The following is a 57,671-nucleotide window of genomic DNA, read 5'->3' as shown; positions in this document are numbered from 1 at the left end:
GGGCAGGTGATACAAGCCTCAGCAGAAGCCCCGTATTTGTGCTTCCGGCTCAATTTTGATCCGTATCAGGTTTTGGATCTCATCAAGGAGTCTACTTTTCCTACTACCTCAATACCTGATTCCAGGCGAGGCTTGTATGTAAGTCAAACCAACTCCCTACTGTTGGATGCCGTGGTAAGGCTCGTACGTCTTTTGGAAAGACCGCAGGATATTCCGGTGTTGGCTCCATTAGTTATACGTGAGATATTGTATAGGATTTTACAGGGGAAGCAGGGAGAGTCCTTAAAACAACTGGTCATGACTGGTAGCCATTCAAACCGGATCGCAGAAGTCATAAAGCGAATTAAACAAGATTATGATAAGCCGTTGCGAATTGATGAATTGTCCCAACTGGCTAATATGAGTCCTTCGTCGCTACATCGTCATTTTAAAGAGGTTACAGCTATGAGCCCAATGCAATATCAAAAACAATTACGTCTGCAAGAAGCCCGTCGCCTGTTGTTATCTGAATCAGCAGATGCGGCAGATGTCGGTTTTCAGGTAGGCTACGAGAGTCCCTCTCAATTCAGTCGTGAATACGCTCGTTTGTTCGGCCTCCCTCCAATTCGTGATATCAAGCGCTTGCGTGTAGATCAGGATTACCTCCAATCATAATCGCAGGGATGTACAAACAGCACAAAAAAGCTGCCTCGGGTAGAGAAGCAGCTTTTCATTTTATATACTTCGAGGCAAAGCTCATCACTCATTCAGCATCAGTACGGATTATCCAGCTTGGCGAACAGAGCACGAATAACATCCTTCTCTGCCGTAGTAAGCTGTTGTCCTGCCTGCCATTGTTTAATCTCTTTCTTGACTTCCTTCGGGTCTCTATAGCTGAGAGCATACCCGATGCCCCCTATACCTTGTACGCGGTTGGTTTTGTCCATATTTGCCAATGCTCGGATCATCGTAGTTTTGTCCCTTGTAAACAAATCTTCCATAAGATTATCGTATTCTTCAGTTAGCGCTCCATCCAAGCCAGCAGTGCCCTTGATCACATTCGGGAAACTTTCCGAAGGAACCAAAGCGCGCTGTTTATAGAGATAATCAATGATTTCCATGCTTTGATGTTCACTAATTTCGTTCATCTTCCCCCAATGGATACCTGCCAAATGGTCCGTAATATGACGTACTTTTGCTTCATCACTGAGGGATGAATCCTTATAAAAGGACAGTACAAGTTCCTCTTTACTTTGCTGGGTATGCTGCGTACTGGTTGCACTGGCCGCACTTTGCTTGGGCTCCTCATTGCTTGCTCCAGACGGCGACGCAGGGTCAGCATGGGGAGTACATCCTAGGATTACAGCCAGCAATAATGTAGTACAAGCTCCAGAAACGAACACGCTACCTTTTGACATGAATCCACTCTCCTATCCATATCTATTACGCCTGCAGCCATTCATCCATGGTTATAACGGAATAGGGTTCAGAGCTAGACTTACTTTACTCGTCATGCCCAACCGTAGGCTTACGGATCACGGAGACGCTGGATTCCCTGACAATCAAACGAGGCTCAAACTGTATACGCTCATAATCCCCCACGGTCTGTTCCTGAATTCGCTTAAGCAGCAGTTCCGCAGCCAGGCGTGCCACCTCTTCCCCCATGATAGAAACTGAGCTGATCTGCGGGGTCGTTACCGTAGCCCACAAATTGTTATCAATACCGACCACTGCAACCTCTTGCGGTACTTTTACACCCAAATCCTTAAAGCGGTTTACGATTCCTATGGCCACCATATCATTAACTGCATAAATCGCATCCGGCATATTTTTCAAGCTGTAAAAATAATCGGCTGCCCGTAGCCCGGTCTCGAAGGAAAAGTCATCGCCAAAATACACCAGTGAAGGGTCCACATGCTGGAGAGACTGCTCATAAGCGAAGTATCTCTCCTCGATTTTGTCCTTCGCTGCACCTGCATAAGCAATTCTCGTTCTTCCGATTTTAAGCAAATGCTCCATCACAAGTCTTCCCTCTTGCCGGGCCAGACTGACGATATCCGCTTTGACGTCTTCACCCAGCTTCTTGCCATAGTTAATAATAGACACAGGAACGTTCGCTTTGTTAATCAGATCAACCAACATTTTGGGATACGCCAGCGGCATAATGATGAGCCCGTCTACATGCAGCTTCTTAACCTCACGCACCGTTTCAAGCTCCATCCTGGCATTCCCGGCCGTATTGATCTGCACGACACGATAACCGTGCTGCTTGGCAGCCTGTTCTACGGACCAAGCAATCTCTGGAATGATTGCGTTCCGGATATCTGGTACAGCCAGCGCAATTTGGCGTGTCTGCCGCACCTTTAGACTCTGAGCTGAAGTGTTAGGCGTAAAGCCCATTTCTTCAATCACTTGCAAAATAAATGCCTTCGTCTTGGGGCTGATACCCTCGCTATCGTTAATAGCCCTGGAGACAGTCGCAATACCGACCCCTGCCCGCTTGGCTACATCCTCTATGGTTACTTTCTTTTGCTCTGACACACCCAAAATCCTTTCACGCTCGGAATCGTTTTCTCTCTATGCACATAAACTCTCTAATATAGATATTATACCACAGAATGAGTCTCTAAAAATTGAATTCGTTTTCTTCTAGTCTCTTCCTCACCTGAATAATTCATAAAAACTCTTTTGTACAGAGCAACAAGTCAAATATAGCGCCATAGTCACAAGTGATTATATTCACAAAAAAATCAAGTGCTTTTTGCATTAATTTGGTTTGACAATGTGTAAAAATTGTGACATATTATTTTTCGGAAACGTTTCCTTATTCATTCACTTTTATAGCAGCAATGATCATATATTCATCAAGGAGATGACAAGACATGCAAGCATTGAGATGGCATGGAGTAAAAGATTTACGTTTGGAAAACATTGAGCAACCCGCTGCCCTTCCAGGAAAAGTAAAAATCAAAGTAGAATGGTGTGGCATTTGCGGAAGCGATCTTCACGAATATGTAGCAGGACCGATCTTCATTCCTGAAAACGCTCAGCATCCACTGACCGGCGAAAAAGCTCCGATTGTGATGGGACATGAATTTTCTGGACAAGTCGTTGAAATCGGTGAAGGTGTAACTAAAATTCAGGTTGGCGACCGTGTAGTCGTAGAACCGGTTTTTGCATGTGGAGAATGTGATGCATGTAGACAAGGCAAATATAACCTTTGCGATAAAATGGGCTTCCTCGGTTTGGCAGGCGGCGGCGGTGGATTTTCTGAATATGTCGCAGCTGACGAGCACATGGTTCACAAAATTCCAGAAAGCGTATCTTTCGAGCAAGGCGCTTTGGTAGAGCCTTCGGCCGTTGCTTTGTATGCTGTACGTCAAAGCCAACTGAAAGTCGGCGACAAAGCTGTCGTGTTTGGCGCTGGTCCTATCGGATTGCTGGTTATTGAAGCGTTGAAAGCTTCGGGCGCATCTGAGATTTATGCAGTAGAGCTTTCCGAGGAGCGTAAAGCTAAAGCTGAAGAGCTGGGTGCTATTGTGCTTGATCCTAAAACTTATGATGTTGTGGAAGAGCTGCACAAACGGACTAACGGTGGCGTAGATGTAGCCTATGAAGTCACTGGAGTACCTCCTGTGCTGACTCAAGCTATTGAATCCACTAAAATTAGCGGACAAATCATGATCGTCAGCATTTTTGAAAAAGAAGCTCCGATTAAACCGAACAATATCGTTATGAAGGAACGCAATCTGACTGGTATTATCGGCTACCGCGATGTATTCCCGGCTGTCATCAGCTTGATGGAAAAAGGGTATTTCCCTGCTGACAAGCTTGTGACCAAACGTATTAAGCTCGAAGAAGTAATCGAGCAAGGTTTTGAAGGTCTCCTGAAAGAAAAAAATCAGGTTAAAATCCTGGTATCTCCGAAAGCCTAATATCGAAAAAACAGATGTCTGCCCTGTGCAGGCATCTTTTATTATAAAACCAGGTTGCACGGCAAGCGTCCATGTAAATGAAAAGACAAAACAGCGCTCTCCTACTATGGTCTCTGCCGTGAAGTAAGAATAGCGCTGTTTTATTATAATCTAGATGATTGAGTTACATTATTTCATTACATTTTTCAGAACATCATCAATCATTTGACTGTTTGCAATTGTACCTGTATACAGCCAGCTGGAATCCTTGCCAAAGTCGTATACATGGCCTTCTTTGACTGCCGGAATTCCTGCCCAGACTGGATCTTTAATAATCTCATCCTTGCTCACATTTTTGCTGTTCACGATAAAGATATAATCAGCGTTCAGCTCAGCCAATTTTTCCAGCGATAAGTTGCTCCAGTTCGCCTTGGCTGTTTTGGAAATTTCCTGTACGACCTGTGGAATCTTGAATCCCAAATCCTTGTACAATACATCACCGCTGGATAAATTCTGGTTCACCACATATACGTTTTTATCCGTTACCCACAATGCCGCAGCCGTTTTTTGTCCTACCGTCTGACTGAGCTTGGCTTTCGCCTCTGCTGCTTTTTTGTCGTAATTGCTTAATGCCTGCTTCGCTTCACTGCTCTTATTCAGCACCTCACCCACGGTCAGCAGCTCTTGGCGCCAATCATTATTCATATTACTGCCCACAACGTAGGTTGGAGCAATTTTGGAGTATTGATCATATTTGTCGCCTTCCACCATGCTAGCACTGTCCATAATGATCAAGTCAGGCTTGAAGTTCAGAACCGCCTCGAACGGAAGATCTGAAGCGATGGCAGGAACATCTTTCAGTTCTTTTTGCAGGTAAGCTTGAACTGAATTTTTACCCACCGACCATTGGGCTACCGGTTTAACACCCAACGCCACCAGATGATCCTCCAGATAAGAAGCGAGCACACGCTGAGGCTGAGCCGGAACCTTCACCTCATGCCCAAGTGCGTCCTTCAGTACCCTTTCCTGTGATGCTGGTTCTGCTGATGTATTATTGTTCCCTTGCGCAGCGCCATCGGTTGCCGCAGGACTGGATGCGCCTGAGCACGCGCTCAGCAGCAAGGTAAAACTAAGCAATACAATAAATGCCATGGAATGCTTTGTGTTTCTATTCATTTGTAAAATCCCTTCGTCATGGTTTTGATAATGATTATTATCCTCAATACCAGTATGCAGGGCACCACCTGTTGAATCAATGGAACATTCAGACAGGCTTGATGGATTATCCAGACGCATATCACTAACAAAAGCAGATGAATATAAGCTGTCCCGATAATGAACCGGGGATACGCCAGTATATTTTTTGAATGCCCGGCTAAAGAAATAGACATCTGAATACCCCACACTCACAGCAATATCCTGCAAAGTGGCATCCGTCTTCCGTAAAAGCTCCTTCGCCTTGTCCATCCGTAATTGAATCAAGTACGTAATCGGGCTACTATCCGTTTGTTTTTTAAATAACCGGGTCAGGTGTCGCGGACTACATTCCAATAAGCCGGCCAGACGTTCCAGCGTGATGGACTCCGCATAATGAGCCTGCATAAATCGAATTGCCTGTGCCACGACATCCCGCGTGGAGGTCCGAGCCTGCGGTTCCTGCGATTGGCGCATACATTCATATGCAAAATCATAGAATCGACCCTGCGCCTGAACTTTGGATAACGCCTCTTGATCCTGCCATGTGTTCGCCAGTAGCTGCAGCTTTTGATATAGTATAGCCGGATAGGGCGGTATGAAACCATAAGCTGCCGAAGGTTGATGATAAACTGTGCGTCCTGATAAAGAAGTTGCTTTATATAGTACAAGAATATATTCGATCCCGCATGATGAAGGCTTGATATTCAGGTCAAAACCTTTGCTGACATGCAGTACATAGCCTGAGTGGGATGCATCTTTCCAATCATCAGCCAAGCGCACGCTACCCTGTAGCATAAACACAAAGGCATGCGCTGGGAGACGATATAATTGAACCAGCTCTTCCGCTTCCAATCGAATGTGCCGGACATCCATGACACGGATCGACGAATGAAGCCATACGGACAGCAGCTTGTTCAGTTCATCAGCTTCATGCCCCTTGCTCATCCCGGATTGAGAACCTGTCTGCTTTTGCCGATCCTGCTTCACGTATCAAAGCCTCCGCTTCATAAATTCATACTTTTTTCCAAACCAACCTCATTATATATCATCCTTTACTTTGGCTACCATGAAACAATTATTCCCGCGCGAAACAAGGTGAATATAACATAAAGACAGAATGATATCGATATTACAACAATCGTCAACAATATCATTCTGCCTCTGTTTCTACATTTTTTCCTCTATCTATTTTAATCTCCCTACCAGATCCTATTTCTTTCATTTCCTAATTGGATATTTTCATGTAGTATAAGTCTAATTGAAGTAACCCTGCTTGGGCTATGCTGAAGCTGTACACTATGATGAAGGAGGATTTCATATTGAAATCAAATGAAGCAACTTTACACAAAAAGCTTCGACCACGGCATATTACCTTTATGGCTATGGGTGGAGTCATCGGGACGGGTATTTTTAAGGGTAGCACCGAAACGATTAGCTTGGCAGGACCTGGAGTTATTTTATCCTATGTCTTCGCAGGACTGCTGCTCTTGGTCGTTATGGGTGCGATTGCCGAGATGGCTACCGTCTACCCCAACATGAATATGAAGGATTTTATTCGCAAGGCTTTTGGAGAACGACTTTCTTTTATTATCGGCTGGTTGTATTGCTTCATGTGGCTGGCTGTCTGTGTCATTGAGGTCATTGCCGCGGGAAGCTTCCTGCAATATTGGCTGCCAGATGTCCCTCTATGGCTCCTCAGTTTAGCGAGTGCGGCTTTCATTATTGTCGTCAACATGCTGAGTGTCGGCGGTTTAGGGGAGCTGGAATTTTGGCTGGCAGGCATTAAAATTGCCATGATTATTATCTTCATTGCCTTGGGTGGCTGTATACTGTTTGGGATTATCCCCACTGAAACTCCACCTTATTTAAGCAACTACGCTCAGCACGGCGGGTTTTTCCCCAATGGCTGGCTGGCAATCTTTTCGGCATTGCTGGTCGTTACCTTTTCTTACGGAGGGTCTGAGCTGATCGGATTGACGTTGACGGAGACTGAAAATCCAGAAAAGGTACTGCCTAAAGTGGTTAAAAGCTTTATTCTTCGCGTTGTTTTGTTCTATACGCTGCCTATTCTCATTATTTGTGGCTTGATTCCCTGGAACCAACTGGATGCAAGTACCAGCCCGTTTGTACAGGTATTGTCTTCTGTAGGGCTTCAAGGCTCAGCTCATGTCATGAACTTTATTCTGATCACTGCTGTACTGTCAGCCGCCAATTCGGGAATTTACGGGGCTACACGCATGCTCCATTCGCTGGCGATTAATGGAGAAGGTCCCAAGTCACTCGCTCGCCTGTCTTCAAATGGAGTTCCGGTGAACAGTCTCAAACTGTGCGCGGTCATCCTGATTGTTGGCTCCATGGTCGCATACGTCGCTCAGGACGGGCTGTTCCGTATTTTAATGGCTGTACCTGGCTTTGTCGTGCTGCTCGTCTGGAGCTGCATCTGCCTGTCCCAATTGAAACTGCGCAAATCTTATCCAGTGGAGCCTACCTTCAAGATATGGGGATTTCCTTATGTGACGGCGGTTACGGTCGGATGCCTATGGGTCATTGCCTTCCTGTTCTTGATTGACCCGCAAAATCGGATTAGCATCAGCGTATGCGTGGCTTTCATGGCATTTTTGGTCATCTGGTCTTTGGTGAAGTTCCGGAGAAAGCAGGCTTAAACAGCTCATGATTCAATCTTATCTGTTTCCCGTTTCATATGCTTTTCTGGCCTTCCCTGTTGCTGCGTTATTGTTTACACTTCCGTTCCTTATCGTGCAATATCGCAGACATGGCTATATTCACAAGGCTAGAGCGTGGCTGCTTTACTTGATGCTTTTATACTTGATGAACGCCTTCTTTTTAGTCATACTACCGCTTCCGGCATCGCGTCATAATGCAGCTTTGGCCGGGGGAGCTTTGCAGTGGATGCCCTTGCAGTTCGTGCAAGACATCATAAGAGAAACATCCGTTTCACCTGCTCATCCTTCCAGTTATTTGCATCTGCTGAAGGAGCGTGCTTTTCTGCAAGTGGTTTTTAACGTAATGATGACCATGCCTTTCGGTATGTTCTTACGTTATTACTTCCGTGCACGATGGGGCTGGTGTCTGATTCTGTCCTTCGCCTTGTCTCTCTTCTTTGAGGTGACACAGCTGACAGGATTGTATGGATTTTTTGACCATGCGTATCGTGTATTTGACGTGGACGATCTGATGGCCAATACTTTGGGCGGTATGCTGGGCTTTCTGCTCGGCGAATGGTTTTCACGCTTTCTTCCCCGCTTGGAGCATCTGGACAAGCATGTGGACATTACAACCAAACGGGTGTCCTATACGAGACGAGGAGTAGCCTTCTTAGTGGATTCTATCCTTTGGACAGGGTTACTCGGCATGATGGAGTCCCTGCATGTATCTGCTGCTTTCTGGATTTCCAGCGGGATATACTTTATGGTGGTTCCTTACCTGACGAATGGACGGACTCCAGGGAAATGGCTGGTACGTATTCATCTTACAGGGAGAGGAAAACGAGTTTCCCTGTGGGAGCTCATCAAGCGGTACAGTCTCTTGTACTGGTTGTATTTTGGACTGAATTACGTACTGGGTGGACCTGTGCTGCGGTCTCAAGTGTCCCCTTGGGTAAGTGTGCTGATCGGTCTTGTGCTATTGGTGTTGAACGGATGGTTCTTTCTCCATCTGGTCATACGCCTGTTCAAGAAAGCACCGTTATTTTATGAGGAGCTTAGCCATACTTCTCACCAGATTATATGGCCCAAGCGTGATCATCCACCTCAGTATGACACTGCTGACTCTGGACAGACACCAGATGCGAATATAGGTCAAGGATCACCCTAAGACTAAAGGACGTCATCAATTCCCGAATCAGCGTTACATCCGGCAAACTAAAAACAGGCGGAGCAAAGGATGTCCTTTGCTCCGCCTGTTTTTTTATGTCGCGTATAGATATAACTTAACTTATTTCCACTGTGCAATTTGATCAATCGGCAAACGTGTGGACGGGTGCCCCTCGTTGATTCCTTTACCCATCGAAATGAGCATAACAGGAACATAACGATCTTTGTCCATACCAAAGGCCTCGGCAATTTGATCCTTTTCATAACCACCGATAGCGTTGGTATCGTAGCCATGAGCGCGTGCCACCAGCATAAGCTGCATAGATACCAAACCACCGTCGATCAGAACTGTTTCTCTGTTCACAACGGGATCAAGGGCAGCAAAATGGGCTGTTACTTTTTCCTGTTGCATTTCTTTAATGTCTTGTGGCATATAGCCCAGTTCTACAGCTTCTCCAAAGATTTGTTCGAAATTATCAAAGTTGTTCAGATCCCCAAACACAGCGATTACAGCAGAAGATGTCTCCACTTGACGTTGGTTGAAACGAGCCAATGGTGCCAGAGTTGCTTTACCTTCTGGGCTGTCAATCACAAGGAAACGCCAAGGTTGCAGATTAATGGAAGATGGTGCGCGTGTAGCTTCTGTCAAAATCTCTGTCATTTCCTCGCGGCTGATCTTCACGGACGGATCGTATACTTTTACCGAACGGCGTCCCAATGCGATTTCTTTAAAATCATTCGTTTTTACAATATTGGATGTATTCGTATTACTCATTCCAATCTCTCCTTTGTTCCTCTGTGGGTAAATGTAAAATTACAATGTTGTCAGTCCATACTGGATATATGACTATTCATCACTTGCAGCATATCAGCTAGCTGCTGCCGCTGGGTCTCGTCGAAGCTCTGTAGCAGCTGAGCTACAAACTGCGAGCGCTCCTGCTTAAAGATGACAATACGCGCACGCCCATAATCGGTTAGGCTTACCAAGGTAACCCTGTTGTCCTCTGGCTTCGTGCGTCGTGTGACCATTCCTGTCGCTTCCAGTTGCTTCAAATGACGCGTAACGGCTGCAGCGTCAATGCCAACCTCTTTTTGCAGCAGCGTTTGACTAATCTCCTCCACTTGATACAGCTTGCATAATAGCTGCAATCTGGATGCGCTGACTCCTGCACACCGCTCGAACTTGGAGCTAATCTGCTTGTTCAGTAGCAGCAACATATCAAAAATATAATCAGCCTCGGATGGTGTCTGGGTGATATCAACCTCTCCTCCCTTTAGCATATCGCTGGGCCTTGTGATCCAACCTTTGATCCATCAATTATTGATCTATCAAGCAATATACATCCTCTTTAGCAATAAATCAAGTCCCTGAGAAAAATAAAGTGCCTCATGCCAAATAAAAGCTGAGCGACTCACACGGAGCCGCTCAGCTTCAATTTTGCTTTTATTAGCTAGGTTATTCAATCATTGTACAATGGAGAAAAGGAATTGTGACGTTGAGTTAGATAATTCCGTGAGACAGCATAGCATCAGCCACACGCACAAATCCGGCGATGTTCGCTCCGACCACCAGATTGCCTGGCACGCCGTATTCCTCAGCCGCCTTCACGCTGTTAGCATAGATATTTTTCATAATATCATGCAGCTTGGCATCCACTTCCTCAAAGGTCCATGACAGGCGCATGCTGTTCTGCGACATTTCGAGTGCCGAAACCGCTACTCCACCTGCATTGGCAGCTTTGGCTGGTCCAAACAGAACTCCGTTCTCCAAAAATACTTCAATGGCCTGTAGCGAGGACGGCATATTCGCACCTTCACCGATAGCTTTTACGCCATTACTTACCAGCAACTGTGCTGCTTGCTCGTCGATTTCATTCTGTGTCGCACATGGCAGTGCGATGTCGCATGGGATTGACCAGATTCCAGAGCAGCCTTCTGTATAGATTGCGCCTGGACGCTCTTTCGTATACTCGCTAATCCGCAGACGATTCACTTCTTTAAGCTGCTTCACCAGCTTGAGATCAATACCGTCTGGATCATAGATATAACCATTCGAGTCACTACATGCCACGACTGTAGCACCGAGTTGCTGTGCTTTTTCAATCGCATAAATGGATACGTTGCCAGAGCCTGACACAACAACACGTTGTCCTTCAAAGGACAAACCTTGAGCTTGCAGCATCTCGTTTACAAAATACACACAACCGTATCCAGTCGCTTCTGTTCGTGTGAGACTACCTCCGTAATGAATCCCTTTACCTGTCAGGACGCCGCCTTCATGTCCTCCGCGAATCCGCTTGTATTGCCCGAACATGTATCCGATCTCACGGCCACCTACACCAATATCCCCTGCCGGAACGTCGGCATCTGGGCCGATATATTTATACAGCTCCGTCATGAAGCTTTGTGTAAAACGCATCACTTCGTTATCTGATTTACCTTTGGGGTCAAAATCCGAACCGCCTTTGCCACCACCGATTGGAAGACCCGTCAACGCATTTTTGAAAATTTGCTCAAAGCCCAAAAATTTGACGATACCCAGGTACACAGATGGATGGAAGCGAAGTCCACCTTTATAAGGACCAATCGCACTGTTAAACTGTACGCGGAAGCCACGGTTGACCTGTACATTGCCTGCATCGTCTACCCAAGGTACACGGAAGGTAATGACACGTTCTGGCTCCACCAGCCGTTCCAAAAGCCCCTGCTGCATATACTTAGGATGCTTAGCCAATACCGGAATTAGCGAATCCAAAATTTCTTTGACGGCCTGATGGAATTCATTCTCATGAGGATTGCGCGCGATAACCTTCTCAAAAACGGACTGCACATATTCGGCTGCTGCTTGTTGACTCTGCTCTGGACGGATCATGGTCATTATTTAATACACCCCTTTTATAATTAGCCCCTCTGTTAAATGACGGAATGACTTTTATTCTGCACCTTCGAGAGTGGAACTTTATGTATTCATAAAATTTAGTTAACTATACATGATTTTTTATATAAATACATCCAATTTCCCTATAAAAGATTTTTGTATCCTTCATTAAATAACTCTATGAACCTACCACTGCCTGTTATATTCCTAAAGCCAAATCCCTTGATTTACGGGCTTTTTTCACGATTTCTAAGGCTCTAACACCTTACTCTATGTGGCATTATAATGTGAACAAATTGAAACTAAAACATACATCATATCTGGAAAATATGGATATAAAAAAGGAGGCTAGCGCTCAGGGCGCAGCCTCTTTCCCATCCGTAAGAATGTAACAACTCACCATTACGGAAATATTCTGTTACACATAAAAGGCTTCAAGCTGACGTACAATTTCGGCCTCGTCATGCTCTACCACCTGCTGGTGTTGCGGCTTGGAGAACAATTGTTCAATTTGCGCCGGGAACTCTTGCTTAATGTCCACCAGACGGATCGCCTCATCGAATTTGGCCGGATGTGCTGTCGCAAAGGTCACACAGACTTCGTCCGCGCCATTATACGCCTCATACGCGGCAATACCGCAAGCCGTATGCGGATCAAGCAAATAATCGTATTCAGCTTTGTACTTTTTGATCAGCTCCAGACACTGCTCATTCGAAGCACCCAGCGCTTCAAAATCCTGCTGGACACGCTGCAAATCTTCTGCACCGATCACAATCCGTCCCTCTGTTTTGAGGTTATTCATGTATTCAGATACCTTGGCTGCATCCTCTCCGAGGAAGTAGTACAGGTATCTTTCGAAATTACTTGCCACCTGAATGTCCATGGAAGGACTGTATGTGCTTTTGAAATCGCCCGGCTGGTATTCGCCTGTCTTCACGAAGCGCTCCAAAATATTATTTTCGTTCGTGGCAATGATCAGCTTATGGATGGGTAGACCCATTTTCTTCGCAAGAAAGCCGGAAAAGATATTGCCAAAGTTGCCGGATGGCACGCTGACATTGATTTTCTTCGTACCCGCAGACTCCTGCGCCCGGAAATAAGCATAGAAGTAATATACCGTCTGCGCCAAAATACGCACAAAGTTAATCGAATTAATCGCCCGCAGATGATGTTTGGCTTTGAAGTCCAAATCTGCAAACAGGTCCTTAATTACTTTTTGACAATCGTCAAAGTTCCCTTTTACAGATAGATTCAGCACGTTCTCATCGTCTACTGTCGTCATTTGTAGCTCTTGTACCTTGCTCACTTTTTGATGCGGATGCAAAATACAGATTTTGATGCCTTCCTTGCCACGCACGCCTTGAATCGCTGCTGCTCCCGTATCGCCCGAGGTTGCACCCAAAATATGAATAATCTCATTCTGCTTTTTGGACACATAGGAATAAAATTCACCCATAAATTGCAGCGCCACATCCTTAAACGCAAACGTAGGCCCATGGAACAGCTCCAAAATAGACAGGGAATCGTTGATCTTCTTCACTGGCGTAACTTCCGGATGACGGAAGCTTACATAACTGCGCTCCACCAGCTGTTCCAAATCTTCGCGAGGAATCTCATCATTGATATACAGCGCAAAAACTTCCAGCAGCAGCTCTCTGTAGCTCAATGTCGCCCATTGCTCCAGCGTAGCTGCCGACACGGTCGGAATCTGCTCCGGCACCATTAGTCCTCCATCGTCAGCTAACCCCATGAGCACAGTATCAATAAATCCCTTGGCTTCTACGCGACCTCTAGTGCTTATATATCTCATATACATCCCCCAATAAAAATTCAATTCGAACCTTTTTTCGAATATATTATTGTCTATAATACCCTGTCGCGGTGCTGTAACCAAGCCTTTTTTTCATATTTTAAAGACTTTCTCCTACTTTACCATACCCCGATGCATCAGGCATCTGTCATTGCTAGACAATCAGAACGTCAGGAACAGGTCGTAAGTCTGAAAAAAGAAGGCTGCTCCAGCCATTAGGAGCCTGAAATCGAAAGTGCAGCCAGCTTGAGCGAAGGAGATGTGCAGCTTCCTGTAAAATGCAAATCGTTGCCAACTTCCTCTACCTGCTGTAGTACATCAAAGAAGTTGCCTGATACGGTAATCTGATTGACCGCTCTGACCACTTGCCCTTGCTCAATCCAGTATCCCAAACAAGCCAGCGAAAAGTTACCAGACGCCGTATTCGTACCTGCATGCAGCCCTTGCAGCTCGACGATCATCAGCCCACGATCTGTCTTGCGAATCATGTCCTCCAATGTAGACGTGCCTGGAGCCACGTACAGATTATGATACGACACCCCGATTTTACCGTTATAGCTGCCTTTGGAAGCATGAGAGGTACTCTGCACCCCAGCCTTGCGAGCCGTCTTGCGGTTATGGAAATACGTCCGTAGTTTGCCATCCTTGATAATCTCATTGCGGCGTGTCGCACTGCCTTCAGCATCAAACGTGCTGCCTGCCGGAACGTTCTCCATCAGCGGATCATCAATCAGTGTGATATGTTCGCTTGCCACCTTTTGTCCCAGTTTCCCAGCTAAGCGTGAAAAGCCTTTATCCACCGACTCCGCAGAAAATACCGACGTATAGGCAGCCAGCAATTGTGCGGCTGCATCATGACGGAAAATGACCGGATAGTTATCCGATTGGATCGTGTGCGCCCCCAGCTTGGAAACAGCCTCTTGTACGGCTTTATGCGCCACATCCGCAATATCGATCTCCTCCACGCTCCGCAGCGAATAATCATGCCAGCCCCCGGTAACCGTCTCGCCATGATCTGCTGCAATCACATACACATAAGCGGTCGCCAGACTTTTGTGACGATGGCAATGCAGCCCTTTGGTATTCACAATCAGGACCTCATTCTCACGAACGCTGACCGAGCAATGTCGAGCCATCACGATCCGTGGATCTGCGGCAAGCGCTGTACGTTCCATTTCCAGCGCCGCTTCGATCAGAATCTCAGGAGCTGTGTCGGCAAGCGTTGAGGCATAAGCAGGCTGTTCAGGGTAGCTCTCAGAGCCTGCAAACAGCTCATCCTGCTCTTCGCTCTCCAATATATACGCGTTGCTGCGAGCTTCTTCCAATAAAAAGTCGATCACATCCGGCTCCAGCTTCTCCGTAGAGGCATAGCCCATTTTGCCGTTAATGACACCACGGAAGGAAAGTCCGCCATTCTCAACGATGGTATATTGGTCAATCTCTCCCTTTAGCACCTTTACGGAGGTAGAACGTCCATTTACATAGTAGATTTCCATATCCGCGTAGCCCATTTCCCGACCTTTCGCGAACAACGCTTCCTGAAATTGCTGAATATTCATTGCCTATTCCCCCTTTCGTCCGCCGACGGTCATTTCGGATACACGAATCGTCGGTTGTCCGCAGTTGACCGGAAGACTTCCACTGACCGAGCCGCACATCCCCTGACCATGATCCAGATTGTTGCCGACCATATCAATATTTTGCAGGGTTTCAATGCCTTTGCCGATCAGCGTTGCGCCTTTGACCGGCTCGGCAATTTTACCATTGCGAATCATATAAGCCTCTTCGACTGCAAAATTAAACTCGCTCGTCGAGGTATTCACCGAACCCCCGCCCAGCGATTTGGCATAGATCCCGTACTCCGTATTGGCAATGATCTCTTCACGGGTAGACTCGCCATTCGCAATGAACGTATTGTTCATACGGGATGCAGGCGCGAATTTATAGGACTGTCTTCGTCCCGATCCTGTCGCAGGTACACCCATCTGGCGGGAGCCCATGCGGTCGATTAGATATCCTTTTAAAATACCGTTCTCGATCAGTACGTTGCGCTGTGTCGGCGCTCCTTCGTCATCGATATTGAGCGAGCCCCATGCATTCGGAATCGTTCCATCATCTATAGCTGTGACGAGCGGCGAAGCCACTTGCTGCCCGATCTTATTTGCAAACACAGAGGTTCCATGCGCCACCGCCGTTGATTCTAACCCATGCCCACACGCCTCGTGGAAAAGAACGCCGCCGAAGCCATTTTCAATCACGACCGGCAGTCTGCCGCTAGGCGCATATCCCGCTTTCACCATCGTGGACGCAATGCGAGCGGCGTGTCTCGCATTTTCTTCGATATTCAGGTTCTCCAGGAATTCAGTCCCAGCATACGCTCCTGGCCCACGGAACCCGGATTGTCTATGCTCCCCATCAGTCGCAATCGCGCTTATTCTCATACGTGTATACGTACGGGTATCCTCCACCAACAGCCCGTTGCTATTGGCGATCAAGACGTTCTGGATCGAGTTGCTAATCCCAACAGAGGTTTGCGTGATGGAAGGATCATATTGGCTTGCCGCCTCATGCGCCCGTCTCATCATGTCAATCTTGGCGCGTTTCTGTGAACCGTCAGGGATGATCGCAATCGGATGTTGGTTAGGGATAGCATGGGGATGGAGTGTAATGGTGTGTGCACCTGGCGCTCCACCTCCACGAATAGCCTTGGCAGCCGATTTGGCCAGTCTGATCAGGCTCTGTTCGCTCATATCACTGGTGTAGGCATACACCGAAAAATGTTCCTTCATGATCCGAATGCCAATCCCAAAATCCCGGCCTGACAGCGCCGTATCCACGACGCCCCCGGTCATGCCCAATTGTCCATTGGTACGGTCCTCGACGAACACCTCTGCAAAATCTCCGCCCGTCTCCAACGCGGCTTGCAGCATATCCTGAATCTGTGTTGGATGTATCATCACGTTCCTCCTCGTTTTTGCCATGTTTCTTATTGTACGTTTAAGTAATCAAGATCATATGCGGGTTCATGTTTATTTCCCATAACTTTACTATACATGATGTTGGGAGATGGTGTAACTATCTGGATGGCGGTGTGTTTGGGGAGTGTGAAGATTTATGTGCAGGGATGGAGGGATTGAAATGAAAAAACCTGATCAGACCTTGAAAGGTCATGTCAGGTTAGCTTGAGTTGCTTGATTACTGGGTGAATTGAGCAAGTATGTGCATCTAAGGTCGCTACGTAGACGGATCATTCTTCCGATCGCTGTTGCCCCCAGATTTTTTTAATTATATTTTAACGGTAAAAATCCGGGTTCAAAGGCGAACGCTCCGCTTCTTCAGAACGATTCCGTCCCCTCCGCTGTTATGCTTGGGTTTGTTTCATTTTGTTCGCCAAAATACTTTTTTTCAAACGAACTTTAAACAGTTCTCTTCGTAAGTCCAGTTCCATGATATGAAGATGGTCTGCTGCTTCTTTGACGGTTTCCATGTGCAGTACACTTGCCTTTTGTGAAATAATAGCCAGCGCATCCCAAATGAGCTTTGTGCATGTTTTAAGTCTCTCTATGTGTCCGTCTTCTTGCCGTACCAAACTTTCGTATTGCTCAGCAATATTTTCAGATGGGTTTGTATGTTCCACGCTCTTTAATATCTTAGGTTGGGTATCCAAGTTATCATCTCCTTTATAATCAAAGTGTAGCAAAGGATGATAACGGATGTGGTACGTGGATACGTAGCAATGAGAAATAGTAAGGGACGACCTAGAGCAATTCAAGATGGAAGATAAAACCGACTATTACATGACTTCATTTTATTTGGTGTACAATCTAAATTATGTAATTGTTCCGTAGATGGCTTCAATTCTTTCTGGCTTTAAAATATTCACGTCGCTTCGCCTTTTTATTGAATACCAATTTCTGATGTTGCGAATCATTGAAAATATTCTAGTAACCAAACTTTCTCAATGATCGCATCTTTTTCATAATCTGAATAACAATAATGCGAGGAATATACGGGAATGGCTGAGCTGCTGAACGACTCACACCAAGTGTTGTTCCCCACTTATGGATATTAGTGAGCGTTGGCATTTTACCGAGTGTAATGCGTCGATACAGATCAGCAACATACTTTACTTGAATAAATTCTGTCCTCTGTGTACATCCCATCGCAGGTCACTTGATCGAATGAACATATTTCTTTCCATTATAGTAGATGCCCTCTCGTAACATACTTTCAAACAGAGCAAGTTGGGATGGATCAACTTCATCAATTTGATCAGTTTTGAGCATAAAGATGATTTCGGTAACACCGATGAAAGGATCACATTCAGCTACGACTCGTTTGAGTTGATTGAGATAAATACTGTCCGATACGGTGATGTACGATTACTGGATTTTGGTGCGTAAAGCTAATCGCCTTCAACCGTGATCTCGTTAAAATGGAACAGGTTGATTTTGATTGATTTTGTGTTGTATTTCTGGACAAATTTCGGCCTCCTGTTTGTTGGTTTGTGTGTTATGGTTGTGAAAACTCCATTCAGATAGGTATTATCTCTATGTATTAAATGGAAACGAATGTTCCTAAAGATTATATAGAATATACGTTCGCATTACAAGAGTTAATTTGGACGAATTGTTCTTAAAGAGGAGGGAAGTTCATGTTTTGAAAACAAATGAAAGTATAATAAAAGACCCAGCATATATTGCCATGACCTAAAAATTGGATATTAAATAATTTCAATTGAACAGGTTTAGTAATAAAATGGCGTATACGTTTTTCTTCTACACACAGCATAGAAGAGCAAATTTCTGACCACCACGTATATAATCTGAAAATTATAGGATTAAGGATAAATGGCATTTCACCACAAAATATATCTATTTAATAACAATTTCAACTTTCTTACTTCTTTTAAGAGAAACTTTCATCTCATTCCGCTCTTCTTCGTTAAATCTTAACTGTATATTTTCGATGTGTAGAATAAATTTTTTCTTTATATTAATTTCAATCATAAAAAAATCCTGAAAAAAGTTTATCAATTTTTTAAAAGTTCCAATACAAATTGCAATAAATATAATAGGAAAGATTGAAACAAACACAAAAAGCGAAGTATAGTTAAAACCCAAATTGTCTAAAAATTTAAATATACCTATAATATATTGCAACCATATTGGGGCGAATAAGGCCAAAAAAGCACCTGATGCTAAAAAAGATGGACTTTTACTTCTCCCAATCTCTTTATCTAAAAGCACTACTAAAAGCTTAAGCTTTTCAGCAGTGTAAAGCTTTTTTCTTTTAAGATAATTAATCAGTATTTGTGATTGCATATTATTAAACTCTTCCGTACGCCATAAATCATTTGCTGTCTCTATTTTATAGTGGCTATAAATTATACGCCGAATTTTCTTGTTACTTATTATTAAAGCTATAATAGAAGAAAACAATATAGTTATAAAACCAATTAAAATGTACAAAAAGATATGATAATTTATAAATACAGTAGGCATCGCTAAAAGAGATAAGTATGCAAAAAAAATTAAAGAGACTAATAATCCTGTGCTAATTGTGTAAGTAAATCGCATATACCTATATACTAATGAATAGGTTGTAACATTATTTTTATAATAGTTTAATAGATCTTCTATTAACATTAATAAATTCCTACTTTCTAGTTTCTTTCATGCTCACTCTTAAATCTTTCGCCCCTAAAAAACAGTTTATTAGCAGTTCGAATTGGATAGAAGCTTTTAGAATCAATTTCGATTGGTATCTCAATAACAACGAAACATCATTAATTAATGGAGGTTGTAATTAAGCAATCTGAACGAATAGATATGCTCTCTTTACTGTAAGATTCAAGACAAATTTCAGTCATTTGATCATTTCTCAAACCACTTTTAAGTCTTATTAAATTTGCAAAATTATCATCATGTGTACTTATAATCACCTGCTTACTTAACAAGATTTGGCTTAGTACATCTAAGAATGAAAAAACATTGATATCATCCAAATTCTGAAATGGATCATCTATACCTATCGTTTGTAACGGCGTCCATTCTTGCGAAAGACCAAGAGCCAAGAAAATACATACAGCTAAAACATTAGATTGAGCAGAGCTAAAAGTGAGACTGGCATTGAAACGACTCTCAAGCTCTTCAGAAGATAATTGGGATAAATTTTGTTCTCTTTTATCACTAACTACTATATATAATTCGCCATCTTTAGGAACTAAATGAACATGTTTAAAAAACGCATGTGGACTAATTTGTACAAATAAATTATCTATTTCATCACTGTGCTTTTGCAGATATTCATTCATTAGTTCACTTTGAATTTCCCCATGGTTCTCTTCTAACTGTTTTAATTGAAGTAGCATTTTATCATAGTAACTATCTTTTATTTTATAGCTATCTAATCTACTCTCCATTTCGGCTATCTCTGCTCTTAACACCATTACATTACTTTGAGATAAAAAAGCCTCTATTTTTAATAATTGGTTTTCCAATTCTGTATCCCATTTTTTCAAACGATTACTCCGACCTGTTAATTGATCAATTATTGCTTGTCGTTCTTCAATTTTAAAGTCAGGAATAGTAGATTGAATCTCAATCAGTTTCATTTCTTTATTTTGTTTTTGATTTTTGATTTTAATTAGTTCATTATTGTAATGATCTCTTTGTAATATAATTTTATTTTTCGTTTCTTTTAAACGAAGTAAATACATATCAAGTCGTTGTAATCGATGTTCAATACCATCTTCAGTTTCTAATAATCTAATACGATTGTCTCCCTTTGATGTTAGTTCTGAAAGTATTTCTAGAAACGATTTTTCCTGCTCATTAATTGGAATACTTTCTTTGTTTAACCTTTCTAACGAGAGATACAGAGTATTTGCAATTTCATTTAAACTTAAAAATTCTCTTATCTTTATTACCCGCTCCTTAACTTGCTCTTCATTTAACTGCTGTATATCTGTTAAAATTTTTGCACGATTGCTTACTAAAACAATTTCTTCGTTTTTTAGTTTTTCAACTAATTCTTTAATTTGAGCATCCAAAATAAAGAATTCATTAGATATATTTTCCTTTTCCCCTTCTAATCTACTTAATTCAGTATTTGTTTCAAGAAGAAGAATGTTATTCTTATTAAGTGTTTTATTGTATTTTTCTAATTGAAATCTAACGGCCTCATGTAAAGATAGAGCATCTAAGAATGATGATCCACATACAGGACATGGGTCGTGTTCACCACAGTTATGCAACAAATGAGTTTGCAAACTGTGTATTATCTGAGTAATAGTATTGTGCTCATGCTCTTCTACTACAGCTTCAAGCTCTTTTTTCTTTATTTTCAGTTTATCAATTTCATTCGTAATACTTTGAAGAATAGTAGTGTTAGTATTTGCTTTTAATCTCACTTGAGCTAGACTATCTTTTATTACTTCTAAATGTCTTTCCTGCTCAAAAATTTTTAGATATTCTTGTGAATTATTATAAGATTTTAACTGATCAGTATAAAATTGATGGAAATGTTCTAAATCTTTATAAGATTGTTCAATTTTTATTAGAAGAGGATTTTTTTTTATCTGATTTTGAGCTTGAACATTTTCATTTTTCTTATTACGGAGAGCTTCTAGAGCTACTTTAGTTTCTTTGTAATGGGTTCTATATTCTTTTAACAAATTTAGCTTAGTTTGTTTATGTGCCCCTTTGCTTTCCTTTGATTCATACTCAGTTAGCTTCTCGTTTAAAGTTTTTAACTGGTTTGTCAGTTCAGAAAATTTTTCTGTATAATTTTCTTCTGAAAAAGAAAACAGATTTTCAGCTTCTTGCACTAGTTTGTAATCTCTTTCTAATTTAAGTAAACTTTTTTGAAGATGTTTGCGATAATCCAATAGCTCAGTTTGAACAGAAGATGAAAGATCCCGCAATTGAACCGCTGGCATTTCGATTTCAGAGTCAGTAATTTCGTCAATAAGGTTTGATACCTTCTCAACCAAAGTTTCTGCTGTCTCTCCTCCAATTTTATTCACTAAATCTTCTTTGGTTTCTAAAATATGATTTTTAATTTCTAATTGGGAACTTTCTCTATTTATTATTTCAAAAATATTATTCTTCTGAGATTCCAATACCTCTTTAACTTGTTTTAAATACTGTAAAAATTCTGATCCATATTTTTGAATGCCTAATACCTTTTCAATTACTGCATATCGATCTTTTGGCTTCTTTGCCGTAACAAATGCCTGGAGTTTATCTTGAGATAAAAATTGTGTAGAAGCAAGTAATACAGATAATTCAACTTTGGTTAAATCTTTTTTATTGCCTTCATTTCCAGTAAATGTATTCAATAGTAATTCACGAATTTTTTGATTTCCTTCTCTTACCCCATACTCTTCATCATTAATAAAAATTGGTTTTGCAATATTTTTCCTGACATGCTGAATACGCTTAATTTTAAAATCCTGACCATCCTTATTTCTGATCCATATTTCTACGCTGGCTTGTGGTTCTATGTAAACTAGAGAATTATCTTGAGATAGTAGAGACTGATGGATTGTATAATTAAATTTTTGCCGTTCTGCAGATCCAACATATCTCTGTATATCACCTGTTAAACACCATTCGATGGCATCAAAAAAGCTACTTTTTCCATGTCCGTTCAATCCTCGAAGAATGATTAACCTTTTTCCTATAAAAGAGAAGGTATGCTTTCCATAGAATATTCGAAAATTATCAATGCTCATTTGGAATATTTCCATAACTCACTAACCTCCAATTTTTTTTCAATAGTCAGTTTAAAATTCGATTTATCTTTATATATAGTTTGCATTTCTGGTTTAAAATAATCATTGATAATTTCGATAATCTTAGAATGGTATTCTGTAGAACTTCTAGTAATTAATTCAATAAATCTCTCTTCGTAAGAAAAATAACCTCGATTTTTTTTTTCAAATTCAATAAAGAACGGGATTCTTTCAATATCTTCTGCATCTTGAAAAACATATTTCCTACAATACATTGCATTTTTTTCTATCCTGTTTTTCTCAGTTAATACTTCGTTATATGAATCTTGGTCCCAATGAAAATCTAGAATAAGTAAAAAATACAAATTGTTTTTGTATTTTAAAGGAAGAAAATTAAGCAATTCCGATATTATAATTTGATTTTCTCTCCAGAATTTTTTTAAATAAGTAAAGCTTCTGTAGACTTTCAGTACTACTATACGCTGATCATTTATCCAGGCCTCAAGACCATGATCCCAAAAGCTTTTCTGTAAAAGTAGTTTTTCAGGAGTGTTTAATTTTAAATCCGAAGGTTCAAATACTAAATCTTCATTTTTATCTAACGATAATACTTTAAAATCTGCTTCATCGTGAAGAAAATTTCTAATATCTTCAATCTTCATACTGCACCGTTCCTTTACATTGATTTTCCGTTATCCTCTAATAACTCATGCCAATAATCAATTACGTGCAAATTGGTTAAGAATATTTCTTCTTCTAGATCATAAAAGTATTCTTGCACATCATTTAAAAAATCCGGATCATAATATTTAATTAATGAAGGCTTATCAGTAATTGCTACTTGTTCAGAAATTTCTTGATAGTTATGTGTAATTGAAGTTACACCAAGAGGTTTTTTTAAAAAACTCCGCTTCTTTGAACCTAATATAAGACAATGAAATTGTTCATGAATATTTTGGAGGATAGGGCACCCATCTACTGTGTCATTGACCTTTTTACAAATAGTATCAAAATACGCAGATTGATTAGCGTGAAATAACGTAAAAATTTTCGGCTCACGCTGCTGATTTACTGAATGATTGCCTTGATTAGTAACCATCGAAGCGTTCGATAGTAAGAATTGTTTATCTACATAAAAAGTTAAACATAGTGTCATTAATTTCAAGGACTGTTTCAGAGCAGTCATTTCATCTAAATTCTTAATATTTCTTTCTGAGCTACTACTTTTCATGTCAAATAATAAATGTAAAAATCTAGCATAAACAAAAACATCATCTTGAGATTTTTTTACAAATTCATCTTGAATCCATGTCAAGGTTTGAAGTAAGTCAAATTTAGCTGGAGAAATAATCTGTTTAAAGTCAGAACGTAATTCTTCAATGCAATCAGTGAATTTTGATTGAATATCTTGACTGTGTAAGTAACCTGTAGCAGTTCGTATAGCTGCAGGTTTACTATATTGAATCATTTTTTGCACTTGTTCCTTAGTAAAAATATAGTCTTCCGTATTCGAAATCCTATCTTTTTGCGTTCTTTCTAATACATTATTAAATATGTCTCTCAAGATGTATTCTGCTGCATCTGATGATACTTGCTCACTTAACTCCTTTATAATACTAACAATCTGACTTTTTAATCCCATAAAGCGATCCATATGATTTAAATGAAACCGGGACAAACACCATGTTATATCTTTTCCTACACGGTTTGGTAAAATCTCTTTTGTTGATTTACAAGGTATTAACAATTTCTCTGATAGCTTGCTCAATTCTCCTACGTCAGTTATCTCGAACTTAGAATTATTTGAGTATATTTTTATGTCTCCGTTATACGTGTTATTAGTTGCTATCTCAAATTCAAAATCAATATCATTTATTTCTGTTCCTAGAAGTTTTTTTCTATAACTATTCTCAAAATTAGGATAATTCAAGAACAGTTTATCTAGCCAACTTTTCAACTCTCCTTTTTCTCTTTTATGTAAGTCCCCTAAACTAAAATAATTGGCTTCACCTGATTCCTTAACTGTTTTTACCTGTACAAATCGAACCTGATTTGGTCCTAGTAAAGTAATATCATCCATTAATTCAAAAATGACTTTATTCCACCATGCATCTTTTCGATGCAACATTTCGAGCATATAGTAAATAGCCACATAGTATTGGTATATAAAACCTCTAATTGCTATTAATCCACCCAATTCAGTCGAATATCCTTGCAATAATGCTTGAATGTCATCTTCGTAATCCTTCTCATCCTCACACCTGTCATAATTACTTTTCATCCAAGTTTTAACTTTTCGAGTAAATTCCATTTGGTCTACATTCATATTAGTGGTAAAGTTTATACTCATAATTTAAGGTCTCCAGCTTGTTTTTTATTTTAAACATAAACTAGTACTCGGTTAAAACTAACTTAGTAGATTCCTAGCAATCAAATATCCTCTTAACAGTTTATTTATATCCAATATTAAAAGTCTCATGAAGTATTAATCCACGTTCATTATATTCATACTTTAAATTTAGATAAATTATTGATTCAAATTCCTAGCCATAAAACAGGACTATTTATCCAAGTCTAAAGAAACATTTCAATATACTATTCTACTAATTACTGCATAAATTTTCTTTTTTTCTTACACTATAGCATATTCATGGGGATAAATGGAACAAGAAAAATCTCCAAACACTACTAAAGACCTAGTACCTTCTGGGATTAAAATAGTACTGAGACTATTCAGCTAAAAGGGGAGGGGATAAAAACTGAGACTGCCTTTGCCCAAGTTTTTGGATTAGAAGGCTAGGGATAATAAATTAACCATCTTAGTAGAATAATAGCCAGCAACAAAAAGAGGGGTTCGCAGCCCCTCTTTACTATTTCCACCAATTTATTTCTAATAGCCCTCCGCACTGACAGCGCATTCGATTACACATACCTTATATATGTGAAAATGAATGCAGGAACATATTCAAGTTGCTCTTAATCCCTCGTGCATCAATGATTCTTATCTCGATATATTACTACCACGCACTCCACATGCCTTGAGTGTACAAAAATGATGACCTTAAGGCCTGGTCGCCCCTTGGCGGAAAATCTATCGTTTTTAGATCAGAGTCTTTATGTCTTTCTTTTTTTATTTTCTACTGAAAGTGTCCCTCCTGATCCATCTGCCCCAAGGCAGTCTTGGTTTTTCTGACTTTCTGACAATCCTGTCAAACATAAAACCAGTAAAATAATTTATTGCTCAACTACCCCAAAATCATCCACATAAACATATGCTATACCAGGATTCTTGTAAGCATACACTGTTGCCCTGGTGGCGCCTGCTCCGGTTGTAAAAGGAATGTTTACCATTGTCCAGGATGTACTGTCAGATGTTGCGGATGCATCCGTTCCTTCAAAGCCATTAACGCCAATCTGAATCCGCTCTCCTATGTCTGCCTTAACCCAGGCGGTACACATATAGCTGGTATTAGGACTTAGCCCCGTAAGTACCTGCTCGATACCATCTTCTCCGGGTCCCAATCTAACACTCTTAGAGCCGCTTCTTGGTACCGATACACTTGCAGCAGTATCTGAATATGTTGCCGCCCATGGTGAGATTATCCCTTTCTCGAAATCAGATTGACTTACGTTATTAACATAAAGTAAGCTGACACTCTCAAAAACCGGGTCCGGAGGTGAAGAAAAATCATGCCCGGCAGTCCAGTCAGTTCCACCGAACTCATATGCTCCAATATCCGGTGCCGCACCAACATAATCATTCGTGATTCCAGATATTACAACCCCTGCATTAATAGCTGGAGAAGTAGACTGCAACCTGAAATCATGTGCTGTGGGATTCACAAATAACGGATTGGTTTCTGAGGTAATATTATTTCCCTCTACATGAGTACCAGGCAGTGTAAAGGCTGTAGTAAAGATATTGTTGAAAATTCTGTCGCCGTACATATCTGACTGAAAATTACTTCCCCAATATCCTACATTTCCGTTACTGTAGGTGGTATTGTTATAAATCAGGTTAAAATTACTGGGTGTATTCAATCTTATCCCTGTATAGTTTCCCCATACAACATTATGATGCACAATATAGCCCTTGCTACCGTTATCCAGATAGATACCAGTGCCGGAATAATTCTTTGCCAGATTATCATGGATGTAATTATGATGAATTACCGTCCCTTGCCCATCCCAGGCAAATTCATAGAGTATTCCGAAGTCTTTTGTCAGCTTTCCTGCATTGTACAGATTATTATATTGTATCTGGCTGTTTTGGGTAGGCATAAATATCAGATGACGCCCAGCGTTATATACCGTATTATGACTGATTAGATGGTTTGCCCCCAATAGATAGATTGCCGGAATATCCGCTGCTGAATAATTTGCTTCATGAATAAGATTATTAATTACCTTATTTCCTGTTCCCTCTATACTCACCAGATTACCGGAACTGTAGGTCAAAGTACTGTCTCTAAGCTCATTATTGGTACCGGACATAAATATCCCTGTACTGTATTGTCTGGTAACATCTGAATCATGACTGACATATTCCGCAATCATATTAGAAACTTTACAGTAATTAGAATTAGACATTTTAATGCTGGAGGCAAAGATATTAATTCCGGTAATATTTATGTAAGAGCGGGAACTTAAATCAAATGCATAAGTCCGCTTCTTTGCTTCTACTGTCAAAGTATTCGGATCAACTCCACCAGGTGCCCATAAATAAAGTCTGCCAGTAATGCTGTCATAATACCATTCTCCCGCACTGTCAAGATCTTTAAGATTACCAGTAATATAATAGCTGTTACCGCCTGTCGCTGCAGTATCTATTTGATCAAAGGTAATGGAGCCGTCACTTGAGCTGGTAATGGTACTTTTATAAGATTTGTAGCCTGTTCCCGGAACACTCCAAACCGTTTTGCCAACCCAGTATCCAGGTGCCTGAGTTAAGTCTCCATCCTTGATGGTTGTAGTGGAACCGGAATCAACTGTTGCATATGTTGAATTTAAGGGATCAAGTGTTGATGAATTGGGCCATCTAGCTTCAAATTGCATTTGCTTATTAACAAATATCTGATTTTTTGTTCCAAGGGAACCCCTCATTTCCGCATAATAGATGGATCCGGAGTAATTTTTCCAGCCAGTAACCGGATCGGCACCGGATACCGTTACGTTCTCTCCTGTATAAGCCTCAAAGTTTATGGGTATTGCAGAAGTTCCGGAAGTATGAAGTGTTACTGTTTCCCGGTATGTACCACCTCGTATGATGCAGGTATCTCCGGCTTTCATGGTATCTGCTGCCTTTTGTATGGTTTTCCATGGATTTGATAGTGTACCGGTCCCAGTGATGTCATTCCCCGTTGTAGAAACATAATATACGGAATTTGCCTTTACAGTTTCCACACCCAGATTAAAAGTAAATACATAAATCATCATAATTACAACTAAAAATCTAAAGCCTGTTCTCTTATTCATAGCTTACCTCCTGGAATGAATTCTATTTTTAGATACGGCTTCTACGCCTGGGCTTAAGTTCACCGCTAGATATGTTCTAATATAGAAATTTGTGTATATATAAGCCCTTAATTATTTAATCGACTTATACCGACTTAAAGTTTATGATTCTTTCGGCGAAGCTTCTCCGATACTGAACCCATCCAGCCATTTCATTGACCATGCATGGTATTATTTTCTTTCCGAAATGGGTGCATGAGCATCCAGAGATTAAAGTACGCTATCAATATGATTTCATCCCTCTGATGGAAGAAACGCGTGAAAAGTATGAGACTTATCCGAAGCATGTAGTTCCTGAATTCGCATATATTACTTTCATTGAAAATGCAGGTGTGAACAACGAGAAGTTGATTGCCCAGGCACCTTACGCGGGCATGACAGATGATATTCGTGCGGGTAAGTTGCAAGCATAGTCAATCAAGACGAATTGAACTGAAAAGCCTGAGCCTGTGCCTCATAACGTAAGACAATTAAAACACCTACCAACCTGGTCATACCCTGTCTACTTGACAGGGGTATGACCAGATTGGTAGGTGCCCAGCATCTTTTTTAAAGTTCTCTATAACCATCTAATCTCCATTGGCTATTCTTCTTTCTCTTTTTCATCATGAAGCATCATCTCTAATACAACATATACAAACTGTGCTCCGTCCTTCATGCCCTGCCAGTACAAAGCTTCATTCTCCAATGCTTGCTTGTAATGATGCTTATCCTCCCATTCCGAGAATTCAGGTCTGTTCACAATATCCATCTCAGAAAGTCTCTTCGGTTCCTCTGGGCAGGGCATTAGGATCAATATTTACGCTAATTCCCAGTCGGTCAACAACCAGGTTCTCAATCGTACTTTTATCGCTTCCATTATTCCCCGCAAATACATACATCATTGGTATATGTTGACCTTCCCTGCATCTGTTTTATTAAAGTAATTGAACCACAGCAAGTTGATTGCACGTCACAGAAGGGAATAACCTTATTTTGTTCAACTCCAAATCCTTACGTTCAAAAATGGTATCCGATCTCGGCACTTGCATATTACCATATTCCTATATTAACTCATGTTACACTTCCCTCTCATCCTCCTGCTTCCAAAAATAAACATAGTAAATCCCCCAACCAATGGGTCATTCTGTAAACTAAATCTTTCTTTTAACCGATAAATACATATGCTGGGTTGTTTATTAAATATCACCTCTCGTTCCTTTTTAGCGTACAAACCTTGTTATACATATCTATATGGACTCACTGTTGTACTTATCTGCTGCTTCTTTAATCAGAAGTGAATGCAAGATGACGTGCTTTACTTGGAAATACCCATCACATATAGAAAGGAGTTATGAACTCACTTGAGCGTATTATCAGATGGGATTGGCTATGAAAGCCTACGCTTTTATGGTCCCTTTCAGCCCCTACACATCGAACAACTTCAAATAACACGTACAATTAACGATCATGCCTATTTACATATCAGTGGCATGCTCTCCGAAGAACAGGGAGCAGCTTGTATCGGTCATAATATAGAGCAAGAGCCGATTGCGATTCGTCAGTTGAATGATCAGGGACAATCGCTGAGAAGGCTGTTCCATGGGATTGTCACGCGTATGTCCGTACATTGTGTGCGAGGCGTATATACGTTTGAACTGGAGGCTGCTTCCCATTCATACCAGATGGATATTAAGCGTAAAAGGCGCTCCTATCAAGATATTCACCGCACCTATGATGGTCTGGTCACTGCGCTGGTTCGAAAATATCAGTACGGAGATGCCATTGATACGATAAGCAACCATGCCAAATTGGAGACATTTGTTTTACAATATGAGGAGACGGATTGGGCATTTTTAAAACGTCTTGCTTCTCGCTTTGGTTCCGTCCTTGTGCCAGAGGTAACCGCAGCTTCGCCCAAGGTTTTCTTCGGGATGCCAGAAGGGAAGCAGCATAAGGTGGAGCGGGACGTATTTTATCGAGTACGGAAAACATTTCATGAGCTGGATGCGGAAAAGCTGGGAGAACGTGCTGGCTCGTATGTCACCTATATGATTGAAAGTCTGCAATACTATGCGCTGGGCGACCTTATCACGCTACCTATTGGACAAGGCAAAGAACTGGTCGTGGTTCGATCCATGACAACCTTAGCAGATGGCTTACTGCACACCCGTTATGATCTTCAAGCCGAACAAGATATCCGCTATGCCCGTTATGAAAACGATCAGGCTACTGGAATTTCGCTGACAGGAACGGTGCTCAAGGTACAGCAGGATTTTGTACAGCTTCAACTGGACATTGACCCGAAGCAAGATCCTGCCAAAGCGTGCTGGTTTCCCATCGCCACCCGTTATGTCGCGGAAGAACATAGTGGCTGGTACGATATGCCTGAGATCGGGGAACAGGTGGAACTGTATCTGCCTACACACCGCGAACAAGATGCCTATGTCACGGATTCAGTGCGACAACAACGCTACATAAATGGACAGCCAAATGTGAAGATATGGCAACATGTGCAAGGTAGCGCCGTCGAAATGTCTGAACATGAGCTGACTCTATCCACCTCTGGTGAATTTTCCATTACGCTGCATGAAAGTAGCGGAATTACCATCAATAGTCCTGGGAATGTGCAGATTCAGGGTGGTCACGTCAAGCTTGATGCTGGGCAGGAGCTTTCGCTCGAAGCTGGAACGGCGCTGTATCTAAAAGGCGGAGCCAGCAGTATGGTACTGGACGGTGAGACGGATACCAAGGCTCCAGTGATTTATCAGGAAGGTACGGTGAAGGCACCTGTTTTCGTAGCTGACCTCCCTCCTGTTCCAGAACCGCCTTTGATGAGTATCAAAGCCTATGAAGCAGCTCAATCAGCAGCAGCCAAGGCTTCATCCAGCAGCGCAGCTTCTGCACCTACTGCAAAGATTACGACTCCGGCGGCACAAAAACAGGTTGATGCTTTATTGGGTACAGTATCAAAACTGTTGGGCTCCATTCCAGTGATGGGAAAAGTGGCTGGCGTTGTAGCGGGAGCTTTAGGTGGACCTACGGCGATTGTTGCAGGCTCGGTGCTACTAGCAACCGCAGCTATTCCCGTTCGTAGCACGGGAACAAGTCGCGCTGGAGGCAGTGCTCCTAAAAGTGGTTTGCATCCACTGAAGCATCTGGCTAGTCTAGCACTCCAAGGGCTAATAAGCCAATACGAGCATGAACGGGCTAAGGAAGCCTATTATAGCAAGTGGATTTTAGGCAAAGTGTATACGAGTGCACGTCACATAGCGCTTTCGGGTGGTCCACTGGAACTTGTCCAAAACCTGTTAAAAGAGTCAAATGCCATGGCTCATGCATATCAGCAGGTTCCTAAAAATATTCAGGAGAAATGGCTCCGAGATTATGAGGAAAAACAACGCCTTCAAGCAGCACAAACGCAGAAACACGAGAATCCAAAACTTGCATTATGGAGAGAAAGAAAAACTAATGAATATACTGCATATTGGAATCAAACTGATTATTTTACAGCCAACTGGTGGCAGGATGAAAATAAGCTAAAACAAGCAGAGCAAGCACTGCGCACTGAAATTACAATGAAGCGCAAACTATCACTGTATGATATTAAAGACCCTAATAAATTGGCCGCCATCCAGCGTATCGTCAATGCAAAACGAACACACGTATGGGATGAAGGAACTCTCAATGCCATTGAAGATGGTTTGGTAGCGATGGGTGTGGACTCTACAAATGCTATTGAGTTGGACAAAGAGAAAATGGATGCACTCATTTCTCGATACAATCAAGGCTTCATCGGACAAAAATCTGGAGATTACATGGAAAGGACAGGCTTAAGCGATTTAGTCGAAGACACGACTTATGGGATTGTAACAGCTCGTATCGGTATGGGGAGACCTGGAAGTTCTCCTGCCAGGTCCAGCCAGCCACCTATTGCAGAAAATCCGCCTGCAAAACCCAATCCAAAGGGTGGTCCAGGTGTAAACAGGCCCATTGATGAGTTCAATGATTCGGCGATTTATAATGGGGCAAATTCAAGTAGACCTAAGGAGTCACCTAAACTACCGAATTCGAGCAAAAGTAAGCCTCCTGAGGATACTCTAAAAGCTTCTAATGTTGGTAGTGTAGTCAAGAGTGGAAATAAAACGAAGTATACGAATTCGGCTGGTAATGAGTTAATTTGGGATGATCAACATCCGAAAAATATTAATCGCGATATTGATAATCTTTTAAACAGTAAAGACCCCGGAAAAGCTACTGAGGCAAAAGTAGCTTCTGCTGTTAGAGAAAATAAGGAAGTAACAGCATTTGCCCAGAAAATTCAAAGGGCAGATGGTAACCCGGCGGGCGATTTTGACGTAGTCACTAAGGATGAAATTATTGAAGTTAAGAAATCATTAAAAGCGGTTACAAATGTTGATCAGTTTGATAAATACGTTAATGTAAATCATGACGGCTATTTTAATCATAACCAGAAGAAAGTCATTTTATATATTGACAAGGCATTGACTAATTTACATCAGAACGATCTAATAAAATTGGAAATCATTAAATCTAAAGGTGTTACTATTGTAAACTCTATAGATGAACTCAAGGAGGTATTAAAGTAAAGATGGGGACTCCGGCAGTTATTTTAACGAATAAAGAAAGATACTCTCCTGAGAAGTTGTTAGCAGATAGCATAGTTGCAGCCTTTCATTCGGATGCATCGCTCTATTTCTACAATAATAAAAATTACTCAAATGAGGGGAAGTTTTCATATACAACGCTGAATATTAATAATAGATCATTTGCGGAGAACAACGAATCTTCATTAATCTTTTATATTCATAGTATTAATAGTTCAAGTATTGATTTTTACTATCACGAAGATTTAGGATTAGATACAAATTTATTGCTGTGTCAAGTCGGTCATATTGAGGATATCTATGGTAATCAAGAATTGATATTCAATTTTATTTACGAATACCTTAAGCTAAATCCTGATGATTATTTTTGGATTGCAGATTATGATTGGGTTTACAGTTGGGAAGACATTCAAAAATTAAAATCATTACCGTATGATCAAGATTGGTGCTATAAGAATCCCAAAGACTAACCTATGAGTAAAATGTGACAACAAGATCGTACAATGCAACTAACAAACCAGACATTAAAAAAGACATAAAATCAGTAAACTCTCAAAGGCTTATTTCGACTTGAATCTATGAGTAGGGGTGAGCTTTTTTTATACTCAAGATCAAAAGAAGACGAAAATAATGTCAAAACAGATATAGATAGCAAGATACAAAACAAGCTTGACGAAAACTGCACATTTACTTTTAAAAGAAATATTGCTGACGCACTAACTGGATGGTATAAGGGAGGAATGGGAAGCCCAGAGCAGATTAGGTGGAGGAATATGACCTCACCGCATTAACTCTAGACTAGAGCGCACTGGAGGTTTGAGTAAAATGGACTTTAGATTATCTATTGGCTCTAATTTGTCTAGAGAAGCCTTGGGGAAGTTGCTTTACAATACGATATGTGAAGTGTTAGTAATGGAAATAAATTTTTATGAAGTAGAAGTAAAAGATTGGTCTGATGCTCGACAGGTGAGTATTAGTTGTACTTATTTTTCTATAAGCATTAATTTAGATGATGAGGATGACTATTTAGAACGTTTCCGAGAAATGAATCTCGAAGATCACAGCCTAGATACAAATGTTCTTATTAGTATTCAATTTGTATCGCGTACTTTTGACATTGGATGGTTAAAGCTACTCGAAGTTATTGGAAAACTATTACGTTTAAACGATCAAGATTTGGTTGTTGAAGATGATTCCTCATACCCACTATTAAAAAGAATTAAAGGGCGTTTATTTATCAATAATAATCTAGATGAATATCAAAACAGGTATATCACTAAAGAAATTCTAGAGCTACTGAATTATCCTTATTTGGAAGAGGATTTTTTTAAAGATAGCTGATATAGAAGGTAACGTTTTTATTACGTCGAACGAGTCGATTATGGTCGGATACTACCATGATTGACTTGTTTTTTTACTTTCCTCTTGCTCCTAATGCCGTTTGGTAATATGAACAAGCTGGTGAGAACATTAGAGGATAAAGGGTTGAAGGTAAAGGTGAAAGACGAGAAATACCCAATGATGGCAGCTATTTAACTACAGATGGGGAAAATATTAAATCGCCAATACTAGATCAGTATACCTTTATAAGAAAGTGAGGTTATAGTGGATGATACTTACTCTTGATATAAGTAATGAAGAATTTGATGGAATTATAGATGGTGATGGAGAATTTACACCAACTATTTTTTTGAATTTTCCAAGTGATATTAGAGGAATATACGAATTTGAACTCATAAATACAGTGATAGATATTTATAATTTTAAAGATCAAATACAAAATCAGGGACTTCATGTAAAAGATGATTCACTTTTTGTATTTGGAAAAATGAAAGTTCGAATTGAGGGAGTCAAGGGTGCTGATTTCAAACTAATTGAAGGTAACCTCCTTGCAGGACGTGAGCAATATTATAGTTGGCCATATACAATTGATAGCGGTGATATTGCATGTAAATGCGGGGGAAAGTTATCTTTCTTAGAGGATTGCTACGTAGCATTAATGATTGTTACTGAAAATAAGCCTAAAATAACATTAACATTTGATATTAAAAAAACAGTTCCTTTTGATTTTATGAATAGCAGCAGCATAAAGCAAGCAAATTTAAAAAAAGTAGAGTCTAAACACATGAAATCTCATGGGAAGTTGTTTGATTTTGAATTTTTCCAAGAGTATTTTGGATCTGGGAGAAGAGCTATTAAGAGTGAGTAGTTCAGATGTTAAATAAAAAGATCATCTAATGGCTTATTCTTATCTGGAACGTTGATGAGGAATGAGCCTTTTTTCTACGCAAAAAAATAATTTTCATCCCTCCCTATCATTAGCCTACCAAAAGAACAAATTAAAAGATTAAGATGACTTTTAATCTAAGCCTGAGAGGAAGAAATGTATGGTTGATAGAATCATATCTCTAATAACAAATGCTACTTTAGATAAAGATGATAGTGTTATAGTAACTGCTCTAAAGTTATTAAAAAATGATTGCAATTTAGAAAAATTAGTGGGTGACTATTTTGCTCAACTTGTTAGTATGATTCCTCTGGTTAAAGAACAGAGTACAAAGGCACTTTTAATCGAAACAATTGTGGAATCTCCAGAATTCGTTTCCGACGATACGATACTGGACGAATATGTGAAACTTATATCCGAAGGTGCGACTAACGTTCAGGAAGCTACAAGATGTTTAGGTGCATTTACTGCTTCCGGCTCTACAAACAATCAAATATTCATACAATTGGCCAATAAATTAAATCATAAATTTGCCGTTGAAATACTAGTTTCAATGGGACGTTCTAATTGGGGAGAAATCCCTCATTACCTAGAATCATTCGCTCAAGAGGTTCAAAAAACACAAAGGATAAGATATCGTTCAGGAATAATTGCGGCCTTTTTATTAATTGTTCATCCTCTGTGCTCAGAATACGCCCATGTCAGTTCGTTATCTTTTGGATATCCATATACTGAAGCGGCTACGAGTGATTGGGCGTGGGTAACTCCAAAAAATACAGAACATATAGTACAACAGAAAATAGTAACCTCAAGAGAAGCTGACATATTGGTGAAATTAGGGGGCTTATTACGAAATAATAATATAGACTTGAATTCAAACGAAATTACAAAGCTCTACACCGAGTTTTTTGAAGATAAGAACCCATTTGATGTTATTTACACTTTGCCAAAGTAGATATAAAATTGGTAAAAAATCAAAAGCTTATTCTAACTTCAATCTATGAGTTGGGATAAGCTTTTTTTCTAAAGATCTAGCTGATTTATATATACATACAGTTAGCCCTATAACAGATTTCACAAAAATATTGTCGTGATCACGATCACGGTTTAGACTGTAAATTTAAGTTAAAATACAAACAATTTTAAATTTATTTTATCTAAAACCAAAGATACTCTGATGGATCACAAAGAAAAAACAAGGAAGTGTACAAAGATGAAAAGAACTGATTTACCTCTTGTCTATTCTTGTTCTGGATGTTCCTCCGCAGCACAAACCGCTAACATGATCGCTATACAAATGGATCGAGAAAAAGTCGCTGAAATGTCCTGCATAGCTGGTGTTGGTGGTGATGTCAAACCACTTGTCAGAACAGCAAAATCGGGACGTGACATCATTGCAATTGACGGCTGTCCCTTGTCCTGTTGCAAGAGTTGCTTAGCAAGACATGAAGTTCAACCCAAACACCATTTCCTGCTGTCTGACTTTGATGTACCCAAAATAATAGGAGAAGATCCTAACCCCGATCATTATAGGAATGCTTACACACAAATCTTAGAACAAATTGGACAATAATTCTTATCAAAATGAAGGTGTGTATCGAAAAATGGCTCACCTTTGTTTTAAGTGTTGGTACAGTATACAGTAAAAGTATAGCTGGCTCATATTATGTAACAATATCGTAAAATAGTTTGTACTGGTGGCTCCTAACACATCTTTAGGGGCCACCAGTATTTTTTTCTCCCAGTTGAATCATTGGATATAAAAATCCTCAAGAATTTGGAGCTCTAATTGGAGTCATTTTTTAAATCATTAAATAGCTCAGTTGCAACATCTGGCAAAGCGTTTTCGAACAATTTTCTTACAAGTACTATATATTTATTCTTGTATTAAATTATTTTCAGATAACTAAGGTTCCCCCCCTATATTACAATATCCCTCGTCTCCTTAGCTGTCTTGTAAAATTACTCGTCGTTACCATCCAAGCAACACAGCACTATATAGCTGCTTACCAGCCTTGAACTGGAGTACTATCTCATTCCCAACATCACGTTTCCTGCATTTGCACTGAACGGGGATTTTATAGCCCTCTTTGCCTTTGAGAATTACTTTGCGTAATAGCGAAGAGCCTAAAAACAAACATAATGATGAAATCGGTGAATATCACAATATGACAACAGATGTTATATTATACTTTGGTTGAAGTTAAACAAAGGAGATGGAGATGCTTATGATGAATCAAGAACCAAATCAGCAATTAGGTGAAATTATTGAGCAGTTCATACATTCATACATGGCAGAAAATAACAATATCCGCTCTCAAAAAGTAATCAACACTGCAGATGAGGATACCATAGCTCATTTACGGGAAATTGGTTTTCCCAAAAAAGGAAGACCGATAAAAGAAGTTGTCAATGAAATGAGGAAAAACGTCTATCCTTATCAAACGTTTATGCAACACCCTCGCCTTTTCGCATTGGTTCCTAGTCCAATGTCTCTTTACTCTTGGCTAGGAGATATCATGACCAGCGCTTATAATACCCACGCCGGAAGCTGGATGCTGAGTTCGAGCGCAAGCCTTCTAGAGGGGGAAGTAATCCGGTGGATGTGTGACCAAGCAGGATATCCCGATACGGCTGGAGGCTTATTTCTGTCCGGCGGATCGTTGTCCAATTTGACCGCTTTGGCAGCTGCACGCAATGCAAAGTTATCTGAGCAGGAATATGCCCTTGGAACTGCTTATGTTTCAGACCAAACTCATTCATCGGTCGCCAAAGGGTTACGCATTCTCGGATTCCGTGGTGATCAGATCAGAAAGATTCCAAGTGATAAAAATTTTCGTATGGATGTTTCAGCCTTAGAAAAAAAAGTAATGGATGATCAGGCAGCTGGCATGAAGCCTTTTGCCATCATTGCCACGGCAGGCACAACCAATACAGGAAGCATTGACCCGCTAAACGAAATTGCTGACCTATGTGAAAAACATAATATTTGGTTACATGTGGATGGAGCTTACGGTGCGTCAATTTTGGCTTCTTCGAAATATAAGTCCCTTTTGAGCGGAATATCGCGTTCAGATAGCATTACCTGGGATGCACATAAATGGTTAATGCAGACCTATTCCTGTAGCGTAGTTTTAGCCAAAGAAAATCAACAGCTCAGAGACTGCTTCAGCACACATCCAGAATATTTGAAAGATGCTGAGACTAATGAAGAACATATTAATTATTGGGATCTGGGCCCTGAATTAACGCGGCCTGCTCGAAGTTTGAAACTATGGGTGACACTGCAAGCTTTAGGAACTAATGCTGTCAGTGAAGCCATAGAGCATGGTGTTCAACTCGCAGAATGGGCTGAAGATGAAATCAAAAAACATAATCATTGGGAAATTGTATCCCCCGCACAGTTAGCGATTGTTAATTTTCAATATGCACCAACTGGATTATCTGAGCAAGAATTAGATTCGCTCAATAAAAGGATTTCCCAAGAAATGGTGACCAATGGATACGCTTCGGTGCTTACGACACAACTTAATGGAAAAACGGTTCTCCGAATCTGTGCAATTCACCCAGATACTACGGAACATGAAATCAGGAATACAATTCAGCTTTTATCGAACATAGCACGCTCATTGAATGAGAAAAAAGCTCTTTTATGATGTTAAATTATGAAAATGAAGTGCTACGCTTTCTGTAAATGAATAAAAATATTCAGCATCACACAAATAAGAGGGGCACGCCACCCCTCTTTGGCCCACTCTCTGTGAAGCAGGTCAAAATATATTTTTGAAATTTTATGTGTATGATGGCTAGTTTCTCAATCGTATTGTATTCGTTCTTCTTAGACAAAGGAAAACTCCCCTTCAAGTAGCAGTTTATTTATTAAACCTGTCTACTTGAAGGGGAGCATGTCAAAATCGGCAGCCTGTTCCGTAATTTATAATAGCGAGGTTACGAACTTCACCTCTGGAAAGCGGCTATCCGGTCCTTTCATTAAGATTCCGCCTTGATTTTTCAGATACATATCAAAGAAATCCAGCATGTAGGCATTGATAACGGAATTCGCTCTTTCGGGTGCAATCTGTCCTGTAATGCCCAGCATTTTAAAAATCGGAGAAATGAACTGTACGTCGGTAAAATTCAAATGCTCCGTATTTTCGATATAGAGGACTTGTCCCCCTTCGTCGACCGTTTCGCGCATCCGTTCAAGCTCCAACTTTTTATCTTCCGTTACTTGATCCTCCCACTCTCTTGTTGATCCCATACGCTTAAGCTCTGCATCCGTGTAGACCCGGTTATCCATCACCATTTTTAATTTTTCGAAATAGCTTTCCGAGTTGATGAACAAAAACGGCTTTCGCAGCCCCTCTCTGTCACGCAGTCGATAAAGCCCTCCATCAAAGTCTATTCCAACCGTGATTCGCGGATCGTAAGAAGCGTCATAGGCCGTTGCTCCACCGATGGAATGGCCGAACACCCCGACATGACCGAGATCAATCTTCCCTTTTAGATGACTTGGAATCTGCCCCGATTGGATGAGCTCGAGTTGGTCCAGCGTAAACGCCACATCACCGGTTAAAACTTTTCCCAACTTGTCACGATTTTCGCTTTCCGTCCGGTAATCATGGTCGGGTGAGAACAAGTCATCGGTTGTACTGGTCGTGATTCGACCGTCCGGAAACTCGGTTGCAAATGTATTGTAGGTGTGGTCGATCACTGCCACGATATATCCGTGACTCGCGAGATTTTCGGCTTGCGACGTGTGGAGGAACCTGGACGAGCCGTTGCCGGGATTCGCAAGGATCAGCGGGTATGAAGTCTGTACCGAAGAGACTTCGGCTCCCGAATAAGCATGACTGGATACGTACTTCAGGTGTTGAAACGTAAACCCGGGAAGCCCATAGTTCTCAGCCATATAACGTAAAATCTCGGGATCGGGAATAAATGGAGCGTACTTGCCGGTGCTAGCTTGAGTCGGATACCAGACCTGAACCATCAATTCCCTCTTGCCTGTCTCAGTTTTGCCAAATGTCTCCCCACGGCTTGGATCGATGAAATGAAAGACTTGTGTGCCTACCTTCAACTCGCCGGTTGGCGCCGGAAAGTTGAATACGGGAAACACATAGAGGAAGCACCCTGTTACGATTAGCCCAATCACGATAAAAAGGCGGCCTAGCATCCTACGGATTCGCGAGGCAGTCCGAACGACTTTCGGCGTTATGAAAACGTCTATGAGCGAAAGCGAAAGTATCAGGATCGTAAATCCGTATAAAAATAAAAGCTGAATCCTATATCCTTCGACAAGCAAATGTATCACTAAAAAAATGGAGCTTGCTCCACTTGTCAGGAGCAAAGCTGATCTTCGGATACGTTGATTGGTAATGAACAGGAGTGCCAACAAACAAGCGCTTGAAAAGAATAGCAGCATTTCAAAAAACCTCACGCCAACTCCCCCTTAAAAAATAATCCTATCAATGGATTAGTATAGAGGAGCAGCTAGGTTGATACCATTGATCTAGATGACAATTGCCTAACACTCTTGTAAGGTCGCGTGACGATGGCGCAGAAAACGGCATGTAATGTGCTGATTAATACGTTTTACCAAAAAGTGATCGCATGCATTTATTCTCCACTAAAGCTTTTGGCCCATTCAGCAACCCTACGACTGCTTTCTTCTTCGGACAAATCCTCGATCCTGGTCATAATAGACCATCTTACTCCACAAGGATCTAATATACTTGCGAATCGATCCCCTGAAACAAAGTTTGTAACGGGTTCCCTTACTTTCGCTCCTCTTGCTACCGCCTTTTCAATGACCTGATCCACATTCATAACGTAAATTCCGAAAGAATAACACGCATTATCTCCATCTGGAGGCAAGACCAATTGATATGTCGGATTCGCTGCTCCCAGTTGCAAAAAACCATTTCCAAAATCTAATTCCGCATGAACAATGATTGTATTGCCATTATCATCAGGATATTCAGTAATGTCCTTAACCCTCGCATTGAAAACTGTTTTATAAAACTCTATCGCTTCCGAAGGATTTTTCACGGTAATAAACGGGGTAATAGATGTAAAGCCGTTGGGTATACCCTTACTTGTATATTTACCTGACACTCCCACATATTCTCTGCTTTCAGTCATTTTAACTCCTCCTTTAAATGATCTTAACAGTTCAATTTAATGCGCATACCTTCATTGGATTGAATCCATCAACTCATAGTAATGTTTGGATGCACGAGTCTTATTTAGACTATACCAGGCTTCTAATGTTTTAGAAGAAAACACACCCAGAGCTTTCAAAACATGTACGGTGAATTCCAACGGAGCCGTTCCAGATGCAGTGATCAGTTTTCCATCCGTTATAGCAGACTCCATTTTGTAATACTTTTCGCCCGTGTAGGTGGGACAGATCATTTTAAGGTATTCCAGATCATTGCTTGTATGCGAACGTGAATTCAGCAGTCCTGCCTGAGCAAGTCCGATGGTAGCACCACAAATCGCAGCAACCCATATACCTTCCTCTAAGCACCTCTCAGCGATTTTTAAAATCGGTTGATGAATGGTTTCTGTCCATGTATTGCCACCAGGTAAAATCAATGCATCCGTGCTCTCAATGCCGCCCTCATCCAGTGTGATGTCAGGCAGGATTGTCAATCCACCCATGGTAGTGACAGGAGTCCTTTCCATTCCCACAGTAACTATTTTGGATGGGCCCAGCCCCTTTTTATAATATCTTCCTGAGTTCAGTTCGGCAGTTAAGTAACCGATTTCCCAGTCTGCCATGGTGTCAAATACATAAAGATATACCGTACTATTCATTCACAGGTTCTCCTTATTTTATAATTGATCAAGTGATACCAACCCTCAGTGATCCATGATTATCCTCATTATAAAAAAGCTTCACTGACATCTGCTGTCAGTGAAGCTTTTAACGTTGATAATATTCCATTAACTCCGACGCAACCGCAACAAGTTTTTCCTTCAAGCTCTGTGGTTCGATGATCTGAATGGATTTCCCGTAGGGTAGGAGTAAATGAGGGACATATGTATGAAGTGATTTTTCCTCAAGCAAAAAGATGGCTTGGTTAGCGGTTCGCTCTTTCAGATGATGCCCCAAAAACCAATGTAGACATAAGTCATCCAATGCCTCTGACCTGCCTTCGATCCTTAAAGAAATTAAACCGTTCTTGCCCACTAAATCAGGTAACAGATTTTGCATAAAAAATTCACGAGCTGAAAAAGCCTCAGGACGCTTAAATAGGATTGGAGTGCGTTTGATCTGTAAAATCCGTTCTGCCCGAAAGCTACGGATCTCATTTCTTAGGTGACAAAATGCAACAGTATACCATTTGTTGTTCCAGTAAACCATTCCATAGGGGTCTATCACCCTATTCTTGGGTTGTTCTTCATGGCTCGTGCGATAATCCATTTCGACAGAGAATTGGTTGGCTACAGCCTGCTCCAATTCTGCCAATATCGGCTGAAGAGAAGGATCTCCTATGCGATTTATCACTTCAAATCCGGCTAAATGACGGCTAAGTATACTTTCTTGCTCTTGATTCGAATACATTTTCAATTTTGAGGTCGCACTGCTTAATGCCTCACTTAAAGGAGATCCAGCTTCTTTTGCAAAAACAGCAGCATGAAGGAGTGCCTTTTTTTCCTCCATATCAAATAGTAAGGGTGCTCTAATAAAATTATTCAGCAAGCTATACCCGCCATGATGACCCGTGTCGGATATTATTGGCACTCCACTGGCGCATAGAGCGTCAATATACCGATAAACTGTTCTTATATTTATTTCTAACTTTTCGGATATTTGTTTCGCCGTCATTTTTACACCTGAATTCAGCATCCATAAAATGGCCAGCATATTATCGTTTTTTGGCATAACCTGCCCCCCCCTCTCTCATTAAAGCTCAATCTTTTATAAATATCACTTTATACTCCCTCATACCACCTATTATATGCTTTTTTCCATCTTATACTTCCCTCTCATATCTTCTAATTCCAGATTTACACATAGTAAATACCATAATGAATGGGTCATTCTGTAAACTAACTCTCTCTTTTAACCGATAAATACATATGCTGGATTTATAATTCCTCTTTTTAAACACAACTACAGAAGGAGACACCTATGGAAAATATCGTGACATACGGTCATATCGAAATCATGCCTTATGAGTTCGTCCGCCTTCATGAACTTAAAATCTTAAAAACAGTCAATGACCATGCCCGAATGATCTGTACAGGCATCATCTCAGAGAAAAAGCGAGAGCTGTATGTACGTGCTTCTGACGAAGAAACCCAAGTCAAAGCTTTTGTTACAGACAAAAATGGCAATCGACAGCCCCTTTTTCGAGGCATTGCCTTGGATGTGGAAGAAAAAGTGGTTCACGGGGTCCATTACCTGACCGTCGAAGCCATCTCTCATACCTACGAGTTAGATATTAAGCGCCATCAACGCTCTTTCCAGAATCCTAACCTCACCTATACGGGTTTGATTGAAAGTATTGTATCGGACTATTCCAAAGCAGAAGCGATGGATGTTGTGTCCCATAAGAAGCCCATCGGCACTTTTATCATGCAATATGATGAAACCGATTGGCAATTTCTGAAACGGATGGCCTCCCACTTTTACTCTCCGCTCATTCCTGCGGTGGGCTACGGAGTTCCCAAATTTTATTTTGGCCTACCTATGGGACTCAGTAAGGGCGAAATACAATCTACCAATTATAAAGTCACCAAACGGGTCGCGGATTTTCAAACCGCCTCAGAGAACCATATCCCCGGCGTACGTGATGCGGATTTTATCCAGTATGAGGTCGAGACGGAGAAATTGCTGGAGCCTGGCTACGAAGTGACCTTTCAAGGTCATAAACTGATCGTAGCTGAGGTGCTAACGGAGATGAAGGACGGAGTACTGACCCATACAGCCAAGCTGTCACCGCGAAGCGGTTTACGTCCGATCAAAGACTACAATCGCTCCATTATCGGCGCTTCCATTCAAGGCAAGGTACTGAGCGTTCGTCGGGACAAAGTACGCGCCCAGCTCGATATGGACGATCAGCAAGATCCAAACACGGATTACTGGTTTCCCTACTCTACCATTTATGCCTCTGCGGATAACACGGGCTGGTATTGCATGCCTGAAGATGGAGACAGCATCCGCATTTATTTTCCCAGTTATAAGGAAGAAGAGGGATATGCGATCAGCTCGGTTAAAAGAGAACCACAACCTTCCGGGGGAAAATCTACTACTCCTGGACATGCCACAGCTTCTGCTTCGTCTGCTGGATCAAAGTCTTCTTCGGCACTGTCTGCGGCAGCTCCTGCGCCAGATCGAATGGCTGATCCTGCCATTAAGACGCTGCGAACCAAATACGGCAAAGAAATCATGCTCGCCCCAGATCAAATCGTTATTTCTGGCAATGGCATGTCCATTGTCATTAACGATAAAACAGGCATTGATATTGTAAGCGGAAAAAATGTGAGTATTAGCGCGGCTTCGGATATTGTTATGAGTTCCGGTAACATCCAGCTTTCCGCCGGAAAAATTGAGCTGTCTGGTAAAGGCAACACGATCACGTTGGATGACAAAACCACCTTCTCTGGCACGGAAATTAAGATGAACTAACGGAAGGTGAGAACTAGCAGATGAATAAACAAGCGGCATTACACCATTTTAAAGAGCATCATTTTACACCTTTGCTGGACATTCAGTTGGACAGGCTGGAAGCCATATTTCACCGCTACCAAGCTCAATTGATCTCCGACTTCAAAGAATCGTTCAGGGATTTGTGTATACACATTTTGAACATGCAGCAACAAGGTCAAAAAGAACCCATTGGATATATTCACTATTCGTTCTTACGCACTCAGATGCTGGAGCAATCCTACCTGTATATGGTCGAAGCTTATTCTGCTGAATGGTACGAAGATGATTCCGATTGCAAGTTAACCTATGATGCATCATGGGCTTATGGACCGATGAGTACCATGTTGGAAGCCTTGGAGCAGGAACGAAAAATATATATGGGGACGATCACTTCAGTGGACGTTGAACGATTGATACTGGAATCCGCTCCTTTGTTTCACCAGTTTGTGAACTCCCTCCTGCGCTTAGGCATGGCAGAAGTGGTTCAAATGCCTGAGTATCTCGCTATTCATAAAGCTGATCGTGTAGTCATCCGAACGGGCGAATACAAGGATATCAGCGAGAATCTATACGTCGAAGATCAGGAAGCACTTCTTGCAGATCATGTGAGAGAGCAATTGATTCACTCCAGTGAAGAAGAACCCTTTGTTTACGAAAACCTAAAGCGGCTCTCTCTTCCCCATCTTCAGCTGATGCAAAAAGATTTGCGTTATAACGATTTTAACCATAGTGACTTACGGGAAAGCCAGTTCCATACCTGTATATTAATCGGGAGCAGCTGGCAACGAGCAAATATAGAAGGAGCTAGCTTTCAGGGATGTTTACTGACCGACGCAGATTTTAGATATAGCAATCTAAAGGGTGTCCATTTCTGCGGTGCCAGCGGACAGCCTTATCGGGAACATGGAGTTCGGGTTCCGGGGTTATGTGGCCTTCATTTTGAACACTCCATCCTGGATGGGGCCGATTTTACGAATGTACATTCGTTTGAACATGCGTATTTTGAGGGGGCTTCGATGCAAGGAACCCTTGTCCCGCGAAGATACCAACAGCATTGGAAACTAAGCGAAGCACAGTGTCAATCCATTATGTGGGCGGAATAAGGAGGAATATGTATGCGCCATTATTATGTGCTGGTCGATGATCATCGTGTATCCCGAAACATGGAACCGATGAATTTAGACCTTTTTAAAACGCCATTCGTTGGTATGCCTCCAGCTCAGGTTTTAGATATTCATGCGACAGAAGATGCCGAGTATACGGACTGGCTCCCGTTTTCAACCTCCCAACCACTATTTTCCGATCCTATGAAACAAATTCTAGAATTATACAATACACAAGCTCGTTTTAAGCAGGTGTATATCGTGAACCGGGAACCTAGCCGTCAGGAATTATATTGGATTTTATCCATTCCCTCTGTGGAAGGCATTTCAGAGCAGACTGAATTTTATCCGCACGACCAAACCCTAAAACGACTTGTGCTGGATAGTCAAAAGGTGAATGGACACCATTTTTTCCGACTTTCCAACGTGAGAGAACCTTATTTCATCGTTAGCTTGGAAGCGGCTGAAAGCTTGCTGCGGCGGAGCTTGAGTGGTTTTCAGCTACAAAAGCTAGAACTCTTATAAGGAGGTTCAACCTTGACGGAGCATTGGGATGAATTTTTTTTAAAACTGCATCACCAACAAATATTGAAAGAGCAATTAAGTACAGCAGAAAACGATGAAAGCTGGATGATGATATCTATTGAAGAAGCGATGAAGGGAATTTCGAAAGGCTCACTAACGCTGGCAGATGGACAGGAAATTCGGTTTCAAACCCTTCCTGTCTTTGAAAATCAACTCACCATTTCTCTGCCTGACTCTCTTATTCCAGAAGTTCGAGCAGGACAGACGGTAGCTTCGTCGAAAAGCTTCGTTGTTCAGGACAAGCTGGGGGGAATCCTGTTCGGTCTGCACCAAAGCGGGCAAGCACTTGACCCTACGCAAATAGAAATCTATCAACAACAGCTGATTGAGCAAACGAGTCGCGCACAACCAAGTATGAAGCTTGTGGATGAAAAGGCTCTTTCTATTCAAGATACCATCATTGGCTGCTATGAAGCTATTTTTCTAGTTTCCCCCTCTCCCTATTATCAGATTGTCTTTGTGCGTTCCTGGCGTGGCAAAGCTGTGATCGGGAGTTGCCAATTTAAGCTGGAGGATGCTTCGCTCTGGGTCCCGTTAACCTATGCCATGCTGCACACTGCGACATGGTCGGAGCTTACTTGATTCTATACCTTTATCCAAGGAGGTACTTATATGTTTTTACCTTTACTTATTAAAGCTTTGGCCCAGGGGGCGCTCAGCGGAGAACATTCCTATGTGGTGAGAGGAGCCAAGTTACAGTGCAGTCAAGGTACAGACCCTGGTGTGCTTAATATGATGTACAGCCATGGTGTCTTCATTAAAGATAAGCCCGTTCTGAACGTGGATGATGCCATTTGTGGAGCCAATATTAGCAAAATCAATGCTTTTGGTCTGTGTAAATTGAAGCATGGTCTTCCTTGCGAACCTGAGATTGCATTTGGGTCCAAGTGGACCGGTGGGAAAGAAGACGTATTGATCGAGGGGGCACCCGCCTTACTCAACAATTCGACCTTAATGTGTAGCTGCCAAGATGTTCTGACTAATACGTTCAATTTCATGATAGACCCCAGTGATGATGGTACCCTCTCTTCTGCGATAGGACCTAGTGGTGGGGGCATCATCTCGATTCTCGATGACGGGCAAGACAGTTGACTTTATCAAGCAAGGAGATTCAGGAATGAACATCGTAGCGAAAGACCGTTTTACCTATCAGCATCTACATGTTACCTGGCCCTATGGCAAGCTGCGTCTTCGTAATGTCCATATGAATCACGAGCTCGGAGAACATGCCAGACTGAAGATTACGGGCGTCTTGGAGGGCAATCAAGCAGACACGATCATTACTAAAGCAAGTAGCGACGACGAAGTTGAGCTATGGTATTCCGATGCCAAAGATCAGAAGCATCCCTTATTCATAGGGCAACTATACTGCGTAGATGTGGAGCACACGCACCAGGAGGTCTTGGTAACCCTCGACATCATATCTCATAGTTTCAAGCTGGATACGCAGCTCAAAAATCGTTCCTTTCAACATATCAATCAAAAATATGTGGGAATTGTAGATGCAGTGCTGGCCGATTATAAAGGCTCGGATAAGATCGATGAAGCTTTTGAGAAAAAAGCGACAGGCCAGTTTATCATGCAATATCAGGAGACGGATTGGACTTTTTTAAAACGGCTGGCTTCGCATGTGGGAGCCCTGCTCGTCCCCAATATCGTTTCACACCATGCACAAATTTGGATCGGAATCCCGCAAGCCAGGCAGCATATTCATTTGAAAGAGGTTCCTTTTTCGTTACAACGCAAGATCGCTCCCTATCTGGATCAGGAGGCGAACGGCTGGAGATCTGCAAACATCGGAGATTACACTCGGTATACCTTTGAGTGGGATCAAATGCTGCAATTGGGAGATGAAGTTGAACGCAATCACGAAACTTACGTCATCACCAAACGTGAGGGTCAATTGATTCGTGGCTTGATGACTTGGTCGTATGAATGCGCCCTGTCGGCGGGCTTGAAGGTTCCTAAAATCTATAATCGAACGATCATTGGCGCGGCTATCGAAGGAAAAATACTGGAGGTCAGCCGGAATCAGGTTCGATTGCATCTGGATATAGACGGTCATCAAAATCCAAGGGATGCCCAGTGGTTCCCCTATTCTGCAGAAGGGAATCAGGTGTGGTATCTGATGCCGGAAAAGGGTGCACAGGTGAAGCTGTATTTTCCAAGTGCAGACGAAGACGATGCGATGGTCATACAATCGGTCCGAACGAAACCATCTAGTGTTGCTGTCTCTTCATCTCACGCAGCTCAAGGTGCGGTGATCGAATCACCTGCAGAACGTCACCAGCGTAAAACAGCCGATCCTGGGGTTAAATCCTTTGCAAATCCACAAGGAAAAGAAATTTCCTTAGGGAACTCCGAGCTGTCGATGAGTGCGCAGGAAGGATCACTATACATCTCCATGAATACCCATAACGGTGTCAGCCTGAACAGCACCCAACGTGTACAAATTCAAGCCGCAGGCAGTCTTAGTCTTTCGGCAGGTAGTATTCTGCTGCAAGGAACCAACGGCTTACATTTGAATACAACAACGGATACGCTTGATTTGGAACAGGAAGTCAACAGCGTGAGTTCGGAAATCCAGCTTAAAGCTTCCCTCCATCAATACTACCCAGATCCGATCTTATCTGACTTTGAGAAACAAGTCGCTGAAAAGGGAATCCAAGGTGTAATGGGAGCTCGTGCTAAAGAAAACGTAGGTGCCACCCTCAAGGGAGAATGGGATGCGGGTTTGGAATTTATAGGCGGTGTATGGGACTCGGTTGTCGATATAGTGGATATGGGGACCATGGTAATGACCCCTCTTGTTATGCCGGGAAATTACACTGGTAAAGGTTTTCTGGAGCGCAATGAGACGCTCGAGGGCATTAAGAACGGTGCGAAGTTTGGCTGGAACTATATTGCCGATTCATTCCAAGGGAAGAAAACAAAGAAAGATGTGGTTCACGACCTTGAAACTGTATGGGATGGCATAAAAAGCATACCCGATCCGATTGAGCGAAAATTGAATAATTTCTTCCCTAATCCATTGATCGATACCAAACAGGAAAGTTACGATGCAGGATACGACAGCATCAAGGCCGTTGAACGTGTTGCAGACATTTATGCGTTTGTTAAAGGCGGTACAAAGTTAGTTAGAAAGCTGGGAAAGTTGGGGAAAGAAGAAGCCTCCTTATCTAAGGGACTCAAGGAAACTGAAGAAAAGAAAGCCGGTAAAGGTGGCGCGCCGGGTTTATTCGGAGATTCAGCAAAGGCCGACTCTGCTCTGGCGAAGATTGGAGATGGAAAATTCAAAACAAATGCCATCCGTTTTCCAACCAATTTTGAATCCTTGGGTAGTTACTTGCAAAGTGTATCTAGAAAGATGAATATTCGTTTAACTAAAAGGTCACCCATCTTCGCAACTGCTGGTGGTCATTATCGGTTTCATGATCCTGGTCCTGACATCCCACATTCTAAAGGTTCCGGTGCAAAGATTTCGCCTGAGAGACAAAAGCAGATTGATGCGTTAGAATCAGGAGAGTACACAGGTGGTAAGAGCACTAAAGGCACGGGAGAAGGTGGCAGTGGTAGTAGTAAGCAACCATATTTAAAAAACATTGATGGTTTCTTGTCAGGTAATAAGAATTTTGATGAAGTATTAGATGACTTTGCTACAGTTTATGCAGAGAAAGTTAACTCAAACGTCCCCTGGAAGTGGAGAAATGTACCAGGGGGAGATACTCTAACACAAAAGCAAATTAAGTTAATTAGAGAACGAGCGAAAGAACTAGAGAAAATACCTGATGTACCTATGAAGCCTGGTACAAGACATCCTGATTTTGAGAAAGCTGATTTAATCATAAAGTTAGAGGGGAAACCTGTTATTTTACAGTTGCCGAAAGACTATTGGAAGAAATCTGATCCTAAACAGTTCCAATGGCTTGATTCACAACTTCCAGGTGGAACACGCCCACCTGGAACAACATGGCATCATTCTGAAATTGACGGTAGAATGGAATTAGTACCTTTTGGAATACATAATTCCATAAATCATAAGGGTGGAAGGGCTCCAGGTGGTTGGGCACATGCTAAAAGATAAGAATAGGGAGTGAAAACAGTGAGATTGGATGTTAATACAATTGTTTTTCCATTACCAACCGACGAATTATTGAATGTAGTTGAGCGAAGCTTGAGAGTCTCATTTCCTGAAACTTATAGGAATTTTATTAAGGAAAATAATGGAGTTGTACCTATCACGAATGTGTTTAGTTTTGGTCATCATGAATATATAATTGAAAAATTTCTTTGTATATTGAATGATAGTGAAGCTGATCCTATTAGTGGATGGTATGATATTGAAGTTATTATTACTCAAATAGGTGATAGATTAACTGATAACGAAGATTTAGTGGGGATGAATGTAGTTCCTATTGCGGCGCTTTTTTCAGGGGATTTTATTTGTTTGGATTTTAGAGAAACGGAAGAGCCTACTGTAGTTATTTGGTTTCATGAAGAGTCGGAGGAGTTTTCTCCTGTGACACAAAGGGTCGCCCCAAATATATCTGAATTTTTTGAAATGCTAAAAGAGTAGTGTTTTTCTAGTTCATGTTAGCACGTGATGAATAGACTACACCCAGCCCAAATAAGTCGGGCGTCTAAGTCCAAGTGGACCTAATTTTGCAGGGGCTGGAAGTGTTGAAGGTGCTACTGATGATATAATGGAATGTTTTATAAAACTTCCTCAAATAAATTGAGAGATGAAATGTACACACGAAAGTGCTAAAAAAGGATATCCTATTTAACAAATACACTGAACAGGTCATTATGGTTAGATACTACCATCATTGGCTTGTTTTTGTTATTGTCTTAGCCCTAGTCCAGTTAGGTATTTCATAACATCACCAAGCATAATGGGGGAAGAACAAAAGGAAACTGGGCAGACGATCCACGACATTAATTTGAGAGGTGAAATATTTTAAAAATACAGAATGAAAGTATAATTTTCCCTCTTCCAGATAGAAATTTAATTATGCGTGTGGAAGAGAATTTCAAAATTAGGTTTCCTAAAGATTTCAAAGAATTTATATCAAAAAAGAATGGTGCTATTCCAATAACTAGATTCTTTGAATATAAATCTAATAGGTATGTAGTTGATCGTTTTCTTTGTTTATTGGACAATCCAGGCGAGCATGACAAAGGGATGTATGACATCAAGGTTGTTTTCAGTCAGTTAGATGAAAGGATACTTTCCGATGGAGACATAACAGGTGCTGAATTAGTACCATTTGCAGCCCTATTTGCAGGTGATTTCATTTGTCTAGATTTTAGCGAAAGTAAGACCGACCCAGTAATTTGTATTTGGTACAATGAGGAGTCAGACGAATATGATCCAGTTACAGAAAAAATCGCTGATAATGTAAATAGTTTTCTTGATATGTTAGAAGAATAATTGAGATGGACATATTATGAAGTTATCACTTGCGTCTAATAATATTATGGTGTAAAAATGTATGCGACCCCAGCGACAAGATCATACATGACTACCGTTAAAACAAACACAAATTAACTTGACTATGAGTTAGGAATAGCCTCTTCCAGCTAAAAATAATGCTTGCCCCCCAACAGAGTTAGCATACACACACTAAAACTACGGGATGGAAAATGCGCTACGTCAGATCGGTCACCAAACTCGATGCCTTAATATTTCATATCTACATTTGGTCTAAAATTAAAAGTGATTAAAAACAAAAACCCGCTCAATGAGCGGGTTTCAGTATAAAGACGTGGGGAATTTCCCCTCTGTTCCAAACTTTTTTTACCAGACATTAAAATTTATTATTGTTCCTCAAACTCTACAACAAGACTTTAAGAGCAATTGATTTGTTACCCATTAAACTATCAAGCATTATTTCTTAATGTCAACATGTAATGTTCCATTGATCGTAGTTGAATTTACTGTAGCTCCTAGAACTTCCGAAACAAATCTAAGAGGAACCATAACCCGATTTGGATATTCCGGCATATCGGGAGCACTTGGCATCATCTTTTCTTCATCGTTCACGTATGCAATTTTGCTACCCACGGTTAATCGTATAATTGTACCATTCTTCGATTTAATTGTAACTTCTTGTTTAAGTCTGTTCCACGAGACAGACTCTCCCAAGCCCTCAGATATGAATTTAATAGGGACATATACTGTGTTGGTGGCTCTCTCTATATACGGACTGACGTCTGTTGTCAAAATGCTATTATTTTCGTTTGTGGATTTCTCTCTAAATGGATCTAATGTCAAAGTGCTGTTATTTACAGAAACTTCAACATTATAACTAAATTTAGATCCCGCATGTGCGCTCTCAACTGAGACAGAAGAAAGGAACACAAAGATAAAAGCTAAGGGCAAAATTATACGTTTTAACATAGTGTATCACCTCTCTCCATTCATTAACCAGAACCTCTTCGATTTTTTTGGATCAACTGCCCAATAAACTAAATTTCCAATTATTACATTTAGAATGTTGTAATATTATATTTTATCGGGCATAGAATGAGTACTTCTCGACACTATTACTATTCGTATAATCAATTCTTCCACCATGATCCCACACATCATCATTTAAATTGGTTACATTTTGGGGATATTTCGCGCTAGCGCTGTTATTTACTAAAAAGCGAATATTATTCCAAATAGCAGATGTGAATCCATGCTTAAAAGAAGTAGCACTATTTGATACTCCATTCATAGCTATAGCAGTCACTCTCTTAACAGACCGTCCAGTCGTACCCAGTCCATTAAATTTAACCACATAGATATTGGAATAATTAATTTGCTCTCTAATGGTTAAAGTAGGCTCATCAGATTTTCCAGCATAGTAAAATACTTTTATCCATTTATAGTAGCACCATTATCAAATCTTTTAGATCTATAAACATAGGTTATATCTCTAGAATTCGGCTGGCTATAGCCGTTGTCATCTCCTTCGTTGACAGTATGGAGTACCTTTGCATGGAAAACAGGATACCACCCGGCTGGAGTAGTCTTAGATCTCAAACCCTCAAACCCAACTTCCGCGACTCCATCTATTCCTGTATACATATAAGCAGCTTCATTATCATCATCGGCATTTGCAATATCGTAAGTTGGTAGGGTGATAGAATCTGCCATTACACCATTATACACGATGGATGAATTGCTAGCTGGCGTTTGAAGTCGATGAAATGCTCCTGTCTCCTTTCCAACAGTATTGCCTCTATTCGATAAAGTAGATTGAAGGGTAATTTTATGGTCGCTCACTTTACACTCACCCAGCTCATCGCTTTTATAAGTTGCATCGGTAACTTTCTTTTCAAATTGGTCTTTAATATCTCCTTGTTTGGAAGAAGTAGCATCAACCAGATCGCCAGTTTCGTCAATATTCAATATAACCACTTCGGCATCCTGCAACTTTTCGATTTTTTGAATTGTATCCTGTTTAAGTACTCCTTTTTCCATAAGGCTATCAACAGAATGATCAAAATCTTTGTTGCTTAATGTTGATATCCCTTTTGCAGCCGCAGGAGCCGCCAGTTGGATTTCTTGCTCAATAGCGTCTTTAATGTATTGGTTAAACTCATTCGACGAAGGTTCTTGACCTTGAGCATTTGCAGCCAAGCTTGGAATGGAAACAGCCATAAGTAGAATAGAAAGAGTAATCTTAGTTTTTTTAACATAATATAAACTCACTCTCCACATTTTAATATAATGCTATAATCGAAAGCTGGCCAGCGAACAACAGGCTTCATGTTTATTAGGAGATAAAGATCTACTTACCAAAATTAACATAGCCTCATCCCCTTCTTGTTTGCTCACTATTTATTTTCTAAGAAGGTCCTTAAGCATCAGCATTCTAATTGTAGCAATTACGCCTACTGCACTTTAAACGTGCACTGATTCATTTATGTATTCCCTTCACCACAAACTAAACTCACAAAAAAATGCCCCCTAGCATTCACCGGACAAACCAAGAGGCTTGTTCCAATGTCTACACTAGGGGGTGCTCTTCTAATCAGGGGAATTTGCTTTACCCTTTAACCGACCCGGCTGCGATTCCTTCCACAATCCGGTCACTCATAATGAGGAACACGAGCAAAATGGGCAAAATGCTGATCATCAACGTGGCTCCGATCGCTCCCCAATCGGTCGTATATTGTCCGATAAAGTTTTGAACGCCGACGGTCAGTGTTTTGTTTTCGTCGGAGCTGATGAACGTATTCACGAAAATAAACTCATTCCAGTTATAGATCATGTTAATAATAGACGTCGTTGCCATGACGGGGGTGGTCATGGGCAGCACAATCCGGAAGAACATCCGGTTGACGGAACATCCATCCATCACGGCCGCTTCTTCCACTTCACGGGGCAAGGCATAATAGAAGCCCAGCAAAATCATCATCGTGGTCGGTAGATTAAAAGCGACATACGACAGGATGATGGATACTGAAGTGTCTGTTAAGTGCAGTTTGAGAAACATACTGAATAGCGGGATCAAGGTCGAATGGACCGGAATCATGAGTCCGACCATAAAGAGCCCGAGGACCAGTTGGCTTCCTTTCCAACGCATCCGTGTAATGGCAAATGTAACAAAGCTGGCGAGCAGCACGGTCAGCGCCACAGATATGACCGTAATCCACACACTATTGAAGAAATACCGCCCGATATTGCCGCTGGTCCACACATTCATATAGTTTTCCCAATGCGGCTGGGACGGAAATGCAAACGGTGGAAGGTTAAACACTTCCTGATTATTTTTAAGCGAGAAAAGCATCAGCCATACCAGTGGTAAAAGCTGTGTCACCGCCAAGATGATCAAAAGTATATACAAAGCGGCATAACCGACCCGAGTTAACATTTTGCCGCGGGTAGCGACTCCAAGCGGATAGTTGGCGGCTGCCTGGGTTTTCATATCCGTTCCTCCCTCTTCCTGTCCTTTGTTACCCATGATCTAATTACATGAATGTCCTATGAATACTGGATGGTGTCACTAGTAGCGGTCACCTTGCGAATCACCCACGTAGCAACCAGACAGATGAGCAGCAAAGCAAAGGCTGTAGCGCTACCATATCCGAAATCGAAGCTGCGGAACGCCTGGTGGTACATGTACGAAGCCATCACTTCACTGGCTCCGTTTGGCCCACCGTCCGTCATGACGTAGATCAGGTCAAAATATTTGAGCGAGCCGACAATGGACAATATGATCGTCACGTTAATTACCTCGCGCAGCAGAGGCAATTTGATACGAGTCGCAATCTGCCAGGCACTGGCTCCGTCGATGCGGGCAGCCTCCATCAGCGTTTCGGGAATGTTTTTCAGTCCGGCATAATAGATCAGGATATAAAAGCCTGCATATTGCCAAATAATCGGAATGAACAAGGCAAGCAGCACCAGAGACGGATTAGCTAACCACTCGGGCGGGTTGTGAACTCCGACTGACGCCAGCAAGGAATTCAGCACTCCGTTGGTCGGATGATACATTTTGAGCCACAATTGAGCGATCGCTACAGAAGACAGCAGCATGGGAATCAGATAAATTTTCCGCAGCAGGTTCGCTCCCTTGATTTTTCCTGACAAAATCATCGCAACGACCAGATAACCGATCAGACTGATACCTGAAAACAAGGCCAGCAGCAGTGAATGCCAGGCACTTTGCCAAAACGCCGCGTCTGTGAACAAATGTTGATAGTTATCCAGTCCTACGAAAGTCATAGCGCCGATTCCATTCCACTGATTCAGACCGTAATAGCCGGTCAGTACGATGGGCACATAAATCACGGCGAATAACAACAGCAGTGAAGGCAACACATAGAGAGCAATGACGAGCTTATTGGACATGACCTTTTCCACGGTCAGACCTCCTTAGGTGATCAATTTCAATTTCCTTTCTCAATGGCAGCCTTATGCTGGTCGGCAAATTGCTGCGGTGTCACCGCTTTACCAAACAACGCCTGAATCATATTCAAATGCACCTGTGCCGCATTCGGCTTCATCTGAACATCAGCGAATAATGTAATGTTGCTGGCTTCGTTCAGCCCATTCAGCAGATCGACATACAGCTTGGGCAATTTTTCTTTGGAGGTATCCACTTTTGTCGCCGGAATAACGCCTGCCTGTGTGACCGATTGCTCTCCCCATTTTTCTACGAAGTATTCAACGAATGCTTTGGCTTCTTCTTTCACTTTGGAATTTTCCGAAACGAACAAGCCTACTCCCGGACCTCCTACCCAGCTGTTCTCGTCGCCCTTGCCGCCTGCAACCATCGGGAATTTAAAGAAGCCAATTTGATCTTTAAATGCTTGTGGAATTTCGGGATTAGTCGTAAAATTCGGCAACTCCCAGGTAGCCATCAAATACATCGCCGCTTTGTCGTTCATAAACTCGGATTTTCCTTCATCATTGGACAAGCCGTTAAATCCTTTGTTAAAGGCATTCATATCCACCAGCGTCTGAATTTCGGAGGCCGCCTGTATTAAACCAGGGTCATCGAACGATCCTGAGCCGTCAATTGCTTTTTTCAGCGTTTCGCTACCTGCTATACGGTCTGCTAGATACATGTACCAAAGCGAACCCGTCCAGCGATCTTTATTGCCCAATGCAATCGGTGCAACTCCATGATCTACGAGTGTTTTCACCACCTGCTTAAATTCATCAAATGTCGCAGGTACCTTCAAGTTGTATTTTTGGAATATGGCTTTGTTGTAATAAATGGGTGTTATGTTCAATTCGATCGGAAGCGCATACGTTTTGCCATCCAGCGCATAGGCATCGGTCGTTCCCGGTACGAATTTGTCCTTCAGCTTGGAACCTTGCAGCAGGTCATCCATCGGCGTAAATAATCCGCCTTTAACGTAAGGCTCCATGAAGCCCGCCGCCCAGGTGATACCAATATCGGGCAATTCATTGGAAGCTGATAGCACTTTGAGTTTGTTTTTGTATTGTTCATTTTCCAGCACTTCCTGCTGAATGACGACATTCGGATGATCCTTTTGGTATTGATCTATAATCTGAGTTACAAGCTTGCTTTGCTGTGCCGAGCTTCCCTCTGGCCACAGGTGCATCATTTTGAGCGTAACCTTGCCCCCTGCTCCACTGGAACCGCCTTGACCATCCTTACCAACACCACAACCGGACAGCACTAGCATGAATGACAGCAGCAGGGTCAACCCAGCAACCCATTTTCGATGTGAGCGCTTACGAACTGAATACTTGTTGGACATCGTTAGACCTCCGTTATTGTAATTATATTTTTTGTAACCGTTATCATTTGTAAGTTTAGCACTCTATTCCTGCTTCCAACAGGGTACGCTCATTGGGTATAATTCCACTTTTATTGGGTTGTGAGCAGCCTATATGTCAGTCGATATTCTCCGGTCCTTTACGCATCTGCTGCCTATAACGACTGGGACTTACCCCCTCGGTCGCTTTGAATACTTTAATAAAATATTTATCTGTCCGGTAGCCTGAGCGCTCGCCGATCTGGGCAATCGTCAACTGGGTATGCAGCAGCAACTCCTTGGCCCGTTGAATCCGCAACCGGTGCAGATATTCGCTGAAGGACAAACCACTTTGCTCCTTAAATAAAACACTAAAATAGCTCGCATTCAG

At 41.5% G+C, this 57,671-nt stretch carries 46 protein-coding genes and 1 pseudogene (2 of these 47 running past the window's edge); 20 read left to right on the top strand and 27 right to left on the bottom strand.

Annotated elements, in window-relative coordinates; genetic code table 11:
* On the top strand, positions 1-654 hold the 3' portion of the coding sequence (locus tag ACXHJ1_RS14255; protein ID WP_044787741.1) for an AraC family transcriptional regulator. 276 nt of this gene lie to the left of the window's left edge; only the last 654 of its 930 coding nucleotides appear in the window; the start codon falls outside the window, past its left edge; it ends in the stop codon at positions 652-654.
* A gap of 98 nt (positions 655-752) precedes the next feature.
* On the opposite strand, the gene ACXHJ1_RS14250 is transcribed toward ACXHJ1_RS14255, so the two are convergent.
* Both ACXHJ1_RS14250 and ACXHJ1_RS14245 read right to left on the bottom strand, forming a co-directional pair.
* Positions 753-1,397 carry a hypothetical protein gene (locus ACXHJ1_RS14250; RefSeq protein ID WP_457904811.1) on the bottom strand — a complete coding sequence of 215 codons (645 nt, stop codon included), beginning with the start codon at positions 1,395-1,397 and terminating at the stop codon, positions 753-755.
* Positions 1,398-1,482: 85 nt separating this feature from the next.
* On the bottom strand, positions 1,483-2,520 hold the full coding sequence (locus tag ACXHJ1_RS14245; protein ID WP_016821824.1) for a LacI family DNA-binding transcriptional regulator: 1,038 nt from the start codon (positions 2,518-2,520) through the stop codon (positions 1,483-1,485).
* Positions 2,521-2,861: 341 nt separating this feature from the next.
* Between ACXHJ1_RS14245 and ACXHJ1_RS14240 the strand changes: the two genes are divergently transcribed.
* Positions 2,862-3,914, top strand: coding sequence for a 2,3-butanediol dehydrogenase (locus ACXHJ1_RS14240; protein ID WP_016821825.1), 1,053 nt, complete (start codon positions 2,862-2,864; stop codon positions 3,912-3,914).
* Positions 3,915-4,082: 168 nt separating this feature from the next.
* Here the strand turns inward: ACXHJ1_RS14240 and ACXHJ1_RS14235 are convergent, their stop codons facing one another.
* The gene (locus tag ACXHJ1_RS14235) at positions 4,083-6,077 is read right to left on the bottom strand and encodes an ABC transporter substrate-binding protein (RefSeq protein WP_457904810.1); all 1,995 of its coding nucleotides are present in this window, start codon (positions 6,075-6,077) and stop codon (positions 4,083-4,085) included.
* A 332-nt stretch (positions 6,078-6,409) separates the two neighbouring features.
* Here ACXHJ1_RS14235 and ACXHJ1_RS14230 point away from each other — a divergent pair, with 332 nt between their 5' ends.
* Both ACXHJ1_RS14230 and ACXHJ1_RS14225 read left to right on the top strand, forming a co-directional pair.
* Entirely contained in the window at positions 6,410-7,753 is a 1,344-nt protein-coding gene (locus tag ACXHJ1_RS14230; protein WP_016821827.1) for an amino acid permease, read from the top strand.
* 7 nt (positions 7,754-7,760) lie between these two features.
* Positions 7,761-8,924, top strand: a complete 1,164-nt coding sequence (locus ACXHJ1_RS14225) for a VanZ family protein (protein ID WP_044787744.1) — start codon at positions 7,761-7,763, stop codon at positions 8,922-8,924.
* A gap of 120 nt (positions 8,925-9,044) precedes the next feature.
* Here the strand turns inward: ACXHJ1_RS14225 and ACXHJ1_RS14220 are convergent, their stop codons facing one another.
* From ACXHJ1_RS14220 to ACXHJ1_RS14165, 12 genes are all read right to left on the bottom strand, one after another.
* Positions 9,045-9,698 carry a nitroreductase family protein gene (locus tag ACXHJ1_RS14220; protein WP_016821829.1) on the bottom strand — a complete coding sequence of 218 codons (654 nt, stop codon included), beginning with the start codon at positions 9,696-9,698 and terminating at the stop codon, positions 9,045-9,047.
* Between the two features lie 50 nt (positions 9,699-9,748).
* Positions 9,749-10,141, bottom strand: a complete 393-nt coding sequence (locus tag ACXHJ1_RS14215; protein ID WP_026065410.1) for a MarR family winged helix-turn-helix transcriptional regulator — start codon at positions 10,139-10,141, stop codon at positions 9,749-9,751.
* Positions 10,142-10,424: 283 nt separating this feature from the next.
* Positions 10,425-11,801 carry an NADP-specific glutamate dehydrogenase gene (gene gdhA / locus ACXHJ1_RS14210; RefSeq protein WP_019688217.1) on the bottom strand — a complete coding sequence of 459 codons (1,377 nt, stop codon included), beginning with the start codon at positions 11,799-11,801 and terminating at the stop codon, positions 10,425-10,427.
* Positions 11,802-12,219: 418 nt separating this feature from the next.
* A complete protein-coding gene (gene thrC / locus ACXHJ1_RS14205; RefSeq protein WP_044787745.1) occupies positions 12,220-13,611 on the bottom strand; it encodes a threonine synthase in 1,392 nt (463 codons plus the stop codon).
* 215 nt (positions 13,612-13,826) lie between these two features.
* Positions 13,827-15,170 carry a TldD/PmbA family protein gene (locus ACXHJ1_RS14200; protein WP_044787746.1) on the bottom strand — a complete coding sequence of 448 codons (1,344 nt, stop codon included), beginning with the start codon at positions 15,168-15,170 and terminating at the stop codon, positions 13,827-13,829.
* 3 nt (positions 15,171-15,173) lie between these two features.
* Positions 15,174-16,568, bottom strand: a complete 1,395-nt coding sequence (locus ACXHJ1_RS14195; RefSeq protein WP_044787747.1) for a TldD/PmbA family protein — start codon at positions 16,566-16,568, stop codon at positions 15,174-15,176.
* A gap of 404 nt (positions 16,569-16,972) precedes the next feature.
* Complete coding sequence (locus tag ACXHJ1_RS14190; RefSeq protein WP_457904809.1) at positions 16,973-17,278, bottom strand: hypothetical protein; 306 nt, start codon at positions 17,276-17,278, stop codon at positions 16,973-16,975.
* 1,207 nt (positions 17,279-18,485) lie between these two features.
* A complete protein-coding gene (locus tag ACXHJ1_RS14185) occupies positions 18,486-19,259 on the bottom strand; it encodes a hypothetical protein (RefSeq protein WP_107733177.1) in 774 nt (257 codons plus the stop codon).
* 140 nt (positions 19,260-19,399) lie between these two features.
* Complete coding sequence (locus ACXHJ1_RS14180; RefSeq protein ID WP_107733176.1) at positions 19,400-22,366, bottom strand: AAA family ATPase; 2,967 nt, start codon at positions 22,364-22,366, stop codon at positions 19,400-19,402.
* On the bottom strand, positions 22,348-23,013 hold the full coding sequence (locus tag ACXHJ1_RS14175) for an ABC-three component system middle component 1 (RefSeq protein ID WP_457904808.1): 666 nt from the start codon (positions 23,011-23,013) through the stop codon (positions 22,348-22,350). The genes ACXHJ1_RS14180 and ACXHJ1_RS14175 overlap by 19 nt, the downstream gene beginning before the upstream one ends.
* Positions 23,014-23,027: 14 nt before the next feature.
* Positions 23,028-24,701 (bottom strand): dsDNA nuclease domain-containing protein, encoded by a 1,674-nt coding sequence (locus ACXHJ1_RS14170; protein WP_107733174.1) that lies wholly within the window; start codon positions 24,699-24,701, stop codon positions 23,028-23,030.
* Positions 24,702-25,585: 884 nt separating this feature from the next.
* Positions 25,586-27,826: a right-handed parallel beta-helix repeat-containing protein gene (locus ACXHJ1_RS14165; RefSeq protein WP_457904807.1), complete on the bottom strand. Its 2,241-nt coding sequence runs from the start codon at positions 27,824-27,826 to the stop codon at positions 25,586-25,588.
* 200 nt (positions 27,827-28,026) lie between these two features.
* Here ACXHJ1_RS14165 and ACXHJ1_RS14160 point away from each other — a divergent pair.
* Positions 28,027-28,278: pseudogene (locus ACXHJ1_RS14160) on the top strand (phenolic acid decarboxylase); the annotation flags it as partial.
* 170 nt (positions 28,279-28,448) lie between these two features.
* Here ACXHJ1_RS14160 and ACXHJ1_RS14155 read toward each other — a convergent pair.
* The gene (locus ACXHJ1_RS14155) at positions 28,449-28,616 is read right to left on the bottom strand and encodes a hypothetical protein (RefSeq protein ID WP_017426816.1); all 168 of its coding nucleotides are present in this window, start codon (positions 28,614-28,616) and stop codon (positions 28,449-28,451) included.
* Position 28,617: 1 nt separating this feature from the next.
* The gene (locus ACXHJ1_RS14150; RefSeq protein WP_258196270.1) at positions 28,618-28,749 is read right to left on the bottom strand and encodes a hypothetical protein; all 132 of its coding nucleotides are present in this window, start codon (positions 28,747-28,749) and stop codon (positions 28,618-28,620) included.
* A 459-nt stretch (positions 28,750-29,208) separates the two neighbouring features.
* Here ACXHJ1_RS14150 and ACXHJ1_RS14145 point away from each other — a divergent pair, with 459 nt between their 5' ends.
* From ACXHJ1_RS14145 to ACXHJ1_RS14115, 7 genes are all read left to right on the top strand, one after another.
* The gene (locus tag ACXHJ1_RS14145; protein ID WP_457904806.1) at positions 29,209-32,454 is read left to right on the top strand and encodes a contractile injection system protein, VgrG/Pvc8 family; all 3,246 of its coding nucleotides are present in this window, start codon (positions 29,209-29,211) and stop codon (positions 32,452-32,454) included.
* 2 nt (positions 32,455-32,456) lie between these two features.
* Positions 32,457-32,942 carry a hypothetical protein gene (locus tag ACXHJ1_RS14140; RefSeq protein WP_457904805.1) on the top strand — a complete coding sequence of 162 codons (486 nt, stop codon included), beginning with the start codon at positions 32,457-32,459 and terminating at the stop codon, positions 32,940-32,942.
* A gap of 355 nt (positions 32,943-33,297) precedes the next feature.
* The gene (locus tag ACXHJ1_RS14135) at positions 33,298-33,813 is read left to right on the top strand and encodes a hypothetical protein (RefSeq protein ID WP_457904804.1); all 516 of its coding nucleotides are present in this window, start codon (positions 33,298-33,300) and stop codon (positions 33,811-33,813) included.
* 268 nt (positions 33,814-34,081) lie between these two features.
* Complete coding sequence (locus ACXHJ1_RS14130; protein ID WP_025365538.1) at positions 34,082-34,681, top strand: hypothetical protein; 600 nt, start codon at positions 34,082-34,084, stop codon at positions 34,679-34,681.
* Between the two features lie 178 nt (positions 34,682-34,859).
* Positions 34,860-35,654 (top strand): hypothetical protein, encoded by a 795-nt coding sequence (locus ACXHJ1_RS14125; protein ID WP_457904803.1) that lies wholly within the window; start codon positions 34,860-34,862, stop codon positions 35,652-35,654.
* 258 nt (positions 35,655-35,912) lie between these two features.
* The gene (locus tag ACXHJ1_RS14120; RefSeq protein ID WP_013311396.1) at positions 35,913-36,272 is read left to right on the top strand and encodes a putative zinc-binding protein; all 360 of its coding nucleotides are present in this window, start codon (positions 35,913-35,915) and stop codon (positions 36,270-36,272) included.
* Between the two features lie 655 nt (positions 36,273-36,927).
* Positions 36,928-38,355, top strand: a complete 1,428-nt coding sequence (locus tag ACXHJ1_RS14115) for a pyridoxal phosphate-dependent decarboxylase family protein (protein ID WP_457904802.1) — start codon at positions 36,928-36,930, stop codon at positions 38,353-38,355.
* Positions 38,356-38,633: 278 nt separating this feature from the next.
* Here ACXHJ1_RS14115 and ACXHJ1_RS14110 read toward each other — a convergent pair whose 3' ends face one another.
* The 4 genes from ACXHJ1_RS14110 to ACXHJ1_RS14095 form a co-directional block, all read right to left on the bottom strand.
* Positions 38,634-40,139, bottom strand: coding sequence for an alpha/beta hydrolase family protein (locus tag ACXHJ1_RS14110; protein ID WP_457904801.1), 1,506 nt, complete (start codon positions 40,137-40,139; stop codon positions 38,634-38,636).
* A gap of 179 nt (positions 40,140-40,318) precedes the next feature.
* Positions 40,319-40,843 carry a VOC family protein gene (locus ACXHJ1_RS14105; protein ID WP_457904800.1) on the bottom strand — a complete coding sequence of 175 codons (525 nt, stop codon included), beginning with the start codon at positions 40,841-40,843 and terminating at the stop codon, positions 40,319-40,321.
* 51 nt (positions 40,844-40,894) lie between these two features.
* The gene (locus ACXHJ1_RS14100; RefSeq protein WP_457904799.1) at positions 40,895-41,521 is read right to left on the bottom strand and encodes a type 1 glutamine amidotransferase family protein; all 627 of its coding nucleotides are present in this window, start codon (positions 41,519-41,521) and stop codon (positions 40,895-40,897) included.
* A 109-nt stretch (positions 41,522-41,630) separates the two neighbouring features.
* Positions 41,631-42,593, bottom strand: coding sequence for a helix-turn-helix transcriptional regulator (locus ACXHJ1_RS14095; protein WP_457904798.1), 963 nt, complete (start codon positions 42,591-42,593; stop codon positions 41,631-41,633).
* A 249-nt stretch (positions 42,594-42,842) separates the two neighbouring features.
* Between ACXHJ1_RS14095 and ACXHJ1_RS14090 the strand changes: the two genes are divergently transcribed.
* The 8 genes from ACXHJ1_RS14090 to ACXHJ1_RS14055 all read left to right on the top strand — a co-directional run bounded on the left by ACXHJ1_RS14090 (position 42,843) and on the right by ACXHJ1_RS14055 (position 51,485).
* Positions 42,843-44,342 (top strand): hypothetical protein, encoded by a 1,500-nt coding sequence (locus ACXHJ1_RS14090; protein ID WP_457904797.1) that lies wholly within the window; start codon positions 42,843-42,845, stop codon positions 44,340-44,342.
* Between the two features lie 20 nt (positions 44,343-44,362).
* The gene (locus tag ACXHJ1_RS14085) at positions 44,363-45,466 is read left to right on the top strand and encodes a pentapeptide repeat-containing protein (RefSeq protein ID WP_107734644.1); all 1,104 of its coding nucleotides are present in this window, start codon (positions 44,363-44,365) and stop codon (positions 45,464-45,466) included.
* 12 nt (positions 45,467-45,478) lie between these two features.
* On the top strand, positions 45,479-45,991 hold the full coding sequence (locus ACXHJ1_RS14080; protein ID WP_457904796.1) for an imm11 family protein: 513 nt from the start codon (positions 45,479-45,481) through the stop codon (positions 45,989-45,991).
* A 12-nt stretch (positions 45,992-46,003) separates the two neighbouring features.
* Positions 46,004-46,633 carry a hypothetical protein gene (locus tag ACXHJ1_RS14075; RefSeq protein WP_044787572.1) on the top strand — a complete coding sequence of 210 codons (630 nt, stop codon included), beginning with the start codon at positions 46,004-46,006 and terminating at the stop codon, positions 46,631-46,633.
* A gap of 30 nt (positions 46,634-46,663) precedes the next feature.
* Entirely contained in the window at positions 46,664-47,143 is a 480-nt protein-coding gene (locus tag ACXHJ1_RS14070) for a DUF4280 domain-containing protein (protein ID WP_044787575.1), read from the top strand.
* 25 nt (positions 47,144-47,168) lie between these two features.
* Positions 47,169-50,135, top strand: coding sequence for an HNH endonuclease (locus ACXHJ1_RS14065; protein WP_457904795.1), 2,967 nt, complete (start codon positions 47,169-47,171; stop codon positions 50,133-50,135).
* 18 nt (positions 50,136-50,153) lie between these two features.
* Entirely contained in the window at positions 50,154-50,627 is a 474-nt protein-coding gene (locus tag ACXHJ1_RS14060) for an SMI1/KNR4 family protein (RefSeq protein WP_457904794.1), read from the top strand.
* A gap of 438 nt (positions 50,628-51,065) precedes the next feature.
* A complete protein-coding gene (locus ACXHJ1_RS14055; RefSeq protein ID WP_044787578.1) occupies positions 51,066-51,485 on the top strand; it encodes an SMI1/KNR4 family protein in 420 nt (139 codons plus the stop codon).
* 456 nt (positions 51,486-51,941) lie between these two features.
* Here the strand turns inward: ACXHJ1_RS14055 and ACXHJ1_RS14050 are convergent, their stop codons facing one another.
* From ACXHJ1_RS14050 to ACXHJ1_RS14025, 6 genes are all read right to left on the bottom strand, one after another.
* The gene (locus tag ACXHJ1_RS14050) at positions 51,942-52,454 is read right to left on the bottom strand and encodes a stalk domain-containing protein (protein WP_031462000.1); all 513 of its coding nucleotides are present in this window, start codon (positions 52,452-52,454) and stop codon (positions 51,942-51,944) included.
* Positions 52,455-52,916: 462 nt separating this feature from the next.
* Positions 52,917-53,756: a hypothetical protein gene (locus tag ACXHJ1_RS14045; protein WP_457904793.1), complete on the bottom strand. Its 840-nt coding sequence runs from the start codon at positions 53,754-53,756 to the stop codon at positions 52,917-52,919.
* Positions 53,757-54,093: 337 nt separating this feature from the next.
* Positions 54,094-54,975 carry a carbohydrate ABC transporter permease gene (locus tag ACXHJ1_RS14040; protein WP_016821887.1) on the bottom strand — a complete coding sequence of 294 codons (882 nt, stop codon included), beginning with the start codon at positions 54,973-54,975 and terminating at the stop codon, positions 54,094-54,096.
* A gap of 56 nt (positions 54,976-55,031) precedes the next feature.
* The gene (locus ACXHJ1_RS14035) at positions 55,032-55,913 is read right to left on the bottom strand and encodes a carbohydrate ABC transporter permease (protein ID WP_017426800.1); all 882 of its coding nucleotides are present in this window, start codon (positions 55,911-55,913) and stop codon (positions 55,032-55,034) included.
* A gap of 26 nt (positions 55,914-55,939) precedes the next feature.
* On the bottom strand, positions 55,940-57,283 hold the full coding sequence (locus ACXHJ1_RS14030; RefSeq protein WP_017426799.1) for an extracellular solute-binding protein: 1,344 nt from the start codon (positions 57,281-57,283) through the stop codon (positions 55,940-55,942).
* A gap of 136 nt (positions 57,284-57,419) precedes the next feature.
* Positions 57,420-57,671 carry the end of a response regulator gene (locus tag ACXHJ1_RS14025; RefSeq protein WP_017426798.1) on the bottom strand. Its footprint extends 549 nt past the window's final position, so only the last 252 of its 801 coding nucleotides appear in the window; its start codon lies beyond the right edge, outside the window; the stop codon is at positions 57,420-57,422.

Source organism: Paenibacillus sp. ALE2, from assembly GCF_054113385.1.
Note: the sequence above shows the minus strand (reverse complement) of the source record. Positions and strands in the feature narration are given on the sequence as shown.

Bases quoted from the DNA above. Each gene is read 5' to 3' on its own strand.
- ACXHJ1_RS14165 (WP_457904807.1), bottom strand. From the start codon at position 27,826: ATGAATAAGAGAACAGGCTTTAGATTTTTAGTTGTAATTATGATGATT.
- ACXHJ1_RS14090 (WP_457904797.1), top strand. From the start codon at position 42,843: ATGGAAAATATCGTGACATACGGTCATATCGAAATCATGCCTTATGAG.
- ACXHJ1_RS14195 (WP_044787747.1), bottom strand. From the start codon at position 16,568: ATGATACATCCAACACAGATTCAGGATATGCTGCAAGCCGCGTTGGAG.
- ACXHJ1_RS14100 (WP_457904799.1), bottom strand. From the start codon at position 41,521: ATGAATAGTACGGTATATCTTTATGTATTTGACACCATGGCAGACTGG.
- ACXHJ1_RS14120 (WP_013311396.1), top strand. From the start codon at position 35,913: ATGAAAAGAACTGATTTACCTCTTGTCTATTCTTGTTCTGGATGTTCC.
- ACXHJ1_RS14175 (WP_457904808.1), bottom strand. From the start codon at position 23,013: ATGAAGATTGAAGATATTAGAAATTTTCTTCACGATGAAGCAGATTTT.
- ACXHJ1_RS14125 (WP_457904803.1), top strand. From the start codon at position 34,860: ATGGTTGATAGAATCATATCTCTAATAACAAATGCTACTTTAGATAAA.
- ACXHJ1_RS14250 (WP_457904811.1), bottom strand. From the start codon at position 1,397: ATGTCAAAAGGTAGCGTGTTCGTTTCTGGAGCTTGTACTACATTATTG.
- ACXHJ1_RS14070 (WP_044787575.1), top strand. From the start codon at position 46,664: ATGTTTTTACCTTTACTTATTAAAGCTTTGGCCCAGGGGGCGCTCAGC.
- ACXHJ1_RS14130 (WP_025365538.1), top strand. From the start codon at position 34,082: ATGATACTTACTCTTGATATAAGTAATGAAGAATTTGATGGAATTATA.
- ACXHJ1_RS14115 (WP_457904802.1), top strand. From the start codon at position 36,928: ATGATGAATCAAGAACCAAATCAGCAATTAGGTGAAATTATTGAGCAG.
- ACXHJ1_RS14185 (WP_107733177.1), bottom strand. From the start codon at position 19,259: ATGTTAATAGAAGATCTATTAAACTATTATAAAAATAATGTTACAACC.
- ACXHJ1_RS14085 (WP_107734644.1), top strand. From the start codon at position 44,363: ATGAATAAACAAGCGGCATTACACCATTTTAAAGAGCATCATTTTACA.
- ACXHJ1_RS14065 (WP_457904795.1), top strand. From the start codon at position 47,169: ATGAACATCGTAGCGAAAGACCGTTTTACCTATCAGCATCTACATGTT.
- ACXHJ1_RS14040 (WP_016821887.1), bottom strand. From the start codon at position 54,975: ATGAAAACCCAGGCAGCCGCCAACTATCCGCTTGGAGTCGCTACCCGC.
- ACXHJ1_RS14225 (WP_044787744.1), top strand. From the start codon at position 7,761: ATGATTCAATCTTATCTGTTTCCCGTTTCATATGCTTTTCTGGCCTTC.
- ACXHJ1_RS14220 (WP_016821829.1), bottom strand. From the start codon at position 9,698: ATGAGTAATACGAATACATCCAATATTGTAAAAACGAATGATTTTAAA.
- ACXHJ1_RS14200 (WP_044787746.1), bottom strand. From the start codon at position 15,170: ATGAATATTCAGCAATTTCAGGAAGCGTTGTTCGCGAAAGGTCGGGAA.
- ACXHJ1_RS14215 (WP_026065410.1), bottom strand. From the start codon at position 10,141: ATGTTGCTGCTACTGAACAAGCAGATTAGCTCCAAGTTCGAGCGGTGT.
- ACXHJ1_RS14140 (WP_457904805.1), top strand. From the start codon at position 32,457: ATGGGGACTCCGGCAGTTATTTTAACGAATAAAGAAAGATACTCTCCT.
- ACXHJ1_RS14105 (WP_457904800.1), bottom strand. From the start codon at position 40,843: ATGACTGAAAGCAGAGAATATGTGGGAGTGTCAGGTAAATATACAAGT.
- ACXHJ1_RS14155 (WP_017426816.1), bottom strand. From the start codon at position 28,616: ATGGATATTGTGAACAGACCTGAATTCTCGGAATGGGAGGATAAGCAT.
- ACXHJ1_RS14240 (WP_016821825.1), top strand. From the start codon at position 2,862: ATGCAAGCATTGAGATGGCATGGAGTAAAAGATTTACGTTTGGAAAAC.
- thrC (WP_044787745.1), bottom strand. From the start codon at position 13,611: ATGAGATATATAAGCACTAGAGGTCGCGTAGAAGCCAAGGGATTTATT.
- ACXHJ1_RS14095 (WP_457904798.1), bottom strand. From the start codon at position 42,593: ATGCCAAAAAACGATAATATGCTGGCCATTTTATGGATGCTGAATTCA.
- gdhA (WP_019688217.1), bottom strand. From the start codon at position 11,801: ATGACCATGATCCGTCCAGAGCAGAGTCAACAAGCAGCAGCCGAATAT.
- ACXHJ1_RS14135 (WP_457904804.1), top strand. From the start codon at position 33,298: ATGGACTTTAGATTATCTATTGGCTCTAATTTGTCTAGAGAAGCCTTG.
- ACXHJ1_RS14050 (WP_031462000.1), bottom strand. From the start codon at position 52,454: ATGTTAAAACGTATAATTTTGCCCTTAGCTTTTATCTTTGTGTTCCTT.
- ACXHJ1_RS14170 (WP_107733174.1), bottom strand. From the start codon at position 24,701: ATGAGTATAAACTTTACCACTAATATGAATGTAGACCAAATGGAATTT.
- ACXHJ1_RS14080 (WP_457904796.1), top strand. From the start codon at position 45,479: ATGCGCCATTATTATGTGCTGGTCGATGATCATCGTGTATCCCGAAAC.
- ACXHJ1_RS14150 (WP_258196270.1), bottom strand. From the start codon at position 28,749: ATGATGTATGTATTTGCGGGGAATAATGGAAGCGATAAAAGTACGATT.
- ACXHJ1_RS14030 (WP_017426799.1), bottom strand. From the start codon at position 57,283: ATGTCCAACAAGTATTCAGTTCGTAAGCGCTCACATCGAAAATGGGTT.
- ACXHJ1_RS14180 (WP_107733176.1), bottom strand. From the start codon at position 22,366: ATGGAAATATTCCAAATGAGCATTGATAATTTTCGAATATTCTATGGA.
- ACXHJ1_RS14055 (WP_044787578.1), top strand. From the start codon at position 51,066: ATGCGTGTGGAAGAGAATTTCAAAATTAGGTTTCCTAAAGATTTCAAA.